The following is a 49790-nucleotide window of genomic DNA, read 5'->3' as shown; positions in this document are numbered from 1 at the left end:
CTCTTTTTCCTGGTCACGGAAGGCGATCTGCCCGGCGAAGGGCGGACGTTTGAATCGCTGTTCCGCCAGTCCTTCCCGCGGGGCGGCTTCGGCGACCCGCCCCGGCGCCGCCGTCGCTCCCGCCGGCCCGTCCGCAAAGAATCTTGAAGGCCGAATACCCGCTTTTTTTTAGTTTTAGCGCAGTTCCGGGAGGGGCGGTTCGGAGTATCGTCCCGGCAAAGCTTTGATAGTCCTCGCCAGGACGGTTGCTTCAACAGTCCTCGCGAGGGCGGCTTCGGGCTCTTCTCGCCTTTTCCCACAGCTCTCTTCGGTGCCTCCAGCGCTTCGCAGTCCTCGTAGGGACGTCGCTTCGGCAGTCCCCGCGAGGGCGGAACTGCGCTTTCCAGATCATCCGGTTATAGAGACTATCCACTCCGTTTCGATTCCGATCGATAATTGCAGGCTCAAACAGCCCTCGGCACCTGGCAACGCCAGGTTCCCTCGGAGAGTTGTGGAAAAAGGCGCCGCCCTCGCGATTTCGCCGTTGGCCGACACTCCGAACCGCCTAACCTCCCTGGAATTTGGCGAAGATCTTTATCCCGAAATCCATGACACAACTCCTTGCGTCGAAGGCGGGGATGCGGTTGTGAAGGGCTTAGAACAACGATGCCGCGGCCTGACGGATGAAATGCAGGATGTTGGCCGGGAATAAGCCGAGTTGGATGACGCCGACAAGCCCCAGGAACAGGACCAGCAGGGCGGAGGGATTCTCGATCTCGATTTCGACGCCGGGCGCCGGGTCCCGCATATACATGACCACGACCACGCGCAGATAGTAGGCGACCGCAAGAAGGCTGGTCACGACGCCGAGGATGACGAGGGGGGTCAGGCCGGCTTTGACGCCGGCCGAAAAGACCAGGAACTTGGCCAGGAAACCGCCCGTCGGGGGAAAGCCGGCCATGGAGATCAGGATCACGGCGAAGATCGCTCCGATCCAGGGATATTTGAACCCGGCTCCCGCGAAATCGTCCAGCTCGTTGTATTCCCGACCATGACTGGACATGGCGGTCAGGGCGGCGAAGGCGCCCAGGCCCATGAACAGATAATTGGCCAGGTAGAAGAAGAGGCTGGCCCCATCGCCGGCCAAGACGGCGATGGCCATCGTCCCGGCGTGCGCGATGCTCGAATAGGCCAGCAGACGCTTGAGGTTCTTCTGCCGCAGGGCGCCCAGGTTGCCGACGACAAGGGTTAAGGCGGCCACAGCGTAAAGGAAGGGGAAGACGGGCAGACTGACCCAGACGGCCTTGGGGACCGCCGCCACGAGCCGAAGCAAAACCAGAAAACCGGCCGCCTTGGGGGCGACCGCAAAGAATCCGGCAATTGGGGTCGGGGCGCCTTCATAGACGTCGGGCGCCCACATGTGGAAGGGCGCCAGAGCCAGCTTGAAGGCGAGCCCGGAAAGGAGGAAGCCGAACCCCAGCAGAGCCGTGGGGCCGCTCCCGAGAGAGGCCGCTGTCTCGGCGATGCCGAAGCTTCCGGTCAGACCGAAAAGGACCGCCAGTCCAAAGACCAGGAAGGCGCCGGCGAAGCTGCCGGTCAGGAAATACTTGACGGCCGCCTCGGAGGCCTTGTCGTCGTTCCGCTTCAATCCGGTCAGCCCATAGGCGGAGACTGAAAACACCTCCAGTCCCAAAAAGACGACCAGGAGGTCGCGGGTCTGGGCCATGATCATCAGCCCGGCTGCGGCCAGAAGGAGGAGCCCGTAGAATTCGCCGAAGGCGGCGTCGAGACGCTGGATCCAACCCCATCCGAGAAGGACGGTGAACGCAGCTGCGGCCAAGAGGAGGAGGGTGGTCAGGATGGCCGCGTCGTCCAGGCGCAGGCTGCTTCCGAAAAAAAAGGACGCGTCGCGGCCCCAGAGCCCGATCGTGAAAAAGGCCGATGCGCCCAGAATGACGAGCGAGACGACGGCCAGATGGGCCTTCGATTCGCGCTTCCAGAAGGCATCGAGGAGAAGGACAAAGATGGCCCCCGCCGAGACGACGGCTAGCGGCAGGAGGGCGGACATCGTCGTCACAGCGACCGCTCCCGGGCTTGGCCGGGTCCCGCCGGCCGGGCCGGGGCGGGCTGCCGGACAAAGACCCGATCATGTCCCTTGAGCAGTTGGATGTATCCCGCCACTGACGCTTCGGTCTTGGCCAGGAAGGTGCGGGGAAAGAGGCCCATCCAGACAATCATGACGACGATGGGGACGACGACGACGATCTCGCGGGCGCTGATATCCTTCAGGTTGCGGACGAGATCGTTGGCGACAGGGCCGTGCATGACGCGCCGGACGAGGCCCAATAGATAGGCGGCGGCTAGAATGACCGTCGGCACGGCCAGGACGGCCCAGATGGGATTGGCCCCGAAAATGCCGTAGAAGCAGAGGAACTCGCCGACGAACCCGTTGAGGCCGGGCAGGCCGAGCGAAGAGAGCGAGGCAATGAGGAAGAAGCCGGCGAAGACCGGCATGACCCGGGCGACGCCGCCGAAATCCGCGATGGCCCGGGTGTGGGCCCGTTCGTAGAGGATGCCGACCAGAAGGAAGAGCAGCCCGGTGCTCAAGCCGTGATTGAGCATCTGAAAGACCGCCCCTTGGACGGATTCAATGTTCAGGGAAAAGAGCGCCAGCATGATCAGACCCATGTGGCTGACGGATGAGTAAGCGACCAGGGATTTGATGTCCTTCTGAACAAGGGCCATGAAACCGCCATACAGGATTCCGGCGATGGCCAGCCCGGCGAGAGCGGGAAGAAAACGGGCCGCCGCGTCGGGAAACAGCGGGATCGCCAGCCTGAGGAACCCGTATGCGCCCATCTTCAACAGGACCGCCGCCAGCAGGACCGAGCCTGCCGTGGGCGCCTCGACATGGGCGTCCGGAAGCCAGGTGTGCAGCGGGACGATCGGCACCTTGATGGCGAAGGCCAGGGCGAAGGCCAGGAAGAGCCAAGTCTGAGTCCCCGCCGGGATGGCCAGGCGATAAAGCTCGAAGATGTCATATGTCGTTGGGCTGCCCGCTTGGCCGGAGAGATGACCGAGGACCAGGATCGCGGCCAGCATCAGGAGGCTGCCCGACATGGTGACCAAGACGAACTTGGTGGCCGCATAGACCCGGCGCGGGCCGCCCCAGACGCCGATCAGGAAGACCATCGGGATGAGCATGGCTTCCCAAAAGACATAGAAGAGGAACAGGTTGAGGGCGGCGAAGACGCCGATGACGCCGGCTTCGAGCAGAAGCAGGAAGAACAGATATTCTTTCAGCTTGGCTCGGATCGCGTTCCAGGACGAGAGGAGGGCCAGCGGTACCAGGAAAGCCGTGAGCAGGATCAGGACCAGGCTGATGCCGTCCACACCCAGGTGATACTGAATCCCGCCGCCCAACCAGGCCGCCCGCTCGACGAACTGGGGGGCGGCCGTACTGCCGTCGAAACGGATGAACATCCAGACGGCCAAGACCAGGACGAGAAGCGTGACCGCCAGGGCCGTGCCATAAAGGACTTCTTTGCGTTCCTTGGGCAGGAATACGAGCAGCGCCGCCCCGGCCAGCGGCAGGGCCATCAGGCAAGTCAGCACGGGGATGTTCATAGCAAAATCAACCCCAGGAAGACGGCTGTGCCCAAAACGAAGCCCAGGGCGTAGTCCTTGATCCGTCCCGTTTGCAGCGACGCGGCCAGCCGGCCGGCGAACCCGGCCGCGGCGCCGGCACCGTTGACGGCGCCGTCGATCACGGCCAGATCAAAGCGGCGGTAGATGAGCCCGGAAGCTCCGACGAGAGGCCGGACGAAGACGGCGTCGTAAATCTCATCGACATAATACTTTCTCAGCAGAATCCTGTGGATCCAGGGAAACCAGGCCGCCAGCCTGACGGGCAGGGATGGTGCGCGGAGGTAGAAAAGCCAAGCCAGTCCGATCCCCACGCCCGCGGCGGCCGTCGACGCCAGAATGAGAAGCCACTCCGTCGAGGCTTCCGTAGGGACCGTCCGGATCGTCGGTACGACCGGGGCCAGGAAGCGGCGGAAAAGATCCGCCTTCTCGCCCAAGACGGCCGGAAGCCCGATCCACCCGGCTGCGGCGGCCAGCCCGGCCAGGATAAACAGGGGGATGGTCATGGAAGCGGGCGATTCGTGGAGATGGGCTTTGGCCTCGGGGGTTGTCCGCTCCTTCCCATGGAAAGTCAGGAAGATGAGTCGGAACATATAAAAGGCGGTCAGGATGGCGGCTCCAAGGCCTGCGGCCCAAAGGACCCGGTGCCCTCCGGCGTAGGCGGCGGCAAGGACGGCGTCCTTGGAGAAGAATCCTGAGAGGAAAGGGACGCCGGCGATGGCCAGGGCCCCGATCAGAAATGCGGGGTAAGTGCGGGGGAGGTGCCGCTTGAGGCCGCCCATCCGCCGCATATCCTGCTCGCCCGATAGAGCGTGGATGACGCTGCCCGCCGCCAGAAAGAGGAGGCTTTTAAAGAAGGCGTGGGTAACCAGGTGAAAGATCCCGGCCGCGTAGGCCCCGACGCCGCAGCCCAGGAACATATATCCGAGCTGGGAGATCGTCGAATAGGCCAGGACCCGTTTGATGTCGTTTTGAACCAGCGCGATCGTGGCGGCGAAGACCGCGGTGACGGCTCCCACGATCGCCACCACTTGGGCCGCCGTGCCCGAGAAGGCATAAAGCGCGTTCAACCGGACCACCATGTAAACGCCGGCCGTGACCATCGTCGCGGCATGGATCAGGGCGCTGACGGGCGTCGGGCCTTCCATGGCGTCGGGTAGCCAGACGAAGAGGGGAATCTGGGCGGATTTTCCCGCCGCCCCGACGAAGAGGAGCAGGGCGGCCAGGGTGGCCGTCCCTTTGGCCAGAGTCCCGCCCGCCACGGCTTGGTCGACGGCCGAGAACTCCGCGGTGCCGACGGCGAACAGCAGGACCAGGACGCCCAGCAGGAACCCGGCGTCCCCGATCCGGTTGACGAGAAACGCCTTTTTGCCGGCCGAGGCGGCGGCCGGCTTCTCGAACCAGAAGCCGATCAGCAGGTACGAGCATAGCCCGACGCCCTCCCAGCCGACGAACATCAGGACGAGGTTCGAGGCCAACACCAGGAGGAGCATTGAAAAAGTGAACAGATTGAGGGCGGCGAAATAGCGGGCGTAGCTTTTTTCGCGGGCCAGATAGCCCGTCGAATAGACGTGAATGAGTAGGCCGACGCCCGTGATGACCAGGGCCATGACCGCAGCCAACGGGTCGAAACGGAAGGCGACGTCGGCCCGGAAGTCACCGGCCTTGATCCAGGAGAAAAGAACCCGGGCCGGGTAGGGATCGCTTCCGCGGGCCGCCCGCAGGCCCAGGACGGACAAGACGCAGAGGAGGAAGGAAACGGCCACCGACCCGCAGGCCAGGCGGACGACGAGCCGCCGCGAGAGGGAGCGGCCGAAGACGATCAGGATCACGGCTGCCGCCCCGGGCGCGAAAGGGATCAGCCAGGCGACGTTCATGCGATCAGCCTTTGAGCGTCCGGAGATCCTCGCCGCGCACCGATTTGCGGCGGCGGAAGACGACCAGGATGACGGCCAGGCCGACGGCGGCTTCCGCCGCGGCGACGGTGATGACGAAGAAGACTACAGCCTGGGCGTCCGCCGCGCGGGCGGGCTTAGCCAGAGCCAGGAAGGCCAGGTTGGCGGCGTTGAGCATGACTTCGACGGCCAGGAACTGGGTCGGCAGGTCCTTGCGGACGAAAAAGGCGACGACTCCCAGGCCGAACAGGATCGCGGCCACGGCGAAGAATGAGCCGGCCGGGATCATGCGGGGTCCTTCTTCTTGACTAGGACGACGGCTCCGACCAGGGCGGCCATGATGAGGAGCGAAGTGATCTCGAAAGGGTAGAGATATTGTTCGAACAGGAGGCGGCCGATGGCGGCCGGCTTGACCGCAGCGGCATTGGCCGCCTCGGGCGAGACGATCAGGCTGCGCGCGGCCAGGCCGATTTCGGCCAAAAGAAGGAGCGCCAGGCCGACGGCGGCCGCCCGGGCCAGCCGGCGCTTCTCCCGGGGGAGTCCGGCCCTGACGTCGATGGTCATCAGCACGAACAGGAACAGGACCATGATGGCCCCGGCGTAAACGATGATCTGGACGACCGCGGTGAACGGCGCCCCGAGAAGGCCGAAGAGCCCGCCCAGGGAGGAAAAGGCCAGGACCAGCCAAAGGGCGGCATAGGCCGGGTTGCGGGAGAGGATCATGGCCAGGACGGCGCCGATCGAGACGGTCGAGAACAGATAGAAAAGAATTTCCGCCATGATTGAACCCAATTATATGGGATTTCAAGGCGGAGTCAATTGTAAACCTAGTTTTTTGATCGGATTTCTTGCAGGGGGCGTTCGGGCCGGATCGTCCCCCTCGGCCGGGTTGACGCGATTTCGAACGGGGGGCTTTACAAACGACCGTTTCCATGTATAATACGGCGCGTGACTGCGGGGTAGAGCAGCCTGGTAGCTCGTCGGGCTCATAACCCGGAGGTCGTTGGTTCAAATCCAACCCCCGCTACCACCGAATTTCCCCTCCCTCCAAATAGACAAGGCCTTCGGGCCTTGTCCGGCCGCGGAAATTTTGACTTCCCCCGCCCGAGTCTGTTAATCTCCCTACGACCGCCCGCGCGTTCGATTCCATCTTCGGGAGAATACACATGTTCGACTCCAAGACATACGCCAAGCGCCGCCAGACCCTGCGCCGGACCCTCGGTTCCGGGATCGCCCTGTTCCTGGGCAACGACGACAGTCCGATGAACTATGCGGCCAACGGCTACCATTTCCGCCAAGACTCCTCGTTCCTCTACTTTTTCGGGCTCGATTCGCCCGGCCTGGCGGCGGCCGTCGATGTCGAAGCGGGCCATGACGTCCTTTTCGGCGACGACATCGAAATCGAAGACATTATCTGGATGGGCTTTCTGCCGACGATCAAGGAACGGGCGGCTGAAGTCGGCGTCAAGGAGACCCGCCCGGCCAAAGCCCTGGCGGCGTATCTCCAGGATGCCGCCGCTAAGGGGCGAACGGTTCACATCCTGCCTCCCTACCGGGCCGAGCATCGCCTCAAGCTGCAGGACCTTCTGGGCATCCCGCCGGCCGAGGCCAAGGGCCGCGCTTCCGCCGCCTTGGTCAAGGCCGTCGTGGCCCAGCGCTCCATCAAGTCCGATGAGGAAGTGGCCGAGATCGAGGCCGCGTTGAAGACGACCTACAAGATGTATGAGACGGCCATGCGCATGGCCCAGCCCGGCGTCTATGAGCATGCCATCGCCGGGCGGATCGACGGCATCGCCATGGCCGACGGCGGGGCCACCGCCTTTCCGACCATTCTGACCGTGAACGGCCAGATCCTGCACAACCACGGCCATGCCAACAAGCTGGCCAAGGGTCGCCTTCTGGTCGTCGATTCGGGCGCCGAGTCTTTGCTCCACTACGCGGCCGACATCACCCGGACCATCCCCGTCGGGGGGAAGTTCACGCCCCGCCAGAAGGACATCTATGAGATCGTCCTGGCGGCCAATACGGCGGCCATCAAGTTCGCTAAGCCCGGCCTGCCTTACAAGGAGGTCCACCTGCTTGCGGCCAGAATCGTCGTCGATGGGCTCAAGGATCTGGGATTGATGAAGGGCGACCCTGCCGAAGCGGTGGCCAAAGGCGCCCACGCCCTGTTCTTCCCCCACGGTCTGGGTCATATGCTGGGGCTGGACGTACACGACATGGAGAACTTGGGCGAGAACAACGTCGGCTACGATCCCTCGGTCGAGCGAAGCCCCCAATTCGGGCTGGCCTACCTCCGGATGGCCAGGCCCCTTGAGCCGGGCCACGTCATGACCGTTGAGCCCGGGATCTACTTCATCCCCGCCCTGATCGACAAGTGGAAGGTGGAGAAGACCAACCTGGATTTTGTGGCCTTCGACAAGCTCGAGAAATACCGCGGCTTTGGCGGCGTCCGGATCGAGGACGACATCCTGATCACCCGCGACGGCGTCCGCGTCCTGGGCAGGCTCATCCCCAAGACGGCGGCCCAGGTGGAGGCGGCGGCGACGATCTGAGCCCCGCACGCCCCGCCATTCTTGCCCTGACCACGCCGATCGGCTACAATACCGCGCTAGTCAAAGGATTTACCGGATTCATGAAGATCGCTCTCGTCCAGCAGCACGCCGGCCCCGACCTCGACGACAACCTGCGCCGGGGACGCGTCGCCTTCGAGGAGGCGGCCCGGGCCGGGGCCGGGCTCGTTGCCTTCGCCGAGCTGGCCTTCCTGCCGTTCCTGCCCCAAGTCCCGGCCGCGAGCCGGCCCGATTTCCGGCGCTTCGCCCAGACCGTCCCGGGCCCGCTGACCGAGGAATTCGGAGCCTTGGCCCGCCGCCACGGGATGGTCGCCGTGCTTAACCTCTTCGAACGGGACGGCGACCGCACTTACGACTCATCGCCCGTCCTCGACGCAGACGGCCGCCTCCTGGGAACGACCCGGATGGTCCACATCATGGAAGGCCCGGGCTTCCATGAGCGGGGCTACTATGCTCCCTGCGACAAGCCGCGCTTCGTTTACGATACCGCGGCCGGCAGGATCGGCGTCGCCATCTGCTACGACCGGCATTTCCCCGAATACATGCGCGGCTTGGCCCTGCTTGGGGCCGAGATCGTGATCATTCCCCAAGCCGGCGTCCTCAACGAATGGGGCGAGGGCCTCTACGAAGGCGAAGTCCGCGTCAGCGCCTTCCAGAACGGATATTTCGCCGCCCTGTGCAATCGTGTCGGGGCGGAGGACGTCCTCCATTTCGCGGGCGAATCCTTCGTTGTCGGTCCGAATGGCGAGGTTCTGGCCCGCGCTCCCGGGGACCGGGACCATCTCCTGTTCGCCGATTGCGACCCGGCCCTCATTCCCGCCTGTCACGCCAAGCGGCATTTTCTGCCGGACCGCCGCCCCGGCCTCTACCGCGAGCTGAAGCTCACGGATTGAATCCCCCAATGGAAAGCTGGTATGTCGTCTCCATCAAGCCGAAGAAGGAATTCCACGTCGAAAAGATCTTCCAGGAAGCCGGCCTCCGGGTCTACAACCCCAAGACCCGCGAAGGCGCCGTCATCAAGCCGTTCTTCATGGGCTATCAATTTGTGTTTTTTGACTTCCCTGCTCAATACAAGCTGGTCAAATACGCCCGAGGGGTGAGGGCGCTCGTCGGCGACGAGCGAGGCCCCATTCCGATCGACAAGGCCTGGATCGAGGAGATCCGGTCGCGCGAAGCGGACGGCTTTATCGAGCTGCAGAAATACGGCTTGGAGCCCGAGCTCGGCGACGAGATCGAGGTCGCCACCGGCCCTCTCCGGGGGCTGCGCGGCGTGTTCAAGGCCAGCCTGTCGGACCAGGACCGCGTCCTGATCTTGCTCAACTGCGTATCCTACCAGGGCCGCCTGATGATTGAGAAGGACAAGATTAAGAAAGTCGTCACCTGACCCGGCCGGCTCGGTCCGCACGCAGGGCGTCCAGAAACTCGGGCTTCAGGGCCGTTCCGGAGAAGAAGACATGGCCGGCCGCGCCCAGGCGGCGGCCGATTTCGATCTCGGCCATCATGCCTGCGGGCGTGTTCTGGTTGTGCGAAGTCGTGATCCCGATCCCGGGCAGGACGGGCATCCGACCCCCCGCCGCCTCCATGGCCTGACGGACGTATTTCTCGAAGAATCCCAGGTTGTTGGTGTACAGCATCGGGCAGAGCATGTCGATCAGGCCTTCCCGGCACCAGGCCGCCCAGTCCTGGCCGATCAGGACCTTGGCCTCTTCGGCGCTCGGGAAGACGGCGGCCGAGATCTTGATCGGGCGCCCCAGCCCCGCCAGCCCGGCTCGCAGCTCGCGCAGGAAGGCCGTGACCCGGCTCTGGTTCCAGACGATCCATTCGTCCCACATCATGTTGCCCGAGTCGCGGGCTTTCATCTCTATGGGATCCAGGCCCGCGTATTCCTTGAACAGGGCCCGGGTCTTGGGGTCCCAGCTGAAGTAGACCTCGTGCGGCGAGGACGGGTAGCGGATGTAGTCGAGGTGGATCCAAGCCACGGGATAAGCCGACGCCACCTCCATCATCAGGCTGCGCTCATAGTCGCGGACTTCGGGCAGGGCGGGATTGGCGACTCCGACCAGCTCGCCCTCGGGCGAGCGGATCAGCCATTCGGGGTGCTGGCGGACTTGTCCGACGATGGCGCCTTCGTTGAATACACAGAACCAGGGTTGGATGACGATCCCTTTCGGCCGAGCCTCCTCGATCAGCGTCCCAAGAAGATCGTACCGAGTATAGGCCGGATCGCGCTCTCCGATCTTGGAAGGCCAATAGACATGGCCCGAAGTGGTCTTGACCAGCATGATGACCGTATCGATGCCGGCTTGGGACCAAGCCTCCAGGGCGTCGCGCATCCGGGTCCGGGCTTCGACCGGATCGGGGCCAAACTGGCCCGGATGGGCCCAAACGGCCCGGACTTCGGTCCCGGGCGCCGCGGGGCCGGTCCAGGCGGATGACGGCGTCGATACCGCCGCGAGTCCGATGGCCGAGGCCAGGACGAAAACGATAAGACGGGGCTGCGTATGCACGGCTATACCTCCTGTCGTCGGCCTTCCTCCGGCCGAGCGGGCGGCCGCGGCGGCGCCGCTTTACCGCTTTTTGACGTTCAACCGGCCGTATCCGAATTTATAATCGGGCCCTGGATCGCCCAGGTCGACGGCGCGGGTCTTGAGGATGGAGATGATCTGGGCCATGGTGTAGGGCGTCCCGCCCTTGATCAGGCCCAGGGCGCCCGCCAGGTGCGGCGCTGAGGCCGAAGTTCCGTAAAAATTGTCCGGGCCGTAGGTGCTTGTGGAAACGCCCGAGGGAGAGCCCAAGTCCGGCTTCATCCGCCCGTCGTGGGTCGGTCCCTGGGCGCTGTAGGAGTGGTAAAGATCACTGACCGCATCCGTGGCGCCGGCGGTCAAGGCGTCGGGCGAATCGGCCGGGATGGAAATGCTGCGCGCGGGGACGTTGTATTCGATGGCCTTGCTGTTGCCGACGATGAAGAGCTCCAGCTTGAGGCTGCGGTTGGCGCTGTGCTTATGGATGGCCACGGCCCAGTACGTCGAAGTCGTTGAGTACCAGCCGTAGACCTCCTCGGTCGGCCACTGGCTGCCCGTCTGGTCGTTCGTCGAGGAATCGACGAATTGATAAGACGACCCGTTCCAGATATACAAGTAAAGATCGTAGTCCTGGTTCGAGCCGGGGTAGTCGTAGCCGTTGTAGACGCCCCAGTCCTTCCAGTTCAGGAAGGCTCCGACCGTCTCGTAGGCGGGGACGTAGAAATCCAGGAGCTCGTCGCTGCCGCTGAAATTTAAAAGGCCGTCGGCGTCCGGGTCGTTGAAGAGGCCGTCCCAGTGATCGAGGGCGCCGTTGCCGGCCGAGACCGCCCACTGGGCGTTCGAGGCGGCCACGTCGGCGTCGATAGGGCCGCTGCCGTCGCCGGCCCCGGCGTTGAACCAGCCCAGCGAATAGGAGATGACGTCCACTTTCTTGGAGTTCAGCCATTCGACGGCCTGGGACTGTTCCACGTCGGTGTCGATGTTGACCAGGTAGAGCTCGGCGTTGGGGGCCATGTCATAGACGATCTCGGCGCAGGCGGCGCCGTGGTCTTCGAAGGCCGAGAGATCGCCGTCGGCCCGGAACGACCGGGTGGTTACCTTGGCGGGCAGCTCCTTGCCCAAGAGGGAGGAGTAGCCCATGAATCCGAGGTCGAGGATGGCGATCTTGGCGGGCGTGCCGTTGCGGAACGCGGCCAAGTCCCGCCATTTGTCGGCGCCGGTCTTGGATACGCCTTCGCTGATCACGGCCTGTTTGAAGGGCCGCAAGGGCAAGCGGATATAGGCGACTTGCGGATCGGCGGCCAGGGCTTTCAGCGCGGCGGCCGGAAGGATGTGCTGGATGCGGTTGCGGTGGCTTGTCTGGATGGTCCCGCCCAGGGCTTGAATGTGCCCGCTCACCTGCGGCACGATCGTCCCGGCGGCGCCGGCCATCTCGCCGGTCACCGTTTCGGTGATGACCCGGACGCCGCCGTCGCTCCAAGTCATGCGGCGGCGTTGGGCAAAGGCGGCGGCCGCCTCCGAGCCTTCCCGCTCCTCGATGGCGGCCAGGCGGGCCAGGGCGGTCTGCATCTTGGGGTGGCTTTCGCGAACCGGAAGCATGCTCGGCGAAAGATCCATGGCCGGCGGCTGGGGCGGTTCCTGGAGGCGGGCCGTTCCGGGCTTGAAGAGCAGGGCGGCCGAGACGACCGCCAGCGAGATCATCCAGGCTCGGCGGAAGCGGAGGGCATGTCGGGTGGCGTGCATAACGTAACTCCCTTTATCTTCCGAAGGAGAAGGCCAGGCCCAAACCCAGGACGATCGAGTCCAAGTTCAAACCGGTGAAGGTTCCGCTGACGGACTCGGATCCGACTGCGTCCCGGATGGCCCAGCTGCCTTTAGCCCGGCAGAACCGATAGCCCGCCTCCAGAACGAGTCCGAGCCGGGGCGTGAGCGCGGCCTCGAGGCCGCAGCGGGCCGAAGCCGAGAAGGAGAGATCGAGCTTCTCCTCCAGGCTGAACCCGATATCCGTCCAGCTTTTAACGAGCCCTGCGTCGAAGGCGAAATGGGGCAAGGTGATCCCGGCCCCGGCGGCGGCGAAGAGAGCCATTTTTTGGCCGAGCGGGATGCGGCCGCGCAGCCCGACTTCGATCGGGATGAGGCTGACGGAGCCGGCGCTCAAGCCGTCGGGGTCGTCGCTGGTCGAGACCTGGAGGCGGGAGGCGCCGAGCTCCAGGCTCAAGCCGCGGGCGATGGGCAAGCTCAACAACAGCCCGAAGGCGACGCCGCCGCCGATATGGGCGTTGGTCGTCAGGGCATAGCCCCCGACCAGCGTGAATTGTCCGGCGGCCGCGGCCGGAACGGCTGCGGCAAGAGCCGCAATCATCATGAGGATGAGGGTCTTCTTCATGTGTTCTCCTTGCCGATGCCGCCCCGGAGGCCCGACCGGCTGTTCATTTGCATGTGCTGCACGAATGACTCGAACAGGAGGTACAGGAGTGGCCCGAGGCCTTAAGCCGGCTGCCGCCGCCTCCGATGCCGAAGGCGGACAGGAGCTTGTGCACCGAGCCGGCGCAGGTCGGACACCGGACATCGGCTTCGCCGCCCAGGCGGACCAGGACTTCGAACTTGTTTCGGCAGGCGTCGCAGCGGAATTCGTAGAGTGGCATGGGAAGGCTATTGTAAAGGAGTTTGCGTGGCGCGGCAAGAACGCGTCCGTCCCGGCGCTTGCGCGGGGCCGTCGTTCGTCCTAATCTAGAGGGCGCCGATCGGAAGCCCCATGCCTCTTTCCCTTACCCGCACCGTCTCGATCGCCGATCTCGTCCTCTTAGCGATCCTGGCCGGCGCGGTCGCCACCTTCGGCCTCGGCTACAGCTTCGGCATGGGAAACCATGTTGAGCTCCTGCCGCATATCGAACGGATCCTCGACCCGTCCTTTGCGGCGGGGGATTTCTCGGTCGACGCCTCGGCCGGCGGCCCGCGCCAATATTTCGCCCGTTTTTGCGCCCTTTTGGCCGGGGTCCTGCCGCTCCCGGCCGTCTTCCTCCTCCTGACTCTCCTCCAGAACGCCGGGGTCGCGCTGATCACGGCCCTGGCCGCCCGCCGGATATTCCCGGGAGCCCCGGCCGCGCCGGTTCTGGCCGTTCTGCCCGTGCTGGCCCTGGAAGGTCCGCGCCTCGGAGAAGCCGGTTTTCTGCGGCTGCCGACGGCGGTGGCCTTTTCCGTGGCGATGCCGCTAGCCCTGGCCTCGCTCTGGTTCGGGTTGGAGGGTCGGCCCGGGCGGGCGCTGGCGGCGGCGATCCCGGCCGCGTTGATCCACCCTTTGGTCGGATTGGAAATCGCCGCTCTCGGCTTGGCTTCGACATTCTTCGAGCGCACCTGGACGGCACTCCGCGGCCGAACCGGAGGGAAGAGGCCGGGCTCCGCCGCGAGGGAGGCGGCCGGATCTCTCCTGGCGCTGGCCGGCCTGGCGAGCTTTGCCGGCCTGGCCTGGTTCCGCGGTCAACCGCCGCGGGCGCTGACGACCGAGGCGTTTATCGGCATCTATGCGCGCTTCCGGGCGCCGCACCACCTTTGGCCCGCGGCCTTTCCCCCCGCCGATTGGATTGTCGCCGCGGCGTTCTTGGCGGCGACGGTTTACCTGGCCCGCCGCTGGCGGCACCGGGAGCCCGGGTCTCCGGTTCTCGCTTCGAGGATTATGGTCGGGCTGGGCCTGGTTGTTTTCGCTATGGCCGCCGGATGGTTCTTTGTTCAGGCCGTGCCGATCCGCCTGGTTGCGATCCTTCAGCTCTTCCGTTTGATGGCGGTCCTCAAGTGGTTTGGGTTCATCCTCCTGGCCGGGGCGGTTGCCGGCTTGGCCCGGAAGCCGAATGCTGCGAGCCGCTTCCGGCTTCCACTCGCCCTTGCCCTCGGGAGCGTTGCCATCCTGGCCGCGTCTTCGCTCGGGAGAATGGGCGAGGTTTCCCTGCCGTCGAGACAGCAAGGGTTGACGTTGGCGGGCCTTGGTCTCGTGGCCGCGGCTTGGCTGGGGCTTCGAGAGGCCGGCTTCCGCCGGTTGGCTTCGGCCGCCGTTGTGGCCGTTTCGGCCGGCCTCATCGCGCTGATCGTCCTTCCCGAGGGGAGCCGTTTTCCGGTTGCTGGGCGGCTCCTTGCCCGGACCCGTCCGGTCTATACGCTCGAACAAGGGCGACAGCGCGAAGACGCGGCGGCGCGGTTTTGTCGGGATTCGCTGCCGCCGGGCGCGACGCTCGTCGTGCCGCCCCTCCTCGGCCGCATCCGGCTCGTATCGCGGCGGGCTCTGCTGGCCGATTTCAAGTTCATGCCGACGACAGACGCGGCTTTGGCCGAATGGCGGCGCCGGCTGGAGGAAGCCTACGGTCCTTCGACGGAGTCCGGCTTCGCCGCCGCCCGCGAGATGGACCGCGGTTATCGGATCATCGGGGAAGATCGTCTGCACCGGCTCCGCGAACGCTACGGCGTCGGCTACGCGGTCTTGTATGCCGAAACGCCCTGCCGCGATCCGGAAATATACCGGGATCGTTTCTATAAAGTGATTAAAATCGCCGGCGGCCTTTAGGGCTTGACGGCGATGACTTCGATCTCGACCTTGACGTCCTTGGGCAGGCGGACGACCTGGACGGTCGATCGTCCCGGGAACGGGGCCGGGAAGTACTCGCCGTAGACCTTGTTCATGGCCGCGAACTCGTTCATGTCGGTGAGGAAAACCGTCGTTTTGACGACGTCGGCCAAGGAACAGCCGGCCGCGGCCAGGACGGCCGCCTGGTTCTTAAGGACCTGATGGGTCTGTTCTTCGATGCCGCCGGCGACGACGCTGCCCGTGGCCGCGTCGATGGCCACCTGGCCGGAACAGAAGACCATCTGGCCGTGACGGATGGCCTGCGAATAGGGGCCGAGAGCCTTGGGCGCATGATCGGTATGGATCGCTTCTTTCATCGGGAATCTCCTCTCGGCGGCCGCGCGTCCGCCGCGGCCGGAAGGATCGATCCGCCCGGCCGCCTTCCCGTTCCGAAGGCCGGGATCAGGATAAGACCGTGATCCGGATGGGACGGCTTTCGACCGTCCCGGTCCCCGAACGGGCGCGGGCCTTAATTGTAAAGGAACCGGGCTTGAGTTTCCAGGCCAGATGATAAGGCGAACCGCCGGCGCCGATCTTCTGCCCGTTCACCCACCATTCGACGATCTCCGGCCGGAAGCCTTCGGCCAGCGCGACCCGGAGGCGGATCGATTGGAACTCGCCGCGCAGAACGGGGTCGAGCTTGAAGACGTCGCCGTCGGCCGGCGTCAGGACGGCGAGACCCGAAGCCGGAATTCTCGCCCCGAGTGCATCCGCCCGGCCGCCTTTTCCCGGAGCGGCCTGTTCATGAGCCAGGCTGCATGTCTTCGAGGGCTCGGTGCCTGCGGCGAACACCTCCCGGATGACGCCGGTGCAGCGCGGACCGGGCTTGAGGCCCGAGAGCGGGCAGATCTCCGCCCGGACAATCCCGGACGGCTCGGCGAACGGCTCGGACGGCCGATCGGCGACGGCCAATTGAATGATGTCCCGGAAAAGCGGGCCGGCCCCCGTGATCCCCGAAACGTTTTGCATGGACTTGCCGGAGAAATCGCCGGCCCAGACGCCGACCGTAATCGCCGGGGTGTATCCGATCGTCCAGTTGTCGCGGAAATCCTTGGACGTGCCGGTCTTGGCGGCGGCGGCAAAGGGCAGGTTGAGAGGCGATAAATAGCCGAAGGAAGGGATTCTGGCGTCCCGGTCGGACAGGATGCTGGTGATGATATAGGCCGAAACGGCCGAGAAGACCCGGCGCGGCGGCTCCGGGGGCGCGTCCTCCCGCATCCGCCCATCCTTGTCGACCAGGCGTAGAATGCTCCGGTCGGCCCGATAGACGCCTTCCCGGGCCAGGGCGGCATAAGCCCTGACGAGCTCGAGCAGGGTGGCCTCGGCGTTGCCGAGAGTTAATCCTACGCCATAGAAGCCCGGCGGTTGGGTGAGACCGGTGAACCCGAGTTCGCGGAGCTTGGCGTAGAGCCGATCGGGGCCCAAGGCCTGCAGGACGGCCACGGCCGGGACGTTATACGAGCTGGCCAGGGCGCTTCTTAGCCGGATGGCCCCATGGAAGGATTCGTCATAATTATCCGGGGCGAATGCGCCGCCTGGAGTGGCGAACGGAGTCGGGTCGTCCTCCAGGATGGTGGCGGCGGTCAGGCCGCTCTCCAGCCCCAGGCCGTAAGTGATCGGCTTCAGGGTCGAGCCCGGCTGGCGGGGCGCCAGGGCCCCATTGACTTGGCCGTCGTGGGCGGCGTCGAAAAAGTCGCGGGATCCGGCCATGGCCAGGATGTCCCCGCTGCGGTTATCCAAGACGATGGCGGCCGCGTTGGTCACGCCTTTCTTTTCCAGCCGAACCAAGCTGTTGCGGATGAGCGCTTCGACCTTGGTTTGGAGGCCGGCGTCGAGAGTAGTCCGGATTTCGGCGATCCCGGGCCGTTCCTCCGTGGGCACGCGTGCCAGGATCCAGTCGCAGAAATGCGGGGCTCGAAATTTCTCCTCGGCCGGGCGCGGCTCCACCGGCTCCTGCAGGGCCCGCTCGAGCGAGGGAGCGTCCACGTATCCCAGGTCGTGCATCCTTCGCAGGATCTCCTCCTGGCGCCGTTTGACGCCGGCGAAATTGCGATAGGGGTTGAGCACGGTTGGGGCCCTGGGCACCGCGGCCAGGAAAGCGGACTCGGCCAGGCTGAGGCGGGACGCAGGCTTGTCGAAATACTGGCGCGCCGCGGCTTCGACGCCGAAGGCTTGGTTGCCGTAAGAGATCCGGTTCAGATATTGGAGGAGAATGCCTTCCTTGGAGAGAGAGTGGTCGAGCCGCACCGCCAGCCAGGCCTCGCGGATCTTGGACGGCAGAGTCCTGCGAAAATGCCAGATGTTGCGGACGACCTGCTGGGTGATGGTCGAGGCGCCCGAGACGACTCGCCGGCTGCGCAGGTTCTGAAGAAAAGCCCGGGCCACGGCCGTGACATCGATTCCCGGATGGGCGAAGAACGACTTGTCCTCGGAGGCCACGGTGGCCTGAAGGAGAAACGGCGAGATGTCGGCCAACCCGACCCAGCGGCAGCGGCCGCCCTCGTCCGAGAGGACTTCCCGGAGCACCTGCCCGGCCCGGTCCGTGATTCGGAGCGAGACAACAGGGCCGGGGTCGAGCCGGCTCTTTGGGATCGGCCAATAAAACGATCCCAGGGCCGCCAGGACGAAGACGATCGCCCCGGCGGCCGTCCGCCAACGCCGCCGCCGCCTCACTTCACGATCTTGACCGTCCGCTCGCCGCTGCGGCCGAAGGTCTCGGGGGCGTACATCATCTCGGCCTTGCTGCCGGGCAAGGCGAAGACGCCCGGCGTCAGGGCCCGGGCCAGGTAGCGGTGCTTGTGAAGGCCGGCCGGCAACGAGTCCGCGAAGAGCAGGACCCGATCATCGCGCATTTCGATGTGATTGAAGCCCCACCAACGCCACCAGCCGCCGTCGTTCTCCGCCGCGGCGATCGCCTCGACCTGACCGGTTTTTTCAGCACTCTCGGTCTCGAAAGTCGGGTTGACGGCCTCGAAGCCGGCCGGCAGGGGATCGTCGACGACGACGAAGAGGCTTTCCTTGGGGGCCAGCACTTCCAGGGTGACCAGGACGATCTGGCCGGCCCTGATGTCGGTCAGGGGCTTGCCGTCCAAAGTCGTCAAGGTCTTATAGACCGCGAAGCCTTCGTCCCGCGCTTCCAACGCCCGCTTGGGGGCGTAGGTCAGGCGCAGGCCGTAATAGAGCGTTCCGGGGCCGGTCTTGTCGATCTTGACCGGCAGATTGGCGCCCGGTTTGACGTCGGCCAGGCTCTGTATCGCCGTTACGGACTTCTGCATCGCCTGGAACGATTCCTTTAGAATGGTTTTGCCGGCGAAGGCGATCTCGGCCCGGAAGTCCGGCCGCTCGCTCTCGAAGGCCTTGTAGTACTCGTTCAGGGAGTAGAAGACGAAGAAGTTCTCCTGGGTCGAGTGCCAGCGGCCGGCTTTCCTCTGTCCGACCAGCCAGCGGGCGATTGCGGGGGACAACGGGTGCCGACGCCCCGTCTCGAGCAGGGTCTGCAGGACAAGGCCGGTCGTCCGGGCGTTGGAGGAGTAAATCCAGGACAGGTCGTAGGCCGGGTCCTCTTCGAAGTGGGCCTGGGAGGCCTCGACCTTGATCAGGTTCAGCATCTCCTGCAGCAGCGTGTCGCGGGCCTGGGCCGAGCCGTCGCCGACGTGGATGGCCTTGGTCAGGAGGCTGCGCCCGAAGAGGGACATGTTGCCGCGGGCCCGGAACAGAAGCTCGGCCGCGGCGGGCTGGTACTTTTTGAGCAGGGCCAGGTCGTAGAGGGCGTAGGCTTGCGTCGTCAGCCAGCCCTGCGGGCCATAGGGATAAGGCGAGTCCCCGGGCTTGGCCGAGAGCAACTGCCGCAGGTAATTGGCGGCCTGGTTCAGCCGGTCCTCGTTGATGTCGTAGCCCGCCTCGCGCGCCTTGATCTGGGCGAAGACGGCGTAAACCGTGGCGTAGGGCGATTCGCGGGCCGAGTCCGGCCACAGCGAGTAGCCTCCGTTTTCGCGCTGGCAGGAGTCCATGTCCTTGAGGACGCGGCGAACGAGCTCCTTGACGGCCTTGGGCTCGAGGCTGCTCAAGTTGAAGTCCTCGATCAGCTTGGGGGCGACGAGATAGGGCAGGATGGAGGATGTCTTCTGCTCCAGGCAGAGGTAGGGATAGTAGGTCAGATAGTCGATGCAGCCTTTGAGGCCGGTCAAAGCCGAGGCGGCCGCGGTGACTTCGAGCTTGGTGGCTTGAGGCTGGATCGTGTCGGGCAGGCTGATCCGTTCCTCCTTGGGCCCGGTCGTTTGGTCGAACGTGGCCACGGTCTCGGTGCCGCGGGTCGTCTGGACCGGGAAGCCGTACTCCAGCCCGTCCGCGTCGGGGCCCATCTTGGCCCGGACGGCCAGTCGGGCCTTGCCTTCCTTCTCCGCCTCCAGGGCAAAGAGGATTTCGCGGCTTTCGCCGACGGCCAGGTCGAAAGTCCGTTCGGGCTTGTCCTTGAGGACCAGGCCCTGGGCGTCCAGGCTCATGACCACCGATCCCTTGCGGCCGGAATAGTTGTTGATGACCACACCGGCCTGGAAGGCGTCGCCGACCCGGGCGAAGCGCGGGCCGGAGGGCAGCAGCAGCAGCGGCTTGCTGACCTTGAAGGAGGCGTCCTGGCGGCCGAAGGCTGAGTCCTTGGTCTGGGCTACGACCATGACCCGGAAGGTCGTCAGGTTGTCGGGCAGGGTGAACTCGAACTCGGCGCTACCGTCGGCCCCGGCCGGCAGCGAGGGATTCCAATAGGCGGTCGTCTTGAAGTCGCCGCGCAGCTCGACCTCGGACAGGCCGGACGCGGCTGCCGCCTCATCGCCGCCGCCGCCCGCGCTCTCGCCCTTCTCGCCGTAATGGCGCTGGCCGACGACATGGATGCGCGAGTCCGCTGTCTGCACGGACAGCGGCTTCTCGCCGTAGTACCAGGCAAACGGATCGGGCGTCTGATAGCCGATCAGGTTGAGCACGCCGACGTCGACCACGGCCACCGTGAGCGAGGCGGGGGCGCCGGCCGCGGCCGCGTCCCTGACCTTCAGCGACACCTTGACCTTGTCGCGGGGCTTGTACGTCGGCTTGTCGGTCGCGACTTCGACGGCCAGCTTCTTCTGCGAGGGGTCGACATGGAGGGCCGCGTAGCCGATCTTAAACTGAGGCTTCCCGACATCGGCATCCTCGGTCACGGCGGCTCCGGCGGTCCGGCCCTGCACCAGCAGGACGGAGATGAAGACGTTGGGGATGTGGTCGGCCGTGATCGGGATGTCCACCGGCACGGCGCTGCCCACGATGTCCACGACGCGGGCGTCGATGATCGACTCGCGCTCGACGGTGATCAGGGCCTTGGCCTTTTCGTAAGGCGACTTGATCAGGATGCGGGCCGTCTCGCCGGGCTTGTAGGAGTCGGCGTCGGGGACGAGCTCGAGGGCGTCGTCGTCCTGCCGCTCCCAGGCCACGTAGTCGGAGCCCGTGACGTAGACGTAGGTGGCTGTGACGATCTTGTTCTTGCGGCCGTCCTGGCCTTCGGCGGTCAGGACGTAGAATCCGGCCTTGTCGACCGGGATGACGGCTTCGACGGGATCATTGGCGGTGCGGATCGAGCGCGAAGCGATCTCGGTATCCGTCTTCTCCGAGACCCACTCATAGCGGCCGCCGACGCCGGCCTTGCGGGCCGAGCGCCACTCGCGGCGCAGGAGCTTGACGGTCAGCTTCTTATCCGGGGCCGGCCCGCCGTCAGGCTGTACGCTGATGATCTCCGCCGCGAGGTTGTCGCCTTTCTTGAGGAAGGCGGACTTGGGCTTGACGCCGATATAGTATTCGCCCCTATGGATGACGGTCTGGATGCGGTTGGAAATGGACTTGCGGCTGGTACTCGTGACCGTGGCCTCAAGCGCGGCCATGACCGAGGTAGTCTCCTTCTCGGCCACGAGCGGCACGTTCACGGCCAGCTTGCCGTCCAGATCGAGGGGGGTGGCCCCGGAGGCCAGGAGGCGGCTGTTTTCGGAATAGTCGGACTCTCCGAGATCGATGTCCGTGCCGAAAATGTAGCCCTTACGGCCCGGCGGATCAAAAGACGTCGGGTTCAAGCGCAGCGTCCATTCGGCCCGCTGATTGGCCATGGCCCCGCCGTAGAGGTAATTGGATCGGATCTCGGCCTGGAACGGCTCGCCGAAGACGAAGGCGTCCTTCTGGGCCCGCAGATGGACTTCGAACTCGGCCGGCCGGAAGGCCTCGACCCGGAAGCTGCCGCTGAAGTCCGCGGACTTGCCGCCGGTCACGGAGGGAGGGAGCTTGACGGAGATGTTGTAGTACCCCAGCGCCGCATCGGCCTTGGTCTCCAGGTCCAGACTGAAAGAACCGTAGTCGTCGAGCTGGGCCTTGCCCTTGAAGATCGAGGCCTGGAACGGATTGGTGATCTCGCAATCCACGGACTTCATGCCGGGGAGCATCCAGCGGCCCTTTTCCCGGGCCCGGATGAGGCCTTTCAAGTGGACTGTCTCGCCGGCCCGGTAGATACCCCGCTCGGAGAAGACGTAGCCGCGCAGGCGCTCGGGCTCGGGCGACCAGTCATATTCGATATTGAAGCGGTAGGCATCGATCCCGGTGCCCCATTCCGAAGAGGCGAAGGCGACGTCGGTGCCCTTGCGGGCGAAGACCCACTGTTCGGGCTTGGTCCATTCGCCGGTGGGCTTGATGCCCAGTGCCTTCCAGCCGGGTGCCTGGGCCTTGCCGTCCTTGTCGGTGCGGCCGCGCCAGCGGACCTGGTTGTTCTCGTCCCGGATTTCGACTTCGGCTTCGGCGACAGGGAGGCCGTCCTTGAGCCCGGTGACCCAGATGAGGTCGTTGTCTGGCGAGAACTTGCCCGTGACGGCCATTTCGGTGACTTGGACCATGGCCTTGGGATAGCGCTCCCATTCTTCCTCGGAGAACGTATCGAGCTGGAGGAAGACCAGTCCATGCTTGTCTTCGAGCAGCCCGGCCAGCGATACCGGTACGAGCTGGCGCTTGTTGCGGGGCAGGTTGAGCGGCTTGACCGTATCCAGCCCATAGAAAGACGGCCGGGGCTGGAGCAGGGTGTTGGCATAGAAGACTTTCTCGCCCTTGAGGAGCGGGATGATCTCGTCCTTGGACAGCGCTGCGCCCATGACCCGGACCTTGTCGGCGTTGACGGCCGAGATCGGATAGATCGGGTCGAGGTAGGATTCCAAGACCCCTTGGCCGGTCGTCATGTTGACGGCCTTCTTGTACGGGCCCGTCTTGAATTTCAGGGAGGCTTCGCGGCCGAGAGTATTGCCGAACTCATCCTTCAGGTCGGCCGGGACGCGGACGGCGTAGGCCGTCTCCGGCGCGAAGGGGAGCGAAAGCCAGAGATCGGTGTTGCCGTGATCCCATTCCTGGTAGTAATCCGGTATCTCGACCTTGGGCTCGAAAGTGACGGCCTTGACGAAATCCTTATAGGGGACGCGATTGCTGAAGTGGAAGACGAGCTGCTCGCCGGGGGGCAGGGGATCATCGGCATCCATCCCCTCGAAGGCAAAAGTCTTGAAGGTCTCGAAGCGGAGGGCGGCGGCTTTCTCCAGGCCGAGCGGGCCTTCCCGGCCCGGCAGGCCGGGCTTGATCTCGACGGAATAGGCGAAATCGGGCCGCAGCTTCTCGCGCGGCACGAGCAGGAGGGCCCGCTCGGGCTTGGCCTCGAGGCCCAGCTCATCGAGCTTGGCGGCGGTCGGCTCCTGCAGCGTGAAGCCCGGCTCGTGCGTCTTGCCTTCGGCTCCGGCGCCGGCGAAGGCCAGGAAGCCGGAGGCCTTGGCTCGGTCGATGGCCTGGCTGAAGACGAGATAGACGGGCTGGTCGAGCTTGATCTGCTTGGCTTCGTGGGCGGGCAGGGAGCGGACCAAATAGGGCTTCTGGGTCTCGAAGGACCAGGCGAAATCTTTCTTCAGTTCGAAGCCGTCCTGGGAGCGCAGACCCGCCGGCACGGTGATCTTGATCTGGGTTCCGAAGGGGAAGCGGTCCTTGGGCGTGAAGGCCAGGGCCTTGGTCCCCATCCATCTGTACTTGCCCGCGAACGAGGGCTCGATCTTGAGAAGCTGGCCGCTGTCCTCGATCGGCAGAGGCTCGAGCGGAGCCATGGTGTGGTCGAAGATGACGACGATCTGGTCGGTGTCGCGGGCCCCGGCGACGGCGCCCTGCGGGCTGACGTGGACGACGGCAAGATCGCCCTTGGCTTCGCCGGCGGGCGGCGTCGGACGTCCAACGGGCTTGGGCTGGCAGGCCGGCAGGGTGATGACGGCGAAGGCGACAGCGGCGACGAACAGGCCGAGCGAGATTCTCTTGACCATGGGCGCTCCTCTTTCAGTCGAACGGATGGGATTATGCTACATGAAAAAAAAGGCCGACACAAGTCGGGTCCCGCCGCGAGAGGCGAGGCCCGAACGCCGCGAGGATCCCGCCGAATTTCAGCCCGCGAGGGCCTTCAGGGTGGCGACGACTAAAGTCCAGAACCGCTCGACCGAGGCGATCTCGACCCGCTCGTCGGGGGAATGGGGGTTCTGCAGATTGGGCCCGAAAGAGATCATGTCCATGCCGGCGAACTTCTCGCCGATGATGCCGCACTCGAGCCCGGCGTGGATGGCGCTGATCACGGCTTCTTTGCCGAAGACGTCCTGGTGGATCTTCTTCATGGTTTGCAGCAGGGCCGAGCCCATGTTCGGGGTCCAGGCGGGATAGCCCTCGGGCTGTTTGATGCGAGCCCCGGCCAAGTCGGCGACGGCTTTCAGGCCGTTGCGCACGCCTTCCAGGGCGGAGGCGACGGAGCTGCGGCTGGAACAGAGGATCGTGGCTTTGTCCTTGAGCGTGCGCAGGATGGCCAGGTTGGTCGAGGTCTCGACCAGGCCCTTGATCTCGGCGTGCATGGCCAGCACGCCGTGCGGGCAGGCCAGGAGGAAGTCGAGCAGGGCTTTTTGGGATTTCGGGGTCAGCGGCAGGAGCTTGGCCCCGGGCTCGAATGGTTCGAGGCCGAACTGGAGGCCCGGCTCGACGGCCTTGAATTCGGCCTTGATCTTGTCGCTGGCCGCTTGGACGAATACGGAGAAGGCCTTGGCTTTGGCCGGCTCGAACAGGAATTCGGCCCAGGCTTCGCGCGGGATGGCGTTGTGCTTGTTCCCGCCCTCCATCTTCAGCAGGGCCAGGGGGTACTTGGCTTGGGCCTGCCAGAGGACCCGGGCCAGGAGCTTGATGGCGTTGCCCCGGCCTTCGTGGATGTTGACGCCGGAGTGGCCGCCCCGCAGGCCGCTGACTTTCAGCCGGAAGCCGGCCTTGGCCTTGACGGCTTTGCGGGCCAGGGGGACGGCGATGTCGGAGTCGGCGCCGCCGGCGCAGCCGATGGTGAAGGTGCCCTCCTCCTCGCTGTCGAGGTTGAGCAGGATGCGGCCCAGCAGGGCGTTCGGCTCGATCGTCCGGGCCCCGTCGAGCCCGGTTTCCTCGGCCACGGTGAAAAGGAATTCCAGCGGTCCGTGGACGATCTCCGGGCTTTCCATGACCGCCAACCCGGCCGCGACCCCGATGCCGTTGTCCGCGCCGAGAGTCGTGCCCTCGGCTTGGACCCAGCCGTCCTTAATGATGGGCGTGATCGGATCCTTCATGAAGTCGTGCTTCACGTCGGAATTCTTTTCATTGACCATGTCCAGGTGACCTTGGAGAACCGCGCCGACCGCCTTCTCCTTGCCGGCCGTAGCCGGCATCCGGACGACGATGTTTCCGGTCTTGTCTTTTTTGCCGGTCAGCCCGAGCCGCTTGGCCTGGGCCAGGACATATTCGCCGACGGCCTTTTCGTTGTCCGAGCCGTGCGGGATCTTGCAGATCTCTTCGAAGTGCTTCCAAAGGGCGGACGGTTTCAGACCGGATATCGCGGACATGAGGGCCTCCTGATGAGCGTGAGTCGATGCTTAAAGAAAAATGATGCCACAACGGGAGGCCGAACTCAAGTGGGGACTCCCTTGGACTCCCTTGGAGGGGAACCCTTTAGCCGGGTTCCCCTCCAACGTTCCGTGCCGGTCTGCGACCGGCCCGTCTCTGCCTCCCCTCCAAGGAGCCTGGAGCGATTGAATCCCATCGTATCGCAAAACCAAGGCGATAGCCGTCAACGCTATGTTCTTGAACGTTTTTGACGCGGGACGGACGCGGGAATATGATCAAGGCCGTCATGAAGATTCGGGGCCTGCTTCTTGTGACTCTCGCCGCGGCGGCGATCGTCGTCGGCATCCTGTCCATCAAGATCGGAGATAAGGTCCCGATCAAGGCTGATGTCGACCGTTATCTCCAAGTCCAGATCGATTTGACCCGTACCAATATGCAAACCCTCCAGAACATCATCGCTTCTTTCCTGGCCACGGAAGGGGGGTCTCCGGCCGACCTGCAGGCCGTGCGGTCCGCGGGCTTGTTGACCACCGGTGCCCAAGACGCCTGGGGGCGCGACATCCGTTATGAGAAGCGCTCCGAGGCCTCGTTCCGGTTGACCTCAATGGGACGGGACGGCAAGCTCGGCACGGCCGACGACATCGTCATGGATTATTGATCCGGGCTTGGCAGCGACCTGATCGGGGGTTGCCAACCATCGTTGATCCGGTCATAATCTTCGCCGATCCCTGCCATGAATAATCGCTCCGCGACCCTCGGCGTACTGGCGATGGCCGCCACCGCGTTTCTCTGGAGCATCGCCGGCCTGTTCATCAAGGTCGTCGACTGGCATCCCCTGACGATCGCCGGATTCCGCAGCCTGATCGCATCCCTGGTCATTCTTCTCTATCTTAAGCGCCCCCACCTCCATTTTTCATTCCCCCAGATAGCGGCGGCCTTGGCCAACGCGGCGACGATGCTTCTGTTTGTCTCGGCCAACAAGTCCACCACTTCGGCCAACGCCATCCTGCTGCAATACGTCGGGCCCGTCTTCACCGCGTTCATCGCGGCCGTGCTTCTGAAGGAGCGCGTCCGTCGCGAGCACGGCCTTGCGTTTCTGTTCGTGGTGGGTGGGATGGTCGCGATGTTCCTGGACAAGCTCGGCGGCGGCCGGCTCTCCGGCAATATCCTGGCGGTTCTATCCGGGCTGACCTTCAGCTTCTATTTCGTCTTCATGCGCATGCAGAAGGACGGCTCGCCGCTCGAATCGATCCTGTTGTCGCATTGGCTAACGGCGGCCATCGGGATCGGCGCCTCGCTGTTCCTGCCGATGCCGCGGGTCACCTGGGGGGCGATCGGCGCCGTGGCGGTTCTGGGGACCGTGCAAGTCGGCCTCTCGGCGATCCTCTTCGCCTTCGCCATCAAGCGCATCTCCGCCGTGTCCGCGAACTTGGTCGCGGTGATCGAGCCGATCTGCAATCCAATCTGGGTCTTTCTCGTCCTGGGGGAGGCTCCGGGCATGCGGGCTCTCCTCGGCGGCGTCGTCATCCTCGTCGCTGTCACGGCGGCCTCGCTGATCAACGCGCGGCGGTCTACCGTTTGACGGCGATGCAGTCGATCTCGATCTTGGCGTCGAGGGCCAGCCTGGCCACTTGGAAGGTGGCCCGGGCCGGAGGGGCGGTCTTAAAGAATTCGGCATAGACTTTGTTCATGGCTGCGAACTCGCCCATATCTGCGAGCATGACCGTGCATTTGACGACGCGGTCGAGCGAGCTCCCGGCCGCCTCCAGGATGACCTGCAGGTTCTTGAGGACCTGACGGGTCTGTTCTTCGATGCCGCCCGTGACGAGCTTGCCCGTGGCGGGATCGATCGCCAGCTGGCCCGAACAATATACGAACCCGCCGGCCGTGATGGCCTGGGAATACGGTCCGATCGCCTTGGGCGCCTGGTCGGTCTGGATGACGGCTTTGGGGGCGTTGACGGTTTGGGCCGTCAAGGTGACGAGGCCGAAGACGGCCATGGCGATCGCCAGGGTCGGGATGAAATATTTCTTCATGGCCATAGTCTCAATATTCGGTCGGAATGCCGGACAGGATTTTATCCACCTTCTCGGCGACGGAGGCCAGTTGCATGGCTTTGAACATGTTGCCCTTGAGCTTGATCTGGCCGCTCATCAGGGCTTTCTTGGCGCCCAGCTCGGCCCGCAAGATCTTGACCATGACTTCGTAGGAACCGGTGAGGTGGAACTCGGCCTCCGGCGGCTCGCCGGGACCGATGGCGAGCGTCGTCAAAGCTCCGTCCTTGAACCGGAACAGGACGTATTTCGTTCCTCCGCCGGGGCAGTCCAAGTGGACGTTCGACATCGATGCGTTCGTGCGGTTCAACTGCTCGGGCGTCAGCTCGGCCTTAAGCCGGCGTTCCGCCTCGGCCCGCCACTCCTCGCTTAAATACGGCAAAGGGGTCATGGGGATCTCCTTTTAGTCCATCTTTTATAAAACAGGAATTGGCCCCTGTCAAATGAACCCTCTTTCTGAGCGACGCTCAAACCCCGATATATTGGTTCATCTCCCAACTCCGGGAAACGCGGTCCGGAGTGTCACCACGGCGGCGCGGGTTCACCACTCCTTTTTACGCAAATCCGCTCGGCGCCTCGGAACTCCGCATTCGAGATCACCCGGTTATGGAGACTACCCCCTCCGTTCCGATTCCGGTAGATTGTCGCGTGCTCAAACAGCCCTCGGCACATGCAGCCGAAGGTGCTATCCAATCCCCGCCTTCGAAGGCGGGGCAGGGGTGGTGATATCAATGAGAATAAGAGTGTTGTGCGCCTTCGGAATAAAAAGCTTTCTCCTCTCGGTTTCGCCGTTGGCCGACACACCGAACCGCTGAGGTAATCGGGGTTTGGCGTCGCGAATGTATCAGCGGGCCGATCCCAGGCTGGCGTCGAGCCTGGGGCGGGGGACGGAGGTCAGGAGGTGATGGCAGAAATAGCAGTGATTAGCCGTCCGCCCGGGGAATTTCGTTCCCCCCGCCAGCAGTCTTTGACGAATCCGGGTCAGACCGAGCTCGAAAACGGCCCGGACATAATCGTTCTTCGCCGCGCGGGCGATGAGATCGGCGGCCGTATGGTGTTTGATGTTCCCGATCGTCAGGCGCTCGTCATCCGTGGCGTATCCGCAGCACGGCTTGACCGCCCCATCGGGCAGGACGTAGAAGACGTGACCGGGCCCGCGGCAGAAATCCTCCTTGAACCAGGCGCCGCGCCAAGGGTCGACGAGGTCAGCCGCCCGCCCGAGAGGAACAAGGTCGATCGCTGTGACCGGGATGAAGAAAGCATCCGAGGCGATGATCCGACGGCCCTGTCGTACGCTGAGCCGGGCCTCGAGCTTCCATGCCAGCGCGGCCAATCGTTCCTCGGTCTCGGCTTCGCGCACTCCGCGGACGGCGACGACGCCGGCGATATCGGGCCTGTTCCAGATTTCGGCCGCCGTCCGGATGAAGGCGGCCGGCTTGGCGACGCCGGTGCCGTGAAAAGCATCCAGGCTGACGCCGAATGAGCCGTCATAACCTTTGTCGCGCAGGCGCGTCAACGCCGTCCGGAGCTCTCCGATCGTCCGGAACCAGACCGCGTTGGTCGTGATTCGATCGAACAGCAGGCCGAGCCGGACGGCCCGGGCGGAGACGGCTTCGAGGAACGACGGGTAGAGGAACGGTTCGCCGCCCGTGAACCCGATCCGCTCCACCGGCGTCCCGCGGCAGGAATCGAGAAATCGCAGCGCGGCCGTGACGGGCAGCCTCACCGATCCCGGCGCCACCGAACAATGGCGGCAGCGGAGATTGCAGGCCGAGAGGGGAGAGAACAGCACTTCGCGCGGCTCGAACCCCTGGCCCTTCGTCGGCGGTTTCATTCGACGCTCCTCCCGTCCTTCTTATCTTTTTTCCCGGTCCGGGTCAATGCGATGAACCGCCGTCGCGTTGACATTTCGGCCGCCCGACCCTACAATGCAGAGGCTTTCGCCGGCCCCGAACTATGAGCTCCCTGATCAACCTCGCATTAATGCTCGGCCTTCTCGCCGCGCCGTCCGCGGCTCCGTTGTCCTCCGGCCCGGCCGGTGCCAAGCTCGTCGTCGTCGCCACGGTCTTTCCGTTGGCCGAATTCGCCCGCGATGTGGCGGGCGACGCGGCCGTCGTCTCCCTGCTCCTGCCTCCCGGCGCCGACGTCCACACCTGGCAGCCGCGCGTCGGCGACGTCCGGGCCTTGGCCTCGGCCGACCTGCTGATCTCGGTCGGCGGGGGATTGGAACCCTGGCTGCCCGGGCTTGTCCGCGGTGCCGCGAAGCCGGGCTTGCGGCGGCTCGAAGCGTCGGCGGGGTTGGCCGTTCTGCCGGCCCACCAACACGAGGCGGGCGAGTCCGAGCCAGCGGATCACGCCGAGGAAGCTTTCGACCCTCACGTCTGGTTGGATTTCGGGCTGGACGAAGCCATCGTCGACTCCTTGGCCAAAGCCTTGACGGACCTCGCCCCCGGGGAGGCTCCCGGCTTCGGGCGGCGGGCCGAAGCCCTCAAAGAGCGCCTGCGCGCCCTGGACGCGGCTTTCCGGGAGGGCCTGCGCGCCTGCGCCGGGCGCGAGTTCATCCTGGGCGGACATGCCGCCTTTGCTTACCTGGCTCGCCGCTACGGCTTGATCCAAACATCCCTCTATGGCCCCAGCCCGGATGCCGCGCCTACGCCGAAGACGACGGCCGCCATCGTCGCCCGGGCCCGCCGGACCAAGGCCCGGACGATCTTCTACGAGCCCAACGTCGGCGATAAAATGGCCCGCCTTGTCGCGGCTGAGATCGGCGCCGACATCCGCCTGCTTCATCCCGGGCATAATATCAGCCCGGCCCAAAAAGCGGCCGGGATTTCGTTTTTCCGATTGATGGAAGACAACCTGGAGGCTCTCCGCCATGGCTTGGCCTGCCGCTGACACGGCCCCCCTGGTCCGAGTCGCAAACGTTTCCTTCGCCTTCGGCTTCCGCCGGGTGCTCGAAGACGTCACCCTGGATATCGGCCGGGGAGACTTCCTTGCCCTGCTCGGTCCCAACGGCTCGGGCAAGACGACCCTGGTCAAGATCATCCTCAACCTTCTGCGGCCCGAGCGCGGCGAAGTCCGCCTTCTGGGCCGGCCGGCCGACGAGTTCCAGGAATGGGAGCGGGTCGGCTATGTGCCCCAGAAGGCGACCCATTTCGATCCCACTTTCCCCGCCTCGGCCCGCGAAGTCGTGGCCATGGCCTTGCGCTCCTCGCGCGCGGCGGCCCGCCTGCCGCGGCGGGAGCAGGATGCGGCCATCCGGCGGGCCCTGGACTTGGTCGGGATGGACGAGCATCGCGACCGGCCTATCGGCCGCTTGTCGGGAGGCCAGCAGCAGCGCGTCTTCATCGCCCGGGCGATCGTGACCGAGCCGGGGCTTTTGTTCCTGGACGAGCCGACGGCCGGTGTGGACGCCGAGAATCAGGAGCGCTTCTACGATCTGCTGGGCCGCCTGAACACGGCTCAGGGCATCACCATCGTCCTGGTGACCCACGACATCGGGATCGTCAATAAACACGTCAGCCGGGTGGCCTGCCTCAACCAGCGGCTGATCTACCACGGGACCCACGAGGACTTCTGCAGCTCCGACGCAATCGAGGCGATGCTGGCCGGCGGGCATCACCTCGTCTCGCACCGCCATTGAGGACGCCGCCGTGATCGAAGCCCTTCTCCATTACGCCTTCCTTCAGCGGGCCTTGGTCGCCGGCTTGTTCATCGCCCTGGCTTGCGCCGTCCTGGGCGTCTTCCTGCTGCTGCGTAAAGACGCCATGATCGGACACGGCCTGTCCCATGTCGCCTTCGCCGGCGTCGCCATCGGCCTGCTGGTGGGCTGGATGCCGCTTCTCTCCGCCCTGATCGTATCCGTGGCGGCGGCCCTGGGCATCATGAAGCTCAAGGAGACGGCCGGTCTGCACGGCGATACGGCCATCGCCATCCTGAGTTCGGTCGGCTTGGCCTTGGGCGTTACCCTGGCCTCCATTTCGGGCCGCTTCAACGTGGCCCTGTTCGGATTCCTGTTCGGCGACGTCCTGGCCATCGAGCCGGTCGAAGTCTGGTTCTCGATCGGGCTAGCGGTTCTGGTCGTCGGCCTGGTCGTTTTCCACTATCATCGCTTCCTGTTCATGACCTTCGACCGCGAGGCGGCCCGGGTGGCCGGTGTTCCGGTGCGCTGGGCATGAAGATCGTCGGCATCCTGATGGTGGCGGCCTTGCTGGTCATCCCGGCCGCGGCCGGTCTGCAGGCGGCCCGCAGCTTTCGCGGCGCCGTCATCGGCTCCTGCGCGGTTTCGGCCGTTTCGGTGGTGGTCGGCTTGCTGGCGGCCTACGCCCTGGACTGGCCCGCCTCGGGCACGATCGTCCTGACGGCGTTCCTGCTCTTCGCGATCCTGTTCCTGCGGCGCCGTCGCTTAGGTTGAGATTCACCTCCAGTAAAAATGATCTTCTCCCGTCTCCGGGGAAGGTGAAGCGTCATGGTGTTCGTCCAACGGCGAAATTGCGAGGGCGGCGCCTTTTTCCACAACTCTCCGAGGGAAGCCAACGGCCGCCGAGGGCTGTTTGAGCACGCGTCCATTTAACGGAATCGAAACGGAGGGGATGAATGAACACGACGACTTTGTTCTTCCCTTCCTTCTTGGCCCGATAGAGCGCCGCGTCGGCCAGGCCGATGATCTCTTCGGTCTTCTGGCTGAGGAAAGGCGAGGCGTAGACGCCGATGCTGACCGTGATCCGGCAGGTCCTGTCGTCCATATGGTCGGTTCGGAAGGGGAAAAGGGAGATCTCCTTGCGGATGCGCTCGGCCGCGGCGGCCGCGTCCAAGCAGGAAGTCATGGGCAGGATGACCAGGAACTCTTCGCCCCCGTACCGCCCGGCGACGTCCGAGGATCGGACGACGTCCTGCAGGAGCTCGCCGAAGGCGCACAGGACGCGGTCCCCGACGACATGGCCGTAGCGGTCGTTAAGCGGCTTGAAGTCGTCCAGGTCGATCATCATCAGGCTGAGGGCCGACTTATAGCGCTCGGACCGCTGGATCTCCTCCTGCAGCCGGGCTTTGATGTAGGTCTGGTTGTAAAGCCCGGTCAGCCCGTCCCGGACCGCCAGCGTCGTCAGCCGTTCGCTCAAGGCAATCCCGCTCAGGGCGATGACCAGGATAAGGACGAAGCCGAGCGTCAGGATGGAGCGCTCCAGGGCCCGAAAGCCGACCCAGTTCCAGTACTGCGGGATGAGATCGCCGAGCGAGATGTAGATGAGATAGGCGCCGACCATAATGATGATGGCCCACAACCGCTTATTCAGGCCTTTGGTGACGAGGGGGAGTTTGCGCATGGCCTTGTCTGCCTTTCTTGGGTTATTAGGACTTGGCGAATTCTTTCTCGACACGGGTGCCGATCACGGCCGCGGCCCGCAGAACGCGACGGCGCAGGGAGGCCGCCTGATTGGCTGTTTGGGCCTTGAAGGCGGCGTCTTTGAGCCCCGGCAGGTTGATCCGGACATTGTAGTAGGCCCCCTCCGCCGCGGCCCGGGCCGCCAGGGCGGCCACTCCGGCGTCGCTGAGGGAGTTGCGGTTGCCGTCGCGGGCGGCGACGGCCGCCAGCTTGAGCAGGTCCAGGGCGGCTTCCAGGGTCCGGAACGGAACCAGGGTCGCCTCTTTGGTGGCGGCCTCGACGGCGGCGTCCCGCTCGCGGGCCTGATCCTCGGTGGCCTTGGGCAGCCGGAAGGCGTCCATGACCTTATTGAAGGCGTTGGTGTCGAGATCGACCAGGGCCAGGTACTCGTCCTTGAGCTCCTGGGCCCTCAGGGCCGTCCGATTCATCTCCTCGGCGAACCGCTCGTAGCCTTTCTTGCCCACCGTCAGGTTGGCCACCATCGAGGACAGGCCCGCCGACAGCGCGCCGCACAGGGCCGCGACGCTGCCGCCGCCGGGAGCCGGCGATTCCATCGACAGCTCGTCGACGAAGGCCCGCAGGGTCATCCCGACCAGGGCCTTGGCCGATTCTTCGAACTGGTATTCGATGATCTTCTTCTTCGGATCGAAGAGGGCCACATCCGAGAGCCCGAGGGAGCGGACAGCGACTCGAATGAGCTCCGGCTCCGGGACCCCGGGGCACTTGCCCTGCTTGGCCAGGTAGTGCCGGCCGGAGGCGAGGAGCGCGTCCTTGGGGATCAGCCCGACCAGCTCGCTGCCGGTGACCCGCATCCCCATCCGGGCCGCCTGCTCGCAGACTTCGTCGAAGACGACATGGATGGGAGTCGCCTTGTAGTTCGTGAAGTTGATCGAGATCTGAGCCGTCTGGTAGTCCTCGATGTACCAACCGACGGCCTTGATGTGGTTGAACTTGCCCGGCAGCTTGAGCGACGCCCCGGCTGCGTCGCGGACGATGGCGCCGTCCTTGTCGCGCTGGGCCCGGCCGCTTTCCCGGATGGTGAGGGCGATCTCGTTGGCCAGCTTGCGGTCGCGGGTGTTGAGGTTGATGTTGTAGGCGATCAGGAACTCGCGGGCGCCGATGACGGTGGCCCCCGAACAGGCTCGGAAGACCGGCTCGCCGCAATCCGGGGCCCAGGCCGGATCCTTGAGCTTTTCGGCCAAGCCTTCGTATTCGCCCTGGCGGACCGCGGCTAGATTGCGGCGCTCCGGCTTCAGGGCGGCCTCTTCGTAGAAATAGACCGGGATGCCCAGCTCGTCCGCCACCCGGCGGCCGAGAGCATGGGCCAGGGCGACGCATTCAGCCATGGTTACGCCGGAGACGGGGACAAACGGGCAGACGTCGGTCGCCCCGATCCGGCTGTGGGCGCCTTTGTGGCAGGCCATATCGATGACCTCGGCAGCCTTGCGGATGGCCCGGAAGGCGGCTTCGGACGCCGCCTCGGGGGAGGCGACGAAGGTGACGACGGTGCGGTTGGTGGATTCGCCGGGATCGACGTCCAACAGCTTGACGCCCGCGACCGCTTCGATCTCGGCGGTGATGGCCCGGATCTTGTCTTGATCCCGTCCCTCGCTGAAGTTGGGGACGCATTCGACGATCTTCATTCAAGGCTCCTTTCGGTCGCGGCTCTTGGTGTAGAGAAACTGGCCCTTGGCATCGTAGTATTCGACCAGGTCGAACTCGATCAGCCGCTCGTCGCAGACCGCCCGATCGCCGGCGATGACGATTAGAAACGGGGCATTCATGCGCTGGCGGGCGGTCTCGGCGATGCGGTCGGCGCCCACGGACCAGGTCTGTTCGTAATAGCCGTTCCAGGCTTCATCCCCCCAACCGGCGGCTTTGATCAACGCCGCCCGCGAGGCGAAGTCCTCCAGCCGGGCCAGGCGCAGGGGGAAGTTGCCCGTGATGACGGTCTTGGCTTGCAGGATCTCATCGACGGAGACCGGTTCCCGGGCCGGTAGGCGGAGCACGCTCAACAGCTGTTCCGTGGCGGGGAACAGGGTTCGGGGGGCGACCAAGGCCCGGGCCAGGAAGAAGGCCCCGACCCGGAAGTGGTTCACTTCGCTGAAGGCGTACTTGGCATAGTTTTTGCTTTCGCGCAGACTCATGAATAAGCGGGAATTGAGCGTTCCGCCCAGAATCTGGTTCAGGACGGACAGGGCGAACCGGTCGGGGATCTCGGGCGGCGGGTAGATGGCGCCGGCCATGATCGCGCAGTCCTTGGCCCCGGGGACGTCCAAGAAGCAGATCCGGTCGCGATCCTGGACAGGCGGGGCGAGGGGCGGCAGGGCGGGTATATCCCGCCGCTGCCAGATGTAGAGATGGCGGCTGATCCGGCGAGACGCGGCGTCGAGGCCGATGTTGCCGGCCAGGATGATCTGGGCGCTGTTGGGGCGATAGAAGCGATCGAAGAACAGGGCCAGGTCGCGCAGGTTCCAGTTCTTGATGACGTCGCGGCCGAAGGCGAAGCTGGCGTAGGGATGGTTTTGGAAGAGCAGGCGCATCAGGTGGCGCCGGGCCCCGAACTCCGGGTCCTTCTCCCGCTCCGCCAGCTCGTAGGTCAGGTTGGTCCTGACCTGGATCAGCTCGCGCTCGGAAAAAGACGGCTGCAGGAGCATCTGGGCCAGAAGGGCGATGATCGCGTCGAGGTTCTCTTCCAGGAACTGGAACGTGACGAAGACATGATCCTGGGTGATGTCGAGCGACATGGAGCCGCCCAGCGACTCGACCAGCTCCTCGATGGCCGCGGCCGAAAGGGTGCGCGTGCCGCGCAGGAACATATTGGCGGCGCAGGTCGCCAGCCCGGGCAGGCTCTTGGGCGACCGGATTTCCCCGGCGTCGAGGACGAGCTGGAGGCTCATCAGCGGCGTCGTCGTCCAGGGCACGACCGTGATCCGGAGGCCGTTGGTCAGGCCGGCGGTCTCGATGGCCGGAAGCCCGAGCGACGGCAGGGGATCGGCGGCCGGCGGAGTCCGACGGAATCGTTCCTGGGCGGTGAGCGGAGCGGCGGCTAATAGCGCCAGGCAGAGCCAGGTCGCGGGCAGCCTATTCGGCCGACCTTTCATCGAAGCCTCATGTTGACCAGGAAGGAGTTGGCCGGGGTGAAATACCGCGCCGCCAGGCCGACGATGTCCGCCGGGGTCACGGCCAGGAACTTGGCCAGCTCGGCCGGGGCGGCGTCGAGGTCCCGCTGGATGAACCACAGGTCGACGAGATACAGGGCCCGTTCGATGGCCGTACCGACGCGCCGGTAGTATTCCCGCTTGAAAAGGGCCTTGTACCGATCGAGCTCGGCCGGCGAGAGGAGGCTCTGCTTGACGCGGGCCAGCTCGTCGAAGATCTCGATTTGGCAGGGCTCGAGCTGGGAGGGGTTGGCTTGGACGAAGATTTTATAGATGGACCTCTCCCGGCGCCGCTCGATGCCGCCGGCCATCCGGAAGGCGATCTTGCGGTCGGGGTCCAGAAGCCGGCGGGAGAGACGCGAGGTCCGGCCCCGCAGAAGCACGTAATCCAGAAGGACCAGGGTGTAGTACTCGGCCGAGGTCGAGGGCGAGAGGCGGAAGCCCAGGCTGAAGGCGGGGGAGAGAGCCGCCGGATCGAGAAAATCGCGCTGCGCCGGCCTGCGGCCGGGAGCGGGGGGCGGGTCGAAGACGGGGGCGATGTCGCGGCCCCGGGGCAGAGTGTCGAAATAACGGGCCACCAGCTCCCGGACCTTCGGCTTCTGGACGTCGCCGGTGATGCAGAGGACGGCGTTGTTGGGCGCGTAATAAGCGGCATAGAATGCCCGAGCGTCCTCCAGGGTCAGCCCCCGGATGTCCTCCTCCGATCCGAACGGGGGATGGCCGAAGGCGAAATCCGGATGGATCATCTGGTCGAAGGCCGCCAGGCCCTCGTAGTAGGGCTCGGTTTTGCGCCGGGCCCGGAGGTCGTCCAGAAGCTGGCCTCGGGCGGCGTCGAAGCGGGCCTCGTCGATCTCCAAAAACCGCATCCGGTCGGACTCAAGCCAGAGGGCCAGGGCCAGGTTGTTGGCCGGCAGGGTCTGATAAAAAACGGTCCGATCTTCGGCGCCGGCGGCGCTCAAGCTCCCTCCGACGCGGTTGATGAAGTTGATGTGCTGAAGGGGAGGGACGTCGGTCGAGCCGGCGAACATCAGGTTTTCCAGGAGCGAGGCCAGGCCGGTCTTACCCGGCTGTTCATAGAGCGAACCGACCTTGTAGGCTACGACCACCGAAACGAGGGGCAGGGCGTTGTCTTCCGAGATGACGACCGTCAACCCGTTCTTGAGCTTGTATTGGGTCAGCGGGAAATCCTCCCGCTGGGAGGCGGCGGGCGCGGCCGGCTGGATTTGCGGCGATCCGGACAGCCCGAGCCAGGGCAGGAGAGCGCAGGCGACGGCCAGACCTCTCCTCGCGCGGGCCTTCATCGAAACTGCCACGGCGTTAAAGGTACCATATTCGGGGGGAGAAGGGAACGCGACGGGCCGCCCCTGTCCCCTGGGATCAACCGGTTTCCTCGGACGAAAAGACGATCCGCGAGAAGCACTCGGGGATATGCGAATCGTAGACTCCGTGCCGATTCAGGGCCCAGCCCGGATCGGGCGAGACCCTGATCCCGGCGGCATGGAAGGCCTCGAAGCGGCTGAAGTCCATCCGCCATTCCTCGCCGTCGCGGGGGGGAAGAGGCCGTCCCTGGGCCAGGGCGGCGAATCCCTTCCAGGGAAAGGCCAGCTCGACTCTCCAACCGCGGTCGATATCCCGGTCGTCGTTGAGGGTTCCGTCCACGAAAACGGCCCAGCGCAGGCCCGGGAAATCCCAATCCATGAAGGCCCAGCGACGGCCCCGCGGGTGTTTCCCGTACCGGGAAACATCCTGGAAGCCGCCGATGACGTCGACGGGATGGGCCGAGAGATCGAACTCCGGCCGGTCGGCGAAGCCCGCTTTCCGGTAGGCATCCTGCCAGATATAGAAGACTTCATAGATCGTGCCGCGGGCGTTGACCTGGAATTCGTAGTAGCCGTCGGGTCCGGCGATGAACAGCTCGACGTCGTTCTCGGTCCAAATGAAGGCATCGCGCTCGGTCAGGCGGGCTTGGACATGGGGCTCTTCCACCCAATAGCCGACATAAAAATATTCCTCGTCCCAGAGGGCGGCCATTCGGGTGTCGAACGGCCCCGGCACGCCTGTGACCAGGTCCACGAAGCGGGGCGACCGCTCGGCCCGGCGCCAAGGCCCGGATTCGAGGCGGCCGTTCAAGGCCGGCGGGCGGGATGTCCGGCGGCAGACATAGCGGGTCAGATCGGAAGGGGGGCATCCATAGGCGTTCGTCATGAGGCGCTCACTTTTCCGCGGCCCGTTCCACGGCGCCGAAAATGCGGAGGAAATTGCCGCCCAGGATCTTGCGGACGTCGCTTTCTTTGTAGCCGCGGCGCAGCAGCTCCTCGGTCACGGCGATGAGCTTCCCGGCGTCTTCCAGTCCGGCCGGGGCGGCGGAGATGCCGTCATAATCCGAGCCCAAGCCGACAGCGTCGGCGTTCCCGGTGACCTTGACGACATGGTCGATATGGTCGACCAGAGTCCGGACATCGACCTTGGGCAGGGTCTTGTCCAGCTCGGCGATTCGTTTGTCGGCCAGGGCCCAGGCCGGATTCTTCTTGTCGGGGTCGGTACGGATCGCTTCGCGGTAGTCGGTCGGCAGACCGTTCTCCCGGGCCGTCGACTCCCTAAGCGCGATCCGCTTCTTGTCGGTTGCGGCGTCCAGGAAGCCGGTCGAAAAGTTGATCCCGACCATGCCGCCGGCCTTGGCCAGAGCCTTGAGCATGTCGTCGGTCAAGTTGCGATGATGGTCGGCCAGGGCCCGGCAGCAGGAGTGGGAGGCGACGACCGGCGCCTTGGACAGCCGCAGGACGTCCCAAAAAGTCTCGTCGTGGGAGTGGGAAACGTCGATGATCATCCCCAGCCGGTTCATCTCGCGGACCACGCTTTCGCCGAATTCCGTCAGGCCGCCGTATGTCGGGGCCGGATCGCCCGAGGCATCGGCCCAGTCGGTATGCGTCCAGTGGGTCAGGGTCATCAATCGGACTCCCATCCGGTAGAAGGCCCTCAGCAGGTCGAGATCGTTCTGGATCGCGTAGCCGCCTTCGATGCCGATGAGGGCGGCCGTTTGGCCGGTGTTGCGGACGGCGGAAAAGTCGGCCAGGGTCCGGATGACGGCGAGGTCGCCTGGATTTTGGGCGGCCAGCCGGTAGACGGCTTCGATCTGGTCGAAGACGCCCTTGGCCGAGGTCGCCTTTTCGATGTCCGTCGCGGGCGGCGGGGCGTAGCAGGCGAACACCTGCAGGTCCACCGCCCCGCGCTTGAGTTTGGGGATGTCGATATGGCCCTTGGGCAGGTCGAGCCGCAAATCCTCGCCGGCCATGAAGCGGCTGATCGTGTCGCAGTGCAGGTCGACGACCGCGGCGTCCTTGTGTAGGAACTCGGCCCGGAAGCGGGGATCGAAGAGGTTGTCTGTCGTGTTGTCGGCCAAGGCTTGGATCACCTCCGCGTGGTATCGGCCGGCCAGTCCTAGGAGCTCGGGGTCGATGTAGTCGACCCGGTCGCCCGGCCGGTGGTATTCGGGATGCTCGTCGTCAAGTGCGTTGGTCAGGAGCCCCCCCGTCCGCAGGCTGATGGAAGCCACCCCCTTGTCCCAGAACGTGGAGTGGTCCGAGCCGCGGTAGTCGACCCGGGGTTTGAGCTTGGCCGAGATGTCGGGATCGAGCTTGGGCCGGATGAGATCGTAAAAGCGGGCATACTCGAACAATCCTCCGATAAAAAGATCGGAGTCTCCGGTGCCCACCATGTCCATGTTCAGGTAGCAGACCGTTTCGGCCAACGGGATGACCGGATGCTCGACGTAGAAGCGGGAACCGACGGTCCCGTTCTCTTCACCCGCCCAGGCGGCGAAGAGAAGCGTGCGAGCCGGACGGTAGCCGGAGGCTTGGATGGCGCGGGCGATCTCCAGCACGACCGCGACAGAGGCGGCGTTGTCGTCGGCGCCGGGATAGACGAGGCCGTTCATATCCGATCCGAGATGGTCGAGATGTCCGCCGATGATGACGGCCTCGGCTTTGCGCTTGGCATCGCGGCCGGGGAGGAGCCCGAGGACGTTGAGGGCTGTCCGGTCTTCGCGGGCGAAATGGGCTTCCATCTCGACCGAAGCGTCGAGGGCGAAGGAGTGGGGCGACTTCAGGCGCAGGATCCGGCTCACGGCATCGCGCCAGCTCGACTTAGCCGCGTAAAACAGGTCGTCAAGGACGTCGCGGTCCGCATGGACGACGACGAATCCGGCCGGGGCCGCGCCCGGCGGGATCATCCCCGAGGCTAGGCGCCGGATGGACGGGCGGCCCCTCTCGTTGAGGTTCATTTCGATGATTCCCGCGGCGCCGCGTTCAGCCGCCAGCTTGACCTTTCGCTCCAGCGTCCAGCTTTGGACGACCGCGGTCCCGAAGGAGGCGGGCGCATCGGGCAGGATCACCAGGATCCGGCCTTTGGCGTCCAGGCCTGCGTAATCGTCCCAAGCCGGCGAGTCCGAGACGACGCCATAGCCGGCGAAGGCGACTGGTCCCCGGGCGGTCCCCGAGCCCGTCCCATAGGCCGGGAAGAAATCGCGATCGCGTCCGGCCGTGAAGGCCTTGGCCGCGGGCGAGACGATCGCGAGGCGGGGCGGCGGATCGAAGGAGGTCTGGTTCTTGAACGGCACGTCTTGGAAGTAAGATCCACCGGCTGCGGCGGGGATCAGGCCGTATTCCTTCATCCGAGCGGCCACGTATTCGGCGGCCAGCCGGTATTCGGGCGATCCCGAGGCGCGGCCCTTCATGCCGTCCACGGCCAGGACGCGAACGTGTTCGAGGGCTTTGCGGCCGTCGATCGGAATCTTGACCGGCGGGGCGGAGCGGAGCGAAAGGCCAAAGGCCAGGGCGAGCAAGGGAAGGGCGGCGCGCTTCATCGGCGGGTTCCTTTCATGAAACGGAAAAGTAATGTAGTCCAAGCGGGGCCTCAAAACAAGAAGGGCTCGGAGTATAGGGGTTCGCTCTGGCGGAAATTTTTGCGCCGTGGCGTCTCGTTTTTCTCGGCGGCTCGGAACTCGCGTCCCGCATCGATTCAACGGTCTTGGTACGGTCCGCTCAGACATCCTCGCCGTCCTGCCTCTTTCCGGGCAGGATTCCTTCGAAAAACGGGAACACGCGGCGAAATTTCCGCATCGGCGCTCACCCCCACACTCCTCGCCTTGTTAAAGAGCTATTCCGAGAGAAGGGAATCTGCATTCGCGAAGCCTAGCTTTTCGCTACTTGCTGAATCGATTAAAATAAAATATACTAATTCGCTAGGAATAAGCTGTTCATGACACTCGTCCAGGCGCCCAAGGGAGTCGTCCTCCGCATCGCCGCGATCGCCGGGGGCGAGTCCGTCCACCGCCGGCTGATGTCCCTGGGCTTTCATGAAGGCGATCGGATCGAGGCGGCGGGACGGGGGATCATGGGCGGGCCGGTCCTCCTGCGCAATCTGGACTCCGGCGTCACCGCCGCCGTGGGCCGGGGCATTGCGGCCAAGATCCGGGTGGAAGCGATCGATGAGCGGCCGCAGTGAGCCCGTCATTGTCTTCCTGGGCCAGCCCAACTGCGGCAAGAGCACGCTTTTCAACGCCATCGCCGGCCCCAAAGCCCACACTTCCAACTTCCCCGGTACGACCGTCCAGCACACCCACAGCCAGGTCCTCGTCCGCGGCCGTATCCTAAGCATCGTTGACCTGCCGGGGACTTATTCCCTGAGCCCCTCCGATCCCGCCGAGCGCACGGCCCTGACCCATCTGTTCGGCGAGCCGCCCGATCTCGTCGTCAACGTCGTCGACGCCTCCATCCTCGGGCGGAGCCTGGAGCTGACTCTGGAGCTTCTGGAGATGGGCCTGCCCATGATCGTCGCCTTGAATATGTCCGATCTGGCGGCGCGCAGGGGGATCGTTGTCGACCCCGCGGCCCTATCCCGCCGGCTCGGCTGTCCGGTCGTCACGACCATCGCCCCGCAGGGCAAAGGCGTCCTCGAGCTGCTGGATGCGGCGAGCGAATGCCTCGCCGCGCCCTGCCGCGGAACCGCGCCGCGCTGGTCGGCCGACGTCGAAGCCGTGATCGAAGGCGTCATCCGTCGGCTCCCGGCCGGATTTCCCTGTCTCGGCAACCCGCGCTTCACGGCCATCCGAATGCTCGAAAGCGGCGGCCTGTTCTGCGCCGAATTCCTGACCGAGCTCGAGCCGGGCCTGGCCGCCGATCTCGATGCGGCCCGGGCCTCGCTGGAGAAGACCCGCGGCCGCCCGGCCTATGAAGTCATCTCGGGGGAGCGCCATCATCTGGCCCAGAAGCTCTTCGAAGAGACGGCCCGGGTCCGACGGATGCGCCGACCGCTTTCCGACCGCCTCGATGATATCCTCCTTCATCGATGGCTCGGATATCCCGTCCTGGCCGCCGTCCTGTTAGCCTTCTTCCTCGTTATATTCAAGGTCGGGGCGCCCCTCGAAACCCTTCTCCTCAAGCCTTTTCTGGGCTTGCGGAGCCTGCTGGCCTCCCGGTTGGACAGCCGGCTTCTTTTCCATTTGGCTGAGGGACTGCTGCAGGGGGTCGGGGGAGGGGTGGCCATCGTTCTGCCCTACTACGTCCCGCTGCTGGCTTTGATGGCCTTGCTGGAGGATGTCGGCTATCTGGCTCGGGCCGGTTTCCTGCTCGACGCCTTCATGCACCGCATCGGCTTGCACGGCAAGTCCGTCGCGCCGTTTATCCTCGGGTTCGGCTGCAACGTGCCGGCCATCGTCTCGACCCGCATCCTTGAATCCCGTCGCGACAGGGTCCTGACCTCCCTGCTCATCCCGTTCATCCCATGCTCGGCCCGGACGACCATCATCCTAGCCTTGGTCGCGTTCTTCCTCGGCCCCTGGTGGGCCCTGGGCTTTTATGCCGCCAATATCGTTCTTGTGGCGGTCCTGGGAAAAGTTTTGAGCCTCTTCATCAAGACAGAATCGCCGGGGCTGATCCTCGAGATTCCCTCGCTCAAGGCGCCCTCGCTCAAGAATGTGGGGCTCAAGATCTACCTGCAGCTCAAAGCGTTCGTTCGCTTCGCCTGGCCGCTGCTCATCCTGGGCAGTCTCGTCCTCGGGGTGGTCCAGTCTCTGCATTGGGACCAGGCGATCAACGCCGCCTTGGCGCCGCTCGTAGTCGGGGTCTTGGGTTTGCCGCGCGCTCTCGGCGTCACCCTGATCTTCGGATTCCTGCGCAAGGAGCTGTCGCTCCTGATGATGCTGCAGGCGCTGGGCGTCAGCTACGCCGGGTTGGCCGCCGTGATGACGCACCAGCAAATCGCTGTCTTTGCCGTCTTCGTCAGCCTATTCATCCCGTGCCTCTCGACGTTCGTCATCCTGTGGAAGGAGACGGGGCGGCGGGTGGCGTTTTTATCGGCGGGGTTGAGCGTCTCGGCCGCGATCCTGATCAGCCTGCTGGTGCGCCTGTTCCTCTGACCTTTATTCCTTTTCTGAAATACAATCCCCATTCAGATCTCTAGGATATTTTCTTTCAGTTGACTTGATGTAAGATCAATTGAAAGTACTATTTAATTCTGATTTAATATCAAAAGATTTAGTTCGAGCGGGTGGGGGGTATGAACAAGATGAGAAGAGAAAGAAATAAAAAGAGCCCAAAGCCGTTTCGAGAGTATTTTGAGCTTATTATCGAGACAGCGGTCTTTGTGTTCTTCGTCATGACCTTCGTTGTCCAGGCGTTCCAGATTCCGACTGGATCGATGGAACCGAACTTGCTTGTGGGTGATTTTCTTCTTGTCAATAAGATGGCATACCGCAATGTGAGCAACGGGATTGACCAATGGGTCCTACCCAAGAGGCCTGTTAGGCGACAAGATATTATCGTCTTCAAATACCCTAATGAGCTAAGCAAGGATTATGTTAAGAGGGTTATCGGCCTCCCGGGCGATAAGATCGAAATCATAAAAAAACAGGTTTTCGTCAACGATAAGCCTATTGAAGAACTCTATAAACGCCATATCGATCCCCGCATCTATGACTCGGCCGAGGACTCACGACGCGACAATTTTGGCCCCATCACCGTCCCTCCCGATTCGATCTTTGCTATGGGGGATAATCGAGATAACAGCGAGGACAGCCGGTATTGGGGTTTTGTTCCCAAGGCCAACCTCAAGGGGAGACCCTGGGTCATCTATTTCTCGTACGCTGCCGAATCTGGAGCATATCTAAAGACAGGCTTGGCCGATCGGCTCAAGAAATTCGCCGGCTTCTTCACTCGGGCTCGCTTAAATCGCATTCTCAAGGTCGTTCATTAGAGGCCAGTCTGCCACGGTGCGGAATAATTAGGCTCATCTCCCATCTCCGGGAAATGAACGCGGTTAGGGGTGTTGGCCAACGGCGAAATTGCGAGGGCGGCGCCTTTTTCCACAACTCTCTGAGGGAACCTGGCTCTGGCCAGGCGCCGAGGGCTGTTTGAGCACGCGACCACCAAACGGAATCGAAACAGAGTGGGTGGTCTCCCAAATCGGACAATCTGGAATGCGCAGTTTCGAGGCGCCGAAGAGAGCTGTGGGAAAAGGCGAAAAGAGCCCGAAGCCGCCGGGTCGACATCCCGAACCGCCCTTCCCGGAATTAGGCGAAGAACCCTATAAATAGGATTGGTGTGCCAATGGTCTATGAGGTGTTTATGGTAAAATACCCGCTGCCATGAGCGAGCTAACGGCGTATTTGGAGACCGCGCGGGGGATCGCCCTCGAGGCGGGATCTCTTCTCCGGGAGAGATACCATCGCTTGACCGAAATCCGGTACAAAGGCGAGATCAACCTCGTCACCGAGGCCGATACCCTGGCCCAGGCCTTGATTATCGATCGCCTGTCCAAGGCCTTCCCCGGGCATGATTTCCTGGCCGAGGAGGGAGTCAAATCCTTCTCCGGGGCCGAGTTCCGCTGGGTCATCGATCCCCTTGACGGAACGACCAATTTCGCCCACAAGCTGCCCGTCTTCTGCGTCTCGATCGGGCTGGAGAAAGGGGGCGACCTGGCCGCGGGCGTCGTTCACAATCCCATGACCGGCGATCTGTTCTGGGCCGAGAGAGGCGGCGGGGCTTTCCACAACGGCTCGCCCATCCGCATCTCGCCGACGGCCGATTTGGGCCACGCCCTCCTAGCCACCGGATTCGGCTACGACGTCTGGACCACCCGCTGCAACATCGACGAGCATGAGCGGATGGTCATGCGCTGCCAAGGCATCCGGCGCTGCGGCTCGGCCGCCCTGGACCTCTGCTTCGTGGCCTGCGGCCGCTTCGACGGGTTCTGGGAGCTCAAGCTGAGCCCCTGGGACACGGCCGCCGGCGCCGTCATCGTCCGGGAAGCGGGCGGTCGGATCACGGATTTCGACGGCCGGCCCGTCGACATCTATCGCCCCGAAGTCTGCGCCAGCAACGGCCTCGTCCACGAGGCCATGCTTTCCGTTCTGAAGCCGAAATAGCCGCGCTCGGGCCCGACCCCCGCCGGGACGAGCGATGATCCGGGAGGTTCGCCATGAGGAACATCGGACCTGCTGCAAGCTTTCTCCTCGCCGCGCTGCTCCTCGTTCTGGTCCCGCCCCTGGCGGGGCAGGAGCCGCCTCCGACGCCCCCTGCCGCGCAGACCGGTCCCCCCGAAAGCTTCGTCCTGATCAAAACGATCACCCAGGCCGGCAGCGCAGCCTGGACCGACACCGGACTGCAGGTCAAGCTGGGCGACGAGTTCTATTTCGAGGCCGAGGGATCGATCTGCATCCAGAAGAACAATCCCGTGGCAACCTGCGGGCCCGAGGGCCTGGCCCTGCGGACGATGCAGCAGCCCCTGCCCGACAAGAACCTGGGCAGCCTGATCGGGATGGTCGTCTTCCGGGTCGATGTGATCGAGGACAAGCAGACCAAGGAAAAGACCGAGCGCCGGTACGGCGAGCGCTTCGCCATCGGCAAGGGGGTTCTGGCGTCGATGCCCGAGGAAGGCAAGCTGATGCTGGGCGTCAACGAAAACATCACCGGCGACAATACGGGAGAGTTCGTCGTCCGGATTTACCGAAAACCCCCACCCCGGGGGTAAAATCGATTTCGTTTCCCATTCTCGGAGGTTCGTTGCGCAGGGCGAAGGAAAAGCTTTTTATTCCGAAGGCGCACAACACTTTTATTCTCATTGATATCACCACCCCTACCCCGCCTTCGAAGGCGGGGATATGTTAGCGCCTTCGGCTGCATGTGCCGAGGGCTGTTTGAGCACGCGACCATCTCTCGTTATCGAAACGGATTGGGTGGGCAACGATACCGGGCGATCTTAAATGCGGAGTTCCGAGGCGCCGAGGAGAGCTGTGGAAAAAGACGAGTAGAGCCCGAAGCCGCCGGGCCGGATACCGCCCCGCAGGCTCCGAGAATGGGGAACGATACCGATTTACGTCCCGCCGTTGGCCTTCTTGGCCAGAAACTTTTCCAGGAACTGGGTGTCGTAGTTGCCGTTCTGGAAGTCCGAGTTGGCCAGGATGGCCAGGTGCAGCGGGATGTTCGTCTTGATGCCCACGATAGTGGTCATCTCCAGGGCGGTTTGCATCTTCTTGATGGCCAGATAGCGGGTCGGAGCGTAAGCGATGATCTTGGCCACCAGCGAGTCGTAGGTCGGCGGGATGACCCAGCCGCCGTAGGCGGCCGAGTCCACCCGGATGCCCTCGCCGCCGGGCAGGACCAGGAATTCGAGTTTGCCGGGCGAGGGGGCGAAGGTCGTCGGGTCCTCGGCGTTGATCCGGCATTCGATGGCGTGGCCGCGGATCTCCAGGTCGAAGGGGAAGTTGATCTTCTCGCCGGCCGCCACCCGGATCTGAGCCTTGACCAGGTTGATGCCGTAGACCATCTCGGTGATGGGATGCTCCACCTGGACCCGGGTGTTGGCCTCCATGAAGTAGAACTTCTTGTCCTCGTCGACCAGGAACTCGAAGGTGCCCAGGCTCTCGTAGCCGATGTGCTCGGCGGCGTCCTCGACGGCCTTCATCATCCGCTTGCGGAGTCGGTCGTCGACGAAGGGGGAGGGCGTCTCCTCGATGACTTTCTGGTACTTGCGCTGGACCGAGCACTCGCGCTCGGCGAAGGCGATGATCTCGCCCTTTTGGCCGCCGATGATTTGGATTTCGATGTGGTGGGCCCCGGTGATGTACTTCTCGATGTACAGCGAGGGGTCGCCGAAGGCCGTTTTGGCCTCGTTCTGGGCGATGGGGAATTGCTCTTCCAGGTGGTTCGAATTGCGGCAGATGCGCATGCCTTTGCCGCCGCCGCCGGCCGCGGCCTTGATGATGACGGGGTAGCCGATCTTCTGGGCCACCAGCTTGGCTTCGGCCGCGTCCTCGAGGATCTTGTCGCTGCCCGGGATGAGCGGCAGCTTGGCCTTGCCCATCTCCTGGCGGGCCCGGTTCTTGTCGCCCATCATCCGGATGATGGAGGCCGGCGGGCCGATGAAGGTCAGGCCCGAGGTCTCGCAGATCTCGGCGAAGCGGGCGTTCTCGGCCAGGAAGCCGTAACCGGGGTGGATGGCGTCGGCCTTGGAGATCTCGGCCACGCTCAGCAGGTTGGGGATGTTCAGATAGCTGTCGCGGGCGGCGGCCGGGCCGATGCAGTATTTCTCGTCGGCCAGCATGGTGTGGAGGGAATTCCGGTCGACGTCGGAATAGACCGCCACGGTCTTGATGCCGAGCTCCCGGGCGGCCCGGATCACCCGCAGGGCGATCTCACCACGGTTGGCGATGAGAATCTTCGAAAACATGGGGCCTCACGCGTTGGGGACGATGGCGAAGAGCTTCTGCCCGAATTCGACGGGCTTGCCGTTCTCGACGAAGATTTCCTTGACGGTGCCGTCGATGTCGCACTCGATCTCGTTCATCAGCTTCATGGCCTCGACGATGCAGAGCGTCTGTTTCTTCTTGACCGGGTCGCCGACGTCCACGAAGGGCGGCGAGCTGGGGGAGGGCGCGCGGTAGAAGGTGCCGACGATCGGCGAGGTCACGTGATGGACGTTGCCCTTGGGCTCGGCGGGCGGCGGCATCAGCGGGTTGGCCATCCCGCCTCCCCCATCGGTTCGGGCCGCGCCCTGGTGAGCGGGCGTCGGCTGATTGACGGGGGCGTAGACGACATGCGCGTTTCGGCTGATCTTGATCTTGAAGCCTTCGATTTCAAGCTCGAATTCCGCCAAATCGCGGTCTTCGAGCAACTTGATGACCTTGGTGATTTCATCGAAATCGATCTTGGGGGTCATGCAACTCTCCTCGGGAGATATGGGAATCTCCTTTGTTTTCTTCATTTTTCCCGAATGATCGGCTAGAACGCCTATTTACCTTAACAGCAGTCGCCGGGTAGTGTCAAGCCGTCACTCGGCCAGGAGTTACCCCAAAATATTTTCAGTTTTTAGAAGAGTAGTCGCTGGAAGACGGACGGCGGGGGCTGTCTGGGCGAAGTGCCTGGTCCTCGGGTGCGGTTGAAGAGGACCTGCTTGATGCCGTCGGCCAGCGCGTAGAGCCGGAAGTCTGGGATGCCGAACACTCGACGAGCCGCTCGGACCAGATGTTTCGACAAGACCCTCAGCTTCATTTTGATTCCCAGATAAATGGCCGTGAAGTACAGGACCGCCACCAAGAGAGCCATCATGTTCTGCAGCCGGCTGTACTTCAACACCCGGATGTCCTCCAACTGATAGCTCTGCTTCATAAAACGGATCGTCTCCTCGATCCGCCAGCGCGTCAGATAGGCCTCAACGATGTGCCAGATGACCTTTCGACTTCGCTTCAACCGCAGATTCGTCAGCAACATCATCGGCTCCCGGCCGAAGCCTTTGACCACGACCAGCCCCAACTCGTCTGGATGATCCGGCAAGCGGACCCGGCGATAACCGACTTCCAACCGGCGCGGCTTTTCCCCATCACCGTCTTCCCGGGCGATGTATTCATGGAACAGCATCGGACAGTCCTGCGCGGCTTCCAACACGGACTCTTCCCGGTCCGTCAGGACGGTGCGGTCGCTTCTTACGCGGATGATGAACCGCAAGCCCTCATGTAAGAGATAACGATAAAGATAGCCGCGGTCTCCGCCTCGATCGATGACCCAGATCCCACGCTTCTGGGTCTTCGCCGAGACCTTCCCGATGGCCTCCCGCAGCTCGATGTTTTCGCTCTGGAAGTCGGGCGCCGTATGGGAGAAGAGCCGGCCATAGAGAGGCAGGATCTGAGCCGAACCCGTTTCCGCCCCGACGATGTTCAGTGTCCAGTAACCCCGATTCTTCGTCTTCTCGCTGCCGTCCCAGACGGTGGCCAGATGTTCCATCTTCTGCGCATACTTCTTGTGCACGTCGGAGAGATCCAGGATGAGCAGGGTCAGGTCCCGAACCCGCCCGGCCGCCCGCATCAATAACCGATTCGTCAACCACCTGGCCAAGCGGGGGTTGCGCAGCTGTCGGGATAACCGTTCGACGGTCTTCTTGATGGGAATCGGCTCGGCCAAGGCCCGGCTCACCTCCGTCAGCCGGACCGATTGCCGGGCCTGGATGCCATAAATCATCTCGGCCACGAAGCGGGCCAGGACCTTGGGGAAGCCCCGTGAAAGTTCCCCCGAAAATTGTAAAATCTGGGCTCGTATTTTGGAGGCGATTCTGGCAGAATCCATATGGGGTCTCCAGAGGGAAACTCGCGCCAACGAGTTCCTCGTGTTTTTGAGATGAGAGACCCCATTCTATTTCAAAGTTCCCCCATTTTTCCGATTCCAGATCGAAATCCGTGCAACTTGTCCGCTTCTTGGAACTTAGCCGATTTCAGACCAGTTTATTGGGGTAAGTCCTGTTACTCGTTCTCTTTTCCCGATTTCATGATCTTGGCCCAACTGTCCCGCAGCGTCACGGTACGGTTGAAGACGGGCTTCTCCGGCCGGCGGTCCTTGTCGGCCACACAGAAGTAGCCCAGCCGTTCGAACTGGACCTTCCGGCCCGGTTCGACCCGGGCCAGCGACGGCTCGACCCTGGCGTCCTTGACGATTTCGAGCGAGCGGGGGTTGAGATTGACCTTCCAATCCTCCCCTTCCTCCAGCTCGCTCGGGTCGCGCTTGCTG

39 protein-coding genes, 1 tRNA gene and 1 pseudogene are annotated in these 49790 nt (G+C 64.2%); 15 read left to right on the top strand and 26 right to left on the bottom strand.

Annotated elements, in window-relative coordinates; genetic code table 11:
* Positions 1-634 precede the first annotated feature (634 nt).
* Genes NTZ26_13520 through NTZ26_13500 form a run of 5 tightly spaced genes read right to left on the bottom strand, consistent with a single transcriptional unit; the run spans position 635 to position 6299 of the window.
* On the bottom strand, positions 635-2047 hold the full coding sequence (locus NTZ26_13520) for an NADH-quinone oxidoreductase subunit N (GenBank protein ID MCX6561520.1): 1413 nt from the start codon (positions 2045-2047) through the stop codon (positions 635-637).
* Positions 2048-2052: 5 nt separating this feature from the next.
* Positions 2053-3606, bottom strand: a complete 1554-nt coding sequence (locus NTZ26_13515) for an NADH-quinone oxidoreductase subunit M (GenBank protein ID MCX6561519.1) — start codon at positions 3604-3606, stop codon at positions 2053-2055.
* Positions 3603-5501 carry an NADH-quinone oxidoreductase subunit L gene (nuoL, locus tag NTZ26_13510; GenBank protein MCX6561518.1) on the bottom strand — a complete coding sequence of 633 codons (1899 nt, stop codon included), beginning with the start codon at positions 5499-5501 and terminating at the stop codon, positions 3603-3605. The genes NTZ26_13515 and nuoL overlap by 4 nt, the downstream gene beginning before the upstream one ends.
* Before the next feature lie 4 nt (positions 5502-5505).
* A complete protein-coding gene (nuoK, locus tag NTZ26_13505; GenBank protein ID MCX6561517.1) occupies positions 5506-5808 on the bottom strand; it encodes an NADH-quinone oxidoreductase subunit NuoK in 303 nt (100 codons plus the stop codon).
* On the bottom strand, positions 5805-6299 hold the full coding sequence (locus NTZ26_13500) for an NADH-quinone oxidoreductase subunit J (GenBank protein MCX6561516.1): 495 nt from the start codon (positions 6297-6299) through the stop codon (positions 5805-5807). Before NTZ26_13500 ends, nuoK begins: the two co-directional genes overlap by 4 nt.
* A gap of 173 nt (positions 6300-6472) precedes the next feature.
* Here NTZ26_13500 and NTZ26_13495 point away from each other — a divergent pair.
* The 4 genes from NTZ26_13495 to NTZ26_13480 all read left to right on the top strand — a co-directional run bounded on the left by NTZ26_13495 (position 6473) and on the right by NTZ26_13480 (position 9476).
* Positions 6473-6549: transfer RNA gene (locus tag NTZ26_13495), tRNA-Met, on the top strand.
* A gap of 136 nt (positions 6550-6685) precedes the next feature.
* A complete protein-coding gene (locus NTZ26_13490; protein MCX6561515.1) occupies positions 6686-8074 on the top strand; it encodes an aminopeptidase P family protein in 1389 nt (462 codons plus the stop codon).
* A gap of 80 nt (positions 8075-8154) precedes the next feature.
* Positions 8155-8985, top strand: coding sequence for a carbon-nitrogen hydrolase family protein (locus NTZ26_13485; protein MCX6561514.1), 831 nt, complete (start codon positions 8155-8157; stop codon positions 8983-8985).
* A gap of 8 nt (positions 8986-8993) precedes the next feature.
* On the top strand, positions 8994-9476 hold the full coding sequence (locus NTZ26_13480; protein ID MCX6561513.1) for a hypothetical protein: 483 nt from the start codon (positions 8994-8996) through the stop codon (positions 9474-9476).
* On the opposite strand, the gene NTZ26_13475 is transcribed toward NTZ26_13480, so the two are convergent.
* The 4 genes from NTZ26_13475 to NTZ26_13460 are packed head-to-tail and all read right to left on the bottom strand — an operon-like array spanning position 9469 to position 13259.
* Positions 9469-10599, bottom strand: coding sequence for a family 10 glycosylhydrolase (locus NTZ26_13475; protein MCX6561512.1), 1131 nt, complete (start codon positions 10597-10599; stop codon positions 9469-9471). The two genes, NTZ26_13480 and NTZ26_13475, sit on opposite strands and share 8 nt — an antisense overlap.
* A gap of 60 nt (positions 10600-10659) precedes the next feature.
* Complete coding sequence (locus NTZ26_13470) at positions 10660-12357, bottom strand: S8 family serine peptidase (protein ID MCX6561511.1); 1698 nt, start codon at positions 12355-12357, stop codon at positions 10660-10662.
* Between the two features lie 13 nt (positions 12358-12370).
* Entirely contained in the window at positions 12371-13000 is a 630-nt protein-coding gene (locus NTZ26_13465) for an outer membrane beta-barrel protein (protein MCX6561510.1), read from the bottom strand.
* A 43-nt stretch (positions 13001-13043) separates the two neighbouring features.
* Entirely contained in the window at positions 13044-13259 is a 216-nt protein-coding gene (locus NTZ26_13460; protein ID MCX6561509.1) for a zinc ribbon domain-containing protein, read from the bottom strand.
* 110 nt (positions 13260-13369) lie between these two features.
* On the opposite strand from NTZ26_13460, the gene NTZ26_13455 reads away from it, so the two are divergent.
* Complete coding sequence (locus NTZ26_13455; GenBank protein MCX6561508.1) at positions 13370-15166, top strand: hypothetical protein; 1797 nt, start codon at positions 13370-13372, stop codon at positions 15164-15166.
* Here NTZ26_13455 and NTZ26_13450 read toward each other — a convergent pair.
* The 4 genes from NTZ26_13450 to NTZ26_13435 form a co-directional block, all read right to left on the bottom strand.
* Positions 15163-15543: a RidA family protein gene (locus NTZ26_13450; protein ID MCX6561507.1), complete on the bottom strand. Its 381-nt coding sequence runs from the start codon at positions 15541-15543 to the stop codon at positions 15163-15165. The genes NTZ26_13455 and NTZ26_13450 overlap by 4 nt on opposite strands.
* Before the next feature lie 85 nt (positions 15544-15628).
* Complete coding sequence (pbpC, locus tag NTZ26_13445) at positions 15629-17899, bottom strand: penicillin-binding protein 1C (GenBank protein MCX6561506.1); 2271 nt, start codon at positions 17897-17899, stop codon at positions 15629-15631.
* A complete protein-coding gene (locus NTZ26_13440; GenBank protein ID MCX6561505.1) occupies positions 17896-23568 on the bottom strand; it encodes an MG2 domain-containing protein in 5673 nt (1890 codons plus the stop codon). The genes pbpC and NTZ26_13440 overlap by 4 nt, the downstream gene beginning before the upstream one ends.
* Before the next feature lie 117 nt (positions 23569-23685).
* Positions 23686-25143, bottom strand: a complete 1458-nt coding sequence (locus tag NTZ26_13435) for an aminoacyl-histidine dipeptidase (protein MCX6561504.1) — start codon at positions 25141-25143, stop codon at positions 23686-23688.
* Positions 25144-25415: 272 nt separating this feature from the next.
* Between NTZ26_13435 and NTZ26_13430 the strand changes: the two genes are divergently transcribed.
* A complete protein-coding gene (locus NTZ26_13430; GenBank protein MCX6561503.1) occupies positions 25416-25802 on the top strand; it encodes a type II secretion system protein GspG in 387 nt (128 codons plus the stop codon).
* A gap of 75 nt (positions 25803-25877) precedes the next feature.
* On the top strand, positions 25878-26726 hold the full coding sequence (locus tag NTZ26_13425) for a DMT family transporter (protein ID MCX6561502.1): 849 nt from the start codon (positions 25878-25880) through the stop codon (positions 26724-26726).
* On the opposite strand, the gene NTZ26_13420 is transcribed toward NTZ26_13425, so the two are convergent.
* From NTZ26_13420 to NTZ26_13410, 3 genes are all read right to left on the bottom strand, one after another.
* Entirely contained in the window at positions 26716-27144 is a 429-nt protein-coding gene (locus NTZ26_13420) for a RidA family protein (GenBank protein ID MCX6561501.1), read from the bottom strand. The genes NTZ26_13425 and NTZ26_13420 overlap by 11 nt on opposite strands.
* 46 nt (positions 27145-27190) lie before the next feature.
* Positions 27191-27589 carry an SCP2 sterol-binding domain-containing protein gene (locus tag NTZ26_13415; GenBank protein MCX6561500.1) on the bottom strand — a complete coding sequence of 133 codons (399 nt, stop codon included), beginning with the start codon at positions 27587-27589 and terminating at the stop codon, positions 27191-27193.
* Between the two features lie 453 nt (positions 27590-28042).
* Entirely contained in the window at positions 28043-29032 is a 990-nt protein-coding gene (locus NTZ26_13410) for a radical SAM protein (protein MCX6561499.1), read from the bottom strand.
* 122 nt (positions 29033-29154) lie between these two features.
* Between NTZ26_13410 and NTZ26_13405 the strand changes: the two genes are divergently transcribed.
* From NTZ26_13405 to NTZ26_13395, 3 genes and pseudogenes are all read left to right on the top strand, one after another.
* The gene (locus NTZ26_13405; GenBank protein ID MCX6561498.1) at positions 29155-30093 is read left to right on the top strand and encodes a zinc ABC transporter substrate-binding protein; all 939 of its coding nucleotides are present in this window, start codon (positions 29155-29157) and stop codon (positions 30091-30093) included.
* Positions 30074-30841: a metal ABC transporter ATP-binding protein gene (locus NTZ26_13400; GenBank protein MCX6561497.1), complete on the top strand. Its 768-nt coding sequence runs from the start codon at positions 30074-30076 to the stop codon at positions 30839-30841. Before NTZ26_13405 ends, NTZ26_13400 begins: the two co-directional genes overlap by 20 nt.
* Before the next feature lie 10 nt (positions 30842-30851).
* Positions 30852-31612: pseudogene (locus NTZ26_13395) on the top strand (metal ABC transporter permease).
* 52 nt (positions 31613-31664) lie between these two features.
* On the opposite strand, the gene NTZ26_13390 reads toward NTZ26_13395, so the two are convergent.
* The 6 genes from NTZ26_13390 to NTZ26_13365 all read right to left on the bottom strand — a co-directional run bounded on the left by NTZ26_13390 (position 31665) and on the right by NTZ26_13365 (position 40600).
* Entirely contained in the window at positions 31665-32519 is an 855-nt protein-coding gene (locus NTZ26_13390) for a GGDEF domain-containing protein (protein ID MCX6561496.1), read from the bottom strand.
* 25 nt (positions 32520-32544) lie between these two features.
* Positions 32545-34221 carry a glutamate formimidoyltransferase gene (gene ftcD / locus NTZ26_13385; protein ID MCX6561495.1) on the bottom strand — a complete coding sequence of 559 codons (1677 nt, stop codon included), beginning with the start codon at positions 34219-34221 and terminating at the stop codon, positions 32545-32547.
* A complete protein-coding gene (locus NTZ26_13380; protein MCX6561494.1) occupies positions 34222-35682 on the bottom strand; it encodes a pitrilysin family protein in 1461 nt (486 codons plus the stop codon).
* Positions 35679-37040, bottom strand: coding sequence for a pitrilysin family protein (locus tag NTZ26_13375; protein MCX6561493.1), 1362 nt, complete (start codon positions 37038-37040; stop codon positions 35679-35681). Before NTZ26_13375 ends, NTZ26_13380 begins: the two co-directional genes overlap by 4 nt.
* Positions 37041-37116: 76 nt before the next feature.
* Entirely contained in the window at positions 37117-37944 is an 828-nt protein-coding gene (locus NTZ26_13370; GenBank protein ID MCX6561492.1) for a carbohydrate-binding family 9-like protein, read from the bottom strand.
* Between the two features lie 7 nt (positions 37945-37951).
* Positions 37952-40600, bottom strand: coding sequence for a M20/M25/M40 family metallo-hydrolase (locus tag NTZ26_13365; protein ID MCX6561491.1), 2649 nt, complete (start codon positions 40598-40600; stop codon positions 37952-37954).
* Between the two features lie 395 nt (positions 40601-40995).
* On the opposite strand from NTZ26_13365, the gene NTZ26_13360 reads away from it, so the two are divergent.
* The 5 genes from NTZ26_13360 to NTZ26_13340 all read left to right on the top strand — a co-directional run bounded on the left by NTZ26_13360 (position 40996) and on the right by NTZ26_13340 (position 45765).
* Entirely contained in the window at positions 40996-41241 is a 246-nt protein-coding gene (locus tag NTZ26_13360) for a FeoA family protein (protein ID MCX6561490.1), read from the top strand.
* Complete coding sequence (feoB, locus tag NTZ26_13355) at positions 41225-43153, top strand: ferrous iron transport protein B (protein MCX6561489.1); 1929 nt, start codon at positions 41225-41227, stop codon at positions 43151-43153. Before NTZ26_13360 ends, feoB begins: the two co-directional genes overlap by 17 nt.
* Positions 43154-43293: 140 nt before the next feature.
* On the top strand, positions 43294-43989 hold the full coding sequence (gene lepB / locus NTZ26_13350; GenBank protein ID MCX6561488.1) for a signal peptidase I: 696 nt from the start codon (positions 43294-43296) through the stop codon (positions 43987-43989).
* 391 nt (positions 43990-44380) lie between these two features.
* Positions 44381-45160: an inositol monophosphatase family protein gene (locus NTZ26_13345; protein MCX6561487.1), complete on the top strand. Its 780-nt coding sequence runs from the start codon at positions 44381-44383 to the stop codon at positions 45158-45160.
* Positions 45161-45213: 53 nt separating this feature from the next.
* On the top strand, positions 45214-45765 hold the full coding sequence (locus tag NTZ26_13340; GenBank protein MCX6561486.1) for a hypothetical protein: 552 nt from the start codon (positions 45214-45216) through the stop codon (positions 45763-45765).
* A 342-nt stretch (positions 45766-46107) separates the two neighbouring features.
* Here the strand turns inward: NTZ26_13340 and accC are convergent, their stop codons facing one another.
* The 4 genes from accC to NTZ26_13320 form a co-directional block, all read right to left on the bottom strand.
* Entirely contained in the window at positions 46108-47463 is a 1356-nt protein-coding gene (gene accC / locus NTZ26_13335) for an acetyl-CoA carboxylase biotin carboxylase subunit (protein ID MCX6561485.1), read from the bottom strand.
* Positions 47464-47469: 6 nt separating this feature from the next.
* The gene (accB, locus tag NTZ26_13330; GenBank protein ID MCX6561484.1) at positions 47470-47952 is read right to left on the bottom strand and encodes an acetyl-CoA carboxylase biotin carboxyl carrier protein; all 483 of its coding nucleotides are present in this window, start codon (positions 47950-47952) and stop codon (positions 47470-47472) included.
* A 149-nt stretch (positions 47953-48101) separates the two neighbouring features.
* Positions 48102-49352 (bottom strand): transposase, encoded by a 1251-nt coding sequence (locus NTZ26_13325; GenBank protein ID MCX6561483.1) that lies wholly within the window; start codon positions 49350-49352, stop codon positions 48102-48104.
* Positions 49353-49525: 173 nt separating this feature from the next.
* On the bottom strand, positions 49526-49790 hold a 265-nt coding region (locus NTZ26_13320; protein MCX6561482.1), incomplete at its 5' end, for a glutamine--tRNA ligase.

This window comes from Candidatus Aminicenantes bacterium, from assembly GCA_026393855.1.
Taxonomy (GTDB): Bacteria; Acidobacteriota; Aminicenantia; order Aminicenantales; family UBA4085; genus UBA4085.
Note: the sequence above shows the minus strand (reverse complement) of the source record. Positions and strands in the feature narration are given on the sequence as shown.

What these genes read in the sequence shown, in the direction of transcription:
- NTZ26_13520 (MCX6561520.1), bottom strand. Translation starts at nt 2,047, where the DNA reads ATGTCCGCCCTCCTGCCGCTAGCCGTCGTCTCGGCGGGGGCCATCTTT.
- NTZ26_13515 (MCX6561519.1), bottom strand. Translation starts at nt 3,606, where the DNA reads ATGAACATCCCCGTGCTGACTTGCCTGATGGCCCTGCCGCTGGCCGGG.
- nuoL (MCX6561518.1), bottom strand. Translation starts at nt 5,501, where the DNA reads ATGAACGTCGCCTGGCTGATCCCTTTCGCGCCCGGGGCGGCAGCCGTG.
- nuoK (MCX6561517.1), bottom strand. Translation starts at nt 5,808, where the DNA reads ATGATCCCGGCCGGCTCATTCTTCGCCGTGGCCGCGATCCTGTTCGGC.
- NTZ26_13500 (MCX6561516.1), bottom strand. Translation starts at nt 6,299, where the DNA reads ATGGCGGAAATTCTTTTCTATCTGTTCTCGACCGTCTCGATCGGCGCC.
- NTZ26_13490 (MCX6561515.1), top strand. Translation starts at nt 6,686, where the DNA reads ATGTTCGACTCCAAGACATACGCCAAGCGCCGCCAGACCCTGCGCCGG.
- NTZ26_13485 (MCX6561514.1), top strand. Translation starts at nt 8,155, where the DNA reads ATGAAGATCGCTCTCGTCCAGCAGCACGCCGGCCCCGACCTCGACGAC.
- NTZ26_13480 (MCX6561513.1), top strand. Translation starts at nt 8,994, where the DNA reads ATGGAAAGCTGGTATGTCGTCTCCATCAAGCCGAAGAAGGAATTCCAC.
- NTZ26_13470 (MCX6561511.1), bottom strand. Translation starts at nt 12,357, where the DNA reads ATGCACGCCACCCGACATGCCCTCCGCTTCCGCCGAGCCTGGATGATC.
- NTZ26_13465 (MCX6561510.1), bottom strand. Translation starts at nt 13,000, where the DNA reads ATGAAGAAGACCCTCATCCTCATGATGATTGCGGCTCTTGCCGCAGCC.
- NTZ26_13460 (MCX6561509.1), bottom strand. Translation starts at nt 13,259, where the DNA reads ATGCCACTCTACGAATTCCGCTGCGACGCCTGCCGAAACAAGTTCGAA.
- NTZ26_13455 (MCX6561508.1), top strand. Translation starts at nt 13,370, where the DNA reads ATGCCTCTTTCCCTTACCCGCACCGTCTCGATCGCCGATCTCGTCCTC.
- NTZ26_13450 (MCX6561507.1), bottom strand. Translation starts at nt 15,543, where the DNA reads ATGAAAGAAGCGATCCATACCGATCATGCGCCCAAGGCTCTCGGCCCC.
- NTZ26_13440 (MCX6561505.1), bottom strand. Translation starts at nt 23,568, where the DNA reads ATGGTCAAGAGAATCTCGCTCGGCCTGTTCGTCGCCGCTGTCGCCTTC.
- NTZ26_13435 (MCX6561504.1), bottom strand. Translation starts at nt 25,143, where the DNA reads ATGTCCGCGATATCCGGTCTGAAACCGTCCGCCCTTTGGAAGCACTTC.
- NTZ26_13430 (MCX6561503.1), top strand. Translation starts at nt 25,416, where the DNA reads ATGATCAAGGCCGTCATGAAGATTCGGGGCCTGCTTCTTGTGACTCTC.
- NTZ26_13425 (MCX6561502.1), top strand. Translation starts at nt 25,878, where the DNA reads ATGAATAATCGCTCCGCGACCCTCGGCGTACTGGCGATGGCCGCCACC.
- NTZ26_13420 (MCX6561501.1), bottom strand. Translation starts at nt 27,144, where the DNA reads ATGGCCGTCTTCGGCCTCGTCACCTTGACGGCCCAAACCGTCAACGCC.
- NTZ26_13415 (MCX6561500.1), bottom strand. Translation starts at nt 27,589, where the DNA reads ATGACCCCTTTGCCGTATTTAAGCGAGGAGTGGCGGGCCGAGGCGGAA.
- NTZ26_13410 (MCX6561499.1), bottom strand. Translation starts at nt 29,032, where the DNA reads ATGAAACCGCCGACGAAGGGCCAGGGGTTCGAGCCGCGCGAAGTGCTG.
- NTZ26_13405 (MCX6561498.1), top strand. Translation starts at nt 29,155, where the DNA reads ATGAGCTCCCTGATCAACCTCGCATTAATGCTCGGCCTTCTCGCCGCG.
- NTZ26_13400 (MCX6561497.1), top strand. Translation starts at nt 30,074, where the DNA reads ATGGCTTGGCCTGCCGCTGACACGGCCCCCCTGGTCCGAGTCGCAAAC.
- NTZ26_13390 (MCX6561496.1), bottom strand. Translation starts at nt 32,519, where the DNA reads ATGCGCAAACTCCCCCTCGTCACCAAAGGCCTGAATAAGCGGTTGTGG.
- ftcD (MCX6561495.1), bottom strand. Translation starts at nt 34,221, where the DNA reads ATGAAGATCGTCGAATGCGTCCCCAACTTCAGCGAGGGACGGGATCAA.
- NTZ26_13380 (MCX6561494.1), bottom strand. Translation starts at nt 35,682, where the DNA reads ATGAAAGGTCGGCCGAATAGGCTGCCCGCGACCTGGCTCTGCCTGGCG.
- NTZ26_13375 (MCX6561493.1), bottom strand. Translation starts at nt 37,040, where the DNA reads ATGAAGGCCCGCGCGAGGAGAGGTCTGGCCGTCGCCTGCGCTCTCCTG.
- NTZ26_13370 (MCX6561492.1), bottom strand. Translation starts at nt 37,944, where the DNA reads ATGACGAACGCCTATGGATGCCCCCCTTCCGATCTGACCCGCTATGTC.
- NTZ26_13365 (MCX6561491.1), bottom strand. Translation starts at nt 40,600, where the DNA reads ATGAAGCGCGCCGCCCTTCCCTTGCTCGCCCTGGCCTTTGGCCTTTCG.
- NTZ26_13360 (MCX6561490.1), top strand. Translation starts at nt 40,996, where the DNA reads ATGACACTCGTCCAGGCGCCCAAGGGAGTCGTCCTCCGCATCGCCGCG.
- feoB (MCX6561489.1), top strand. Translation starts at nt 41,225, where the DNA reads ATGAGCGGCCGCAGTGAGCCCGTCATTGTCTTCCTGGGCCAGCCCAAC.
- lepB (MCX6561488.1), top strand. Translation starts at nt 43,294, where the DNA reads ATGAACAAGATGAGAAGAGAAAGAAATAAAAAGAGCCCAAAGCCGTTT.
- NTZ26_13345 (MCX6561487.1), top strand. Translation starts at nt 44,381, where the DNA reads ATGAGCGAGCTAACGGCGTATTTGGAGACCGCGCGGGGGATCGCCCTC.
- NTZ26_13340 (MCX6561486.1), top strand. Translation starts at nt 45,214, where the DNA reads ATGAGGAACATCGGACCTGCTGCAAGCTTTCTCCTCGCCGCGCTGCTC.
- accC (MCX6561485.1), bottom strand. Translation starts at nt 47,463, where the DNA reads ATGTTTTCGAAGATTCTCATCGCCAACCGTGGTGAGATCGCCCTGCGG.
- accB (MCX6561484.1), bottom strand. Translation starts at nt 47,952, where the DNA reads ATGACCCCCAAGATCGATTTCGATGAAATCACCAAGGTCATCAAGTTG.
- NTZ26_13325 (MCX6561483.1), bottom strand. Translation starts at nt 49,352, where the DNA reads ATGGATTCTGCCAGAATCGCCTCCAAAATACGAGCCCAGATTTTACAA.